The following is a 56,076-nucleotide window of genomic DNA, read 5'->3' on the forward strand; positions in this document are numbered from 1 at the left end:
ATCGCCGACACGCAGACGCCCGCTTCCCGCAGCGACTGGCTCAAGACGCTGGGCCGCATCGAAGCGCTGCACCCCAAGACCGTGGTGCCCGGCCACTACCTGCCGAACGCCGATGGCAGCGCGCCCTACACCGTCGCCTCGGTGAAATTCACCCGCGGCTACCTGCAGGCCTTCGAGACCGAAGCGAAGAAGGCCAAGGACTCCGCCGCGCTCATCGCCGCGATGAAGAAGCGCTACCCGAAGCTGGAAGACACCTCCTCGCTCGAGCTGAGCGCCAAGGTCATCAAGGGAGAAATGAAATGGCCGCAGTGAACGACACGCCCAACGCGATAGCCACGCTGCACTACATCTTCGATCCGATGTGCGGCTGGTGCTACGCAGTCGCGCCGCTGGTCGAAGCGGCGCGCGCTTTGCCGGGCCTCCAAGTCGAAATCCACGGCGGCGGCATGATGACCGGCGCCAACCGGCGCCCGATCACCGCGCAATGGCGGGAGTACGTCAAGCCGCACGACCTGCGCATTGCCGAACTCACCGGCCAGCCTTTTGGCGAGCGCTACCTCGAAGGACTGCTGCGCGACACCGGCGCGGTGATGGACTCCGAGCCGCCGACCACGGCGATCCTCGCGGCCGAAGCGTTGCGTGCGGGCGGCGGGCTGGACATGGTCCATCGCCTGCAACGCGCGCATTACGTCGAAGGCCGGCGCATTGCCGATGTAGCCGTGCTCACGGCTGTAGCCGCCGAGCTCGGCTTCGACGCCGAAGCTTTCGCATCGGCCTTCGCGCGCTTGTCCGGCGAGTCGACTTCTCAGCACATCGCCGCGAGCCGCCAGCTGCTGCAACGCGCAGGCGGCCAGGGGTTTCCGACTTTCGTTATGACGCAGCCCGACGGGCGCGCGAGCCGCATCGACATCGGCCCGTGGCTGGGCCGTGCGGACGCGTGGAAGGCGCAACTCGCCACCTTCGTCGCGCCGCCGCTGCCGGCAACGGCACAGCAGGCTGCGTGCGGCCCCGACAGCTGCGCGATCTAGGCGATTTTTTCCAGGAAGACCAGCCGGATCGGCGCGTCCAGCAGTTCGTCGAACCGCTTCTCGAAGGCCTGGAAATACGGCGTGGCGAAGTGCGCGTCCAGCGCGGCCTGGTCCTTGAACGACTCGCGCATGTAGAAGCTGCCGGGCTCGTCGCGCAGTTCGAACAGGGTGTAGTCCAGGCAACCGGGCTCCTGCCGCGTGGGTGCGACCAGGGCGGTGAGCGCGTCGCGAAGCGCCTCGCGCTGGCCGGCCTTGGCCTTCAGGACGGCGATGCTGATGAGGGGCGTGGTGCTCATGGGAATGTTCTCTGCGGCAGGTGGTGGGTAGACCTGCAGTTTGCGAGAACGCTGGCGCTTGAAAAAGCCTCCTTGTCCGGAAACTCTTTCAACCGCCCCTTGAAGATCGCCCCCTCAGGAGAGTGCCCGCGGGGTCACGGGCGCTACCTGCTGCACTGAAAGCTCGCCGCCTGCGAAGCATCGCCGCTCACGTAGCGCGGCCACAGCGGCCACTCGCACAGTGGGCGGGCGCGGATGGTCTTGAACGGCGGCTGCACTTCCTGCTCGAGCAGTTGCAGACCGGCCGGCGCACGGCCGCGCTCGACCCAGTCGGCCAGCGCGCCGAGCATGTCGACATTGGCCGGCGCACCGCTGCCCACGTGGTCCACACCCGGCGCGGTGTACAGGCGCATGAAGCGGTCCACGTTGTGGCGCCCCATGCGCGCCACCACCGACTCGTAATAGCGGATGCCGGCGAACGGGCTCTGCGCGTAGTCGGCCATGTGCTCCAGCATCAGCAGCTTGCCGCCGCGTGCGTTGAAGGCGCTGAGATCGGGGTTGGTCGAATCCATCAGTTGCGACACGGTGGCGATGCGGGCGGCGAAGTCTTCGGCGCGGTAGTTGCGCACGTCGAGCGAGGGATTGCGCGCGTAGAAGTACTGCAGCGCGCCGCTGCCGTAGAACCACGCGATGCCGTTGCTCGGCTGCGGCGGCACGGTCGGCGCGGCAGTGCCCGTCCACCAGGCGTTCCAGCCGCCCATCGACGCGAAAGCCGGCGTGCCTTCACCCCCGATGCCCCAGCCCGGATATTCGGTGACACCGTGGGCCAGCGGCACGGGCGCGCGCCACGGCGAGCGCAGCGTGCGCACCGCTTGCACCTGTGCATCGTTGAGGCAGTTGTCGCCGCTCGTGCCCGCCGCGCAGCGCAGGCTGGCTGCGTCGAAGCGCTGCAGGCACGCCACCGGGTTCGACACGATGCGGTCCGCCACGCCATCCGCCGCATCGCACGCCGCAAGCACTGCGTTGTGCACCAGTTGCACCTGCGCGGGCCGCAACCACCCTTCGCCGAAGGTGGCGATGCCGTTGCGCGTGCCCGCGTGCTGCAGCCCCGTCCAGTTGATCACCGGCACGCGGCTGAAGATGCCGTCGAAGTCCTGCGGATAACGCTGCGCCATCGTGAGCGCCTCGCGCCCGCCTTCGGAACTGCCCATGAAATAGAGCTTCTGCGGCGCCTGCCCGTAGGCGCGCTGCATCAGCGCCACCGCCACGTCGCGCACCTTCTTGTACGAGGCGTGCGCGAAGTTCACGAGCGCCTCGTCGTTGAGCGCAAAGGCCTGCGGCGGCTGGCCCTGCACGTTCTGGTGGCCGGAGTCGGTGCCGTAAGTCACATAGCCCTGCGCGAGCGGTGTCGGCTGGTCGAAGCGGCCGGCCGGCACCAGCGAGAGGCCGGTGATCAGCACGCCGTTGAAGCCACCGCCACCGTACTGCACGCTGCGCCCGTTCCAAGCGAGCGGCAGGTTGACCTGGAACAGGATGGGCGGCGCGCTCGCATCGAGCGGCGCGATGCGGCCGAGCACCTTGCAGTGCGCGGGCGTCACCGGCGTGATGCGCGCCGCAGGGCTGGGCCCGCGCTCGGCAACCGCCAGCGGTGAGGCCGCAACGAGGGTCGCCGAGTCGATGGTTGCGGCGCCGCTCGGCAGGCCGATTGCCGCGGGTGCGATAGGCGCAACGAGCGCTGCGCACGATGTCGCCGGGTCTCCGCCGAGCGTGAGCGCCCTCGGCCCGCTGGGGGTGCCGCACGCGGCGAGCAACGCGGCGGCCGCCAGCATGGCGCCCCCGCAAAACACTGTCTTCGGGATCGCCATCTGTCTGTCTCCTTCGTTGTTCGTTAGAAGCCGCTACCGCGCCACGCCCAGCAACCGTTCGAGCACCTGCGGCTGGCTGCGCAGTGCCGCCGCGCTGTCGGTGTGAACGATGGTGCCGTGGTCGAGCACCACCGCGTGGTCGGAAATCGCGAGGATCGCCTGCGGGTGCTGCTCCACGATGATCGCGGCCAGCCCTTCGTCCTGCGTGATGCGGCGGATGGCGCGCAGCAGCTCTTCCACGATGATCGGCGCGAGGCCTTCGAGCGGCTCGTCCAGCAGCAGCAGCCTGGGGTTCAGCACCAGCGCGCGGCCCACGGCCAGCATCTGCTGCTCGCCGCCCGACAACTGCGTGCCTAGATTCGTCTTGCGTTCCGCAAGGCGCGGGAACATCTCGTAGACGCGCTGCGGATTCCACTTTCCAGGCCGCTCCACCGCAGTGAGGTTCTCGTGCACCGTGAGCGACTTGAAGATGTTGCGCTCCTGCGGCACCCAGCCGATGCCTGCCGCCGCCCGCTGGTGCGGCGCGAGCTTGTGCAGCGCCTGACCGCCGAGCGCGATGGTGCCGCCGTGCTGCCGCGTGGCGCCGGCCAGCGTGTTGATCAGCGTGGTCTTGCCAGTGCCGTTGCGGCCGAGCAGCGCGAGCGTCTGCCCTTCGCCGAGCGCGAACGCCACGTCGTGCAGCACCACGGCCTCGCCGTAGCCCGCGCTCAGGTTCTCGATGCGCAACAACTCAGACATGGGCGTTCTCCGTGCCATGGCCCAGATAGACCTCTTTCACCTTCGGATCGTTGGCGATGGTCTCGGGGTCGCCTTCGGTCAGCAGCGTGCCGTTGACCAGCACGGTCATCCGCGTGGCAAAGCTGAACACCAGGTCCATGTCGTGCTCGATGAGCAGCACCGACACATCGGCCGGCAGCGCGGCCACGGTCTGCAGCAGCTCTTCGCGCTCGCCGGCGGGCACGCCCGCCACGGGCTCGTCGAGCAGCAGCACGCGCGGCTCGCAGGCGAGCGCGATGGCGATCTCCAGCAGGCGGCGCTTGCCGTAGGCCATGAATTTGGTCTGCTGATTGGCGACGTCCGCCAGATGGAACTGCTCCAGCAGTTGCCCTGCGCGCTCGGCGATGCCCTTGGTGCCGCCCAGCGGCCGCCACCACTGCGCCGCGATGCCCTGGTGCTGCGACACCACGAGCGCCAGCGTCTCCAGCGGCGTCATCGAATCGAACAACTGATTGATCTGGAAAGTGCGCACCAGCCCGCGCGCCACCCGCTTGTGCGGCGCGAGCGTGGTGATGTCTTCGCCCAGCAGCGTGATGCGGCCTTCGGTGGGCGTAAGCACGCCGGTCAGCAGGTTGATCAGCGTGGTCTTGCCGGCGCCGTTCGGGCCGATGAGCGCATGGCGCGCGCCGCGCTTGAGTTCCATCGTGACGTTGTTGGTGGCCGTGATGCCGCCGAAGCGCATCACCAGGCCTTGCGTCGAAAGCACAGTGTCGGTGGTGGTCATGCCGCACCGCCCTTCTTCTTGCCCATGCCGAACCAGGTCCACGGCTTGAACAGCCGCTCGCGCCCCACGAGCACCAGCAGCACAAGGATCAAGCCGATCCAGAACATCCAGTACTGGGGCGTCACGGCCGAGAGCCAGGTCTGCAGCAGCTTGAAGACGATGGCGCCCGCCACGCCGCCATAGAGCCAGCCCACGCCGCCGATCACCAGCATCAGCAGCACGTCGGCCGAGCGGTCGAAGGCCAGCACGTCGAGCGAGGCAAAACCGGTGGTCTGCGCGAGCAGCGCGCCTGCGGCGCCGGCAATGCCGGCCGCCACGGTGTAGATGACCGCGAGCCGCGACACCACCGGGATGCCGATGGCCATCGCGCGCAGCCGGTTGTCGCGGATCGCCTTGAGCGTCGCGCCGAACGGCGAATGCACCAGCCGGCGCATCACCAGGAACAGCACCAGCATCACCGCCAGCGAATACCAGGCGGCGGTGCGGCCGTACAGGTCGAACTCGAAGAGGCCGAGCACCGGCCCCATCACCACGCCCTGCAGGCCGTCGGCACCGCCGGTGAGCCAGTCGAGCTTGTTGGCCAGCTCCAGCAGCAGCAGCGCGGTGCCGAGCGTGACCATCAGCCGTGTGAGGTCGCTGCCGCGCAGGATCGTCACGCTGGCCACGAGGCCGAGCAACGCCGAGAGCACGGTCGCGACCACCAGCCCCACGGTCGGGTCCGGCATCACCAGCTTGGCGAACAGCGCCGCCGCATACGCGCCGAAACCGAAGAAGGCCGCATGGCCGAGCGACACGATGCCGGTGTAGCCCAGGATCAGGTCGAGCGACATCGCGAACAGCGCGACGATGGCGATCTCGTTGACCAGCAGCGAGTGCGAGGGCACCACCAGCGGCAGCGCGAAGGCCACCGCCCAGACCGCGAACTCCCAGGGCCGCCAGCGCGCGGTGCGCAGCAGGGCCGATTCATAAGTCATTGGAGAAGAGGAAGAAGGCGCGCTCATTCAACGGCCCCCCTTGCGCGTGAACAGGCCCTGGGGCCGCCACATGAGGATCAGGATCATCAGCAGGTAGACGGTGAACGCACCCATCTTCGGAATGAAGTACTTGCCCGCCACGTCGGCAATGCCCAGCAGCAGCGCCGCCGCGAGCGGCCCGGTGATCGACGAGGTACCGCCGACCGACACCACGATCAGGAAATAGATCATGTACTTGAGCGGAAAGGTCGGATCGAGCCCGAGGATCTCCGCGCCCAGCGCACCGCCCAGCCCCGCGAGCCCCGAGCCCACGGCAAAGGTCATCAGGAACACGATGTTGACGTTGATGCCCAGGCCCGCAGCCACGCGCGGGTCGTCGACCGCGGCGCGCAGCCGGCTGCCGAAGCGGGTCTTCGAGAGGATCAGCTGCAGCACCACGGTGAGTACCGCGCACACGGCAATGATGAAGATGCGGTAGTGGCCCATGCCCAGCAGGAACGCGCCGTCGCCGAACTCGCTGCGGCCGCGCAGCCACTCGGGCAGTTGCAGGTTCTGCTGCGACGAGCCGACGAAGTAGTCGACCGCTGCCACCGCCATGAAGGCAAGGCCGATGGAAAAGAGCACCTGGTCCAGGTGCGGCTTGCCGTACATCGGCCGGTAGAGCGTGCGCTCGAGCAAGGCTCCGGCGAGCGCAACGACGATGAACGCAAGCGGCAGGCAGGCCAGGAACGGCAGGCCCAGCTTCTGCATCGCGAACACGGTGAGATAGCCGCCCGCCATGGCGAAGGCGCCGTGCGCGAGGTTGATGAAGTTCATCAGCCCGAGCGTCACGGCCAGGCCGACCGCGAGAACGAAGAGCAGCATGCCGTAGGCGATGCCGTCGAAAAGAATGGTGAGCATGAGATTTCTGACAGCCGTTCGGATGGGCCTGATGCCGTTCGGATTCGCTGACTAGCGTTCGGATTCGCTGACTACCGTTCGAGTTTGGCCGCCGCCGTCGGGATTCGCCAACCACCGTTCGGGCTGAGCCTGTCGAAGCCGGGGCGCAATGCGCGCAAGCCTTCGACAAGCTCAGGCCGAACGGACGGGGTTGTCCAAGCGGCCGGGGCCTTACTTCGCCTTGCCCGGATCCTTCACGCCCTTGATCACATCGAACTCGACGTTGTAGAGCTGCCCGTCCTTCTTCTCGACCTTGCGCAGGTACACGTCCTGCACGATGTCGCGCGTCTGCGCATCGATCAGCACCTGGCCGCGCGGGCTCTCGAAGACCTGGCCCTTCATGGCTGCCAGCAGCGCTTCGCCGCCGCCCTGGCCCTTGGTGGACTTGAGCGCTTCGTAGATCACGCGCATCCCGTCATAGCCGCCCACGGCCATGAAGTTGGGGCGCATCTTGGGGTTGGCCTTCTGGAAAGCCTCGACAAACTTCTTGTTCAGCGCCGAGGGGTGTGCCGCCGAATAGTGGTGCGAGGTGACCACGCCCAGGGCGCCGTCGCCCATGTCGTTGAGTTGATCGTCGTCGGTCACGTCGCCGGTGGCGATCAGCTTGATGCCGGCCTTGTCCATGCCGCGTTCCAGAAACTGCTTCATCACCGCCGCGCCCGCGCCCGAGGGCACGAAGACGAACAGACCATCGGGCTTGGCATCGCGCACCTTCTGCAGGAACGGCGCGAAGTCGGGGTTGCGCAAAGGCACGCGCAGCTTTTCGATTACCTTGCCGCCGTTGAGCTGGAAGCGCTCGCTGAAGAACTTCTCGGCGTCGTTGCCGGGGCCGTAGTCGGCCACCAGCGTCACCACCGTCTTCACGCCGTTCTTGGGCGCCCAGTCGCCCATGACCACCGACACCTGCGGCAACGTGAAGCTGGTGCGCACGATGTAGGGCGAAGCCTCGGTAATGCTGGAGGTGGCCGCGGCCATCACGACCTGTGGCGTCTTCGATTGCGTGGCCAGCGGCGCGGCGGCCAGGGCGGCCGGCGTGACGCCGAAGCCCGCGATCACGTTCACCTTGTCGTTGACGATGAGCTCTTGCGCGAGGCGCTTGGTGACGTCGGGCGTGGCCACGTCGTCCTTGACGATCAGCTCGATCTTCTTGCCGGCCACGGTGTCGCCGTTCTGGGCCATGTAGAGGCGTGCGGCGGCCTCGATCTGCCGGCCGGTGGAGGCCTGCTGACCCGTCATCGGCAGGATCAGGCCGATCTTGAAGGTGTTGCTGTTCTGGGCGCTGGCCAGCGGCAGTGCGAGCGCGGTGGAGAGCGCAATCGCCGAGAGGCCTGCGGTCTGGATGAGATGGCGTCTTTGCATGAGGTTTTCCTTGAGGGACGGAATGCGAAACCGGGGCCAATTGTGAACACTTTGCAACATTCGGCGGAGCAGGCAATCACCTAGCGGCCTCCCCTGCAGGCCTTTGTTGCGCGATCAATAAATGAACTGCGCGATCATCGCGCAGCACTCTTCGCCGCCACCGTTCGGGCTGAGCTTGTCGAAGCCTTGCGCGAGGCTTCGACAGGCTCAGCCCGAACGGCCAGGGGCATCAACTGTCGGCGCGGTAGGCGGAGTCCAGCGTGAGCGTACCCACGGCGCGTGACACGCAGGCGCAGATGCGGGTGGTGGCGGCTTTCTCGTCGGCGCTGAGAAACACGTCGCGATGATCGATCTCGCCATCGACCGCGAGCACATCCATCGCGCAGAGGCCGCATTCGCCGCGCTTGCAGTCCCAGAGCGTTTGCACGCCGGCGGCATCGAGGGCTTCGAGCAGCGTGCAATCGGCCGGCACGGTGATCGCCAGGTCGTGCCGGGGGATGCGCACCGTGAAGGCCTGCGTGGCGAGGCGGCCGCTGCTGCCGAAGGTCTCGAAGCGCAGGTCGGCCGGGGCACGGCCGGCCGCTTCCCAGGCACGCTTGACGGCTTCGAGCATCGGCACCGGGCCGCAGGTGTAGAGCTGGCCGCCCGGCGGCAGCTCGGCGATGGCGGCGGCGAAGTCGATGGGGGCCGAGCCCTCGTGCGCGACAAGGCCCTCGCCCAGCGCTTGCTGCAGGTGCGGGAGGTAGCCGAACTCGCCGGCATGGCGCGCGCCGTAGAGCATCTTCACGGGCACGCCGCTTCGCTTGGCATGCGCACCGAGGCGTTGAGCCATCAGCACCAATGGCGTGATGCCGATGCCGCCCGCCACCAGCAGGTAGCCGGGCGCGGAGAGGTCGAGCGCAAAGTGATTCTGCGGCGCGCTCACCTGCAGCCTGTCGCCGGGCGCCAGTTGCCACATCGCGAGCGAGCCGCCGCGGCCGTCGTCCAGCCGCTTGACCGCGATGCGCCAGCACTGGCCGTCGCCCTCGCCGACCAGCGAATAGGAGCGCGTCTGCAGCCTGCCCTGCGCCGTCATCACCTGCACCTGCAGGTGGGCGCCGGGTTCATACGATGCGGCAAAGCCCGACTCGGGCCGGAGTTCGAATTCGCGCACCGTGGGGGTGACGTCGCGCAGCGCAGCGACCTGCGCCTGCATCCATTGAAGATCGCTTTTCATCGGGAAGCACCAACTGGAAATGGGGATGGCCGCTCAGCCGCGGCGGCGGATCAATTGCACGCCGGGCAGCGGGCGCTGCTCGGCGGTGGGCGTGCCATGCAGCGCCTCGCGCAGGTTGCGGCGCGCGATGCGGCTGTGCTCGCGCATCAGCGCCTCGGCGCGCGAGCCCTCGCCGGACTCGATGGCGTCGAGCACCTGCAGGTGCTGGTCCTGCGCAATCACGAGCATGTCGCGCGCGGCCGGCGAATTGGCCTGCACGATGACGAAGCCCGAGGGCGAGGCGAACGGCAGGTTGACCACGCGTTCCAGCTGCTGCGCGATGACCGGGCTGCCGGCCATCTCGCACAGCAGCGCATGGAATTTCTCGTTGTGGGTGACGTAGCGGGAGAACGCCGCGTCGTCGAGCGCGGGTTCGCGCAGCAGTTCGTCGATGCGCTGCAGGCAGGCGCGTGCCTCGCGCAGCACCACGGGCGCAGCGCCGCGCTCGGCCGCGAGACGTGCGACCAGGCCTTCGAGCGTGCCGCGCAATTCGATGGCATCGGCCACGTCGCGTTCGGAAAAGGTGCGCACCGCGTAGCCGCCGTTGGGCAGCGCTTCGAGCAGGCCTTCCTGCTCCAGCCGCATCAGCGCGCTGCGCACTGGCGTGCGCGAGACGCCGAGTTGCTCGGAGATGGCGACCTCGGCAATGCGAGCGCCGCCTGGCAACTCGCCCGCGAGGATCATTTCGCGCAGCCGCAGTTGCGCCTTCACGGCTTGCGAGCTGCCCGTGTCGCCGGGCTCGGCGGGCGTGACGGCAGCGACCTTCATGCAGCCTGCTCCTGGGCCGGGCGGATCGGAATCGCTGCACGCGCGGGCTTTTCCTTCTCGACCATGCGATCGATCAGCCGGCGCGCCCACATCGAGCCGGCATCGATGTTGAGGTTGTAGAACTGGTGGTCGGGGTGGTCGTCCATCGCCTTCTGCTGGGCTTCGAGCACCAGTTCGTCCTCGCGGAAGATGCCGGCCACGCCCTCGCGCAGCTCGTGCGTGAGGCGCTGCTCGCCGATGCAGTAGTTGCGCGCAAAGGCCCAGAAGTAGAGGCAGGTCTTGTCGGTCTCGGGCGTGATGGTGTTGAGCACATAGCCGTTGACGCCCTTGCTGCGATCGCCGGGGTTGTCGCCCTTCGGCACCGCGCCGCTGCCCGCTTCGGCCACACCAACGTCGATGTTCACCGTGCACGGCCCTTCAAAACGAATGATCTGCCAGCGATCGACCTTGCCCGTGTAGCCGCGTGCATGGCGGATCTGGCCGCCCCAGAACGGCGGCGGGTCGATGTTCTCCATCCAGCGCGTGACGGTGGCCGAGCGGTCGCCGTGCGTGGCGACAAAAGGCGCTTCGGCCACCTCGCGGTTGCCGATGGAGGAGCCGTGCACGAAGGTCTCGTGCGTGAGGTCCATGAGGTTGTCGACCACGAGGCGGTAGTCGCAGTGGACGCGGATCATCTTGCCGTCGCCGGCCCAGGCGGGGTCGTCGTTCCAGTGCATGTCGGGCACGAGCGCGGGGTCGGCCTTGGCCGGGTCGCCGGGCCAGATCCAGATGAAGCGGTGCTTCTCGACCACCGGAAAGTTGCGCACGCACGCGGAGGGGTTGAGCGTTTCCTGGCTCGGCATGTGAGTGCAGCGGCCCTGGCTGTTGTAGACCAGGCCGTGGTAGCCGCAGACCAGCTCGTCGCCTTCGAGGCGGCCCAGCGACAGCGGCATCAGCCGGTGCCAGCAGGCGTCTTCGAGTGCGGCGACCTGCCCGTCGGTGCGGCGGAACATCACCAGCTTCTGGTTGCAGATGGTGCGCGGCAGCAGCGCGTGACGCACTTCGACGTCATAGGCGGCGGCATACCAGGCGTTCAGTGGAAAGGCGGTCGTGGGCGTTTTCATGAATACCCAATGTATACATGAATCTAGAAATATCCAGCCTATACCGCCTCATTTGAGGGTAAACACTGAGCCACTCGTATACATCCAAGCAAATATCGAAGGCGCTAGGATGCTCCGTTCGTTATCAGCCACGATGGAGTTCATCCCATGTCCCAGCACGCCGCCCTGCCCGCCCGCTACGACCACGTGGGCAGTTTCCTGCGCCCCAAGTACCTGCTCGAAGCGCGAGAGCAGAAGGCCAAGGGCGAGATCACGCCCGAGCAATTGCGCACGGTCGAAGACAAGGCCATCACCGAGATCGTCCGCTTCCAGGAAGACATCGGCCTGAAAAGCATCACCGACGGCGAATTCCGCCGCACGTACTTCCACATCGACTTTCTGGACCAGCTCGGCGGCGTGAAGACCGACATTCCGGTCACCATCCGCAAGCCCGATGGCACCGAAGAACTGGCACCGCCCGCGATGCGCGTGATCGACAAGGTGCGCCACATCAAGGACATCCAGCTTGCCGACTTCCAGTACCTGAAGAGCCAGGTTTCCGCGGGCCGCACGCCCAAGGTGACGATCCCTTCGCCCACGATGCTGCACTTTCGCGGCGGCCGCGCCGGCATCAGCAAGGACGCGTATCCCGAGCTCGACCCGGTGTTCTACGACGACGTGGCCAAGGCCTACGGCGACGAGCTGCGCTCATTGGCTGCCGCCGGCTGCACCTACGTGCAGATGGACGACACCAACCTGGCCTACCTCTGCGACGAGCACATGCGCGAAGCCGCCCGCAAGCGCGGCGACGACCCGAACGAGCTGCCCCACCGCTATGCGGCCTTCATCAACAAGGTGGTCGCGCAGAAGCCGCCGGGCATGCTGCTGGCCATGCACCTGTGCCGCGGCAATTTCAAGAGCACGCACGCGGCGGCCGGCAACTACGAGCCGGTGGCCGAAGCGCTCCTGAAGGAGATGGACCTGGACGCCTACTTCATGGAATACGACGACGCCCGCTCGGGCGACTTCAAGCCGCTGCGCTACCTGCCCAAGGGCAAGACGGTGGTCCTGGGCCTGGTGACCACCAAGTTCGGCGAGATGGAAGACAAGGACGAGCTCAAGCGCCGCATCGAGGACGCCGCCAAGTACGCGCCGCTCGAGCAGCTCGCGCTCTCGCCGCAGTGCGGCTTCTCCAGCACGGTGCACGGCAACAACATCGCGGTGGAAGCGCAGCGCAACAAGCTGCGCCTGGTGGTCGAGACGGCGCAGGAGGTGTGGGGCTCGACCTGAGGCGACGTTTCTGGTGAAGTCGGGGGCATGACGACGACAAAAATCCTCTCAGGCCCCCTCAGCATGTTCGGCGCGAAGGTGCAGATCGCCGCGCTCGAAAAAGGCATCGACTTCGAGCTCACGATGGTGCCGTTCACCAAGGACGACGCCTACGAGCCCAGGCACCCGGACGTGCTGCGCATCAACCCGGTCAAGCAGCAGGTGCCGGTGCTGATGGACGGCGATGTCGAACTCTTCGACTCGACGCAGATCTTCGAGTACCTCGAAGACCGCCATCCCACCCCGCCCCTGTGGCCCGAGGGCATTGCCGACCGGGCACGGGCGCGGCAGCTGGAGCAGAAAGCCGACGAGATCTTCTTTCCGAACGTCGTCAAGCTCTTCGGCCTGCAGCACGACATGCAGAGCGCCCCGGCGGTTGCGGCCTGTGCCGCCTGCGCGCGCTTCTACTACGAGATGGAAGGCCTGCTGGCCACGCGCGACTACCTCGCCGGCCCCTACTCCTTTGCGGACATCGCCTTCTACATGGCCCACGTCTTCGCCGATCGCAAGGGCGCCGGCATGACCGATGCCACGCCGCGCCTGGTGGCCTGGCGCGGCCGTGTCGGCGAGCGGCCCGCGGTGCGCGCGGTGGTCGCTCCGATGATGGATTTCCTGGCCTCGCAAGGGCGCGGCGTGCCGGCTTTCCTGCAGCGCTGAGGGCGCAGCGGGCGCGCTGATGCATCATGGCGCCCATGCCGAATACCGCGTTCGACTGGCTGCCTTCTTTCTCGCAGCATTTTCTCGTCGTCACTTTTGCGCTGCTTGTCTACGTACTGACCACGCGCGCGCGCCGCGAGCAGCGCGCCCCCACCACCGCCATCGCCTGGGTGATGGGACTGGTGCTCCTGCCCTACCTGATCCTGCCGATGTACCTGGTGTTCGGCCAGCGCAAGCTGCGCCCGGCCGGCTCGCCCCGGCCGCCGCGCTCGGTGCCGCCGGGGCACTGGGCCGCCGACCTGATCGAGAGCTTCGGCCTCGCGGCGCCGGGGCGCTGCGCGATCCGCCTGCATGCCGACGGCGAGGCCGCGCGCGAGGCGCTGTGGGAGGTGATCGACGGCGCGCGCGAACGCATCGACGTGTGCACTTTCATCATCGGCGACGACGCGCTCGGCCATTCGGTGCTCGCGCGGCTGGCGCAACGCGCGCGCGAAGGCATCAAGGTGCGCGTGCTGCTCGACGGCTTCGGTGCGCTGTCGCTGCCGCGCCATCACTTCGACCTGCTGCGCGCGGCGGGCGGCGAGGTCGCGGTGTTTCGCCCGTTCTTCAGCCTGCGCCGCATCGGGCCGCGCAACCTGCGCAACCACCGCAAGTTCACCATTGCCGACGACGGCTGGCTCTGGTCGGGCGGGCGCAACCTGGCGGGCGAATACTTCACCGGCAACCAGGCGCATCCCGAAGCGTGGCGCGATCTTTCGTTCGACCTGCGCGGCAGCGTGGCCGCAGCGGCCGCACGGCAGTTCGACCACGACTGGAGTTCGGTGCGCTCGCGCAAGGCGCGCGCCATCACTTGTGACGACGTTCCGCAAGGCCCCGGCACCGCAATGGCGCAGTTTCTGCCGAGCGGCCCCGACCAGACCGAGGACACCGCGCACGCCCTCCTTATCGACGCCTGCTTTCGCGCCGAGCACCGCGTGCTCGCAATCACGCCCTACTTCGTGCCCGGCGACGGCCTGCGGGATGCGCTGCGGCTCGCGGCGCGGCGCGGTGTGCAGGTGACCATCGCGATGCCCGCGCAGTCGAACCACCGCCTGGCCGACTTCGTGCGCGCCCGCGCCATGCGCGACCTGGCGCGCGCGGGCGTGAGCTTTCGCATGCTGCCCTTCATGGCGCACGCCAAGGCGGTGGTGGTCGACCACGAACTGGCGATGTGCGGCTCGATCAACCTTGACCTGCGCAGCCTGCTGCTGAACCACGAGGCGGCCGTGGTGTTCTACGGCGCGGAAGAAATCGACTGGCTGGCCGAATGGATAGACACCACGGCTTCCGCCGGCGAGCCGTATCGCGCGCGGCGGCCAGGACTCATGCGCGACGTGGCGGAGGGATTGCTGCTCACCGTCGCCTTCCAGCTTTAGGGCCTGTTCACACCTAACGCCGGTTCGTGAAGCTCGCGTTGCCCAGCCCCGTGCCGATGGTGAGCACGCCCCAGTGGTTCACATCGCGCATGAACGGCAGCTCGCTCAAGCCTTGCACCACCGCATCGTTGTGCATCAGCACCATGGTCGGGCCCGAGCCGATCATCGGCATGCGGCGCCACACCTCGCTGGGCAGATGGAAGGCGTGGCCTTCCCAGTCGCCCGGCAGGTTCTGCGCGCCGCGCGCGATGGAGCCGTCCTTGCGGATCAGCCCCGGGCAGCCGATGCCGATGAAGGGCGCGAGCCGGATCTTCTTGCGCTCGCAGCAAACCACCATGTCCTGCAGCATGAGCACGATGTGCTCCACGATGCTGCCGCGGTTGGGGCCGTCGTCCGCATGGCGCCACTTCAGCCGGCGCACCACCTTCGCTTGCGAGAAGTCGGGCGCCTTGCGATGGCGGGTCTTGACGATGCCGCAGCGGATGTTGGTGCCGCCTATGTCCACCGCAAGGATGGCGTCGTGCCCCTTGAGCATGGCCGGAGGCGTGAGGTGTACCCAGCCGATCAAGCCGCCGTCGTCCACGTTGTGCGAGAGCCTGGCCAGCTGCACCTTCTCGCCCATCTCCTGAAGGATGGCGGATGCCTGCAGCACGGCACGCTCGCCGACGTCGCTCTCGGGAAAGCCGCCGCCGATCACGATGCGCTGCACCTGTTGCCATGAAGGCTGGCGCGTGAAGCGCTGGATGACGTAGGCCAACTCTTCCGCAAACTCTTCGATGGCGCCGTGCATCAGGTCGGCCGCCTCCGATGCCTTGCTGGCCTGCAGCGCCTTGTCGAGGTCCTTCTTGCTGAGGTTGCGCGAATGCGCCAGGCCCAAGGGGTCGCGGCCGGTCTTGCGGCGGCGCTTGCGCCAGCGCTCCAGCAACTCCCTGAAGGCGGTCTGGCTGGCCTGGTCGCCGACGAAGCCGTCCTTGTCGCGCAGCTGCAGGCTGTAGCCGTCGACCTGCAGGCCGGGCAGTTCGCGCAGGCCGTGGACCTCGGCGGCGGACCGGTCTTCCTTGGCATCCTTGTTGGCCTCAACGGACTTGGGGGCAACGGACTTGGGCTTTGGGCTCTTGGACTTCATGGCTTCGAACTATGAGCCCCGCGCCGCCTGCGCTGCATCGGCTCCGCGCACCACGGCGTGTAGGAGACGGACGGGTACGCGGCGCGGGGCGATGTCTATAAACTGCCCCGGATGCATCTGCTCGGAAGCCTCTGGCGCGCCGCCTTGTTGTTGTCGATGGCCTGGCTGGCCGCCGCGCCCGCGCAGGCCGCGGACGAGACATTGCGCGTGGGCTCCAAGCGCTTCACCGAGTCGTACATCCTTGCCGAGTTGCTCGCGCAGACCGCCGCGCCGCACACCGCATCGCCGCCCGTCGTGCGGCAGGGCCTGGGCAACACGGCCATCGTCTACGAAGCGCTGCGCTCGGGCGCCATCGATCTCTATGCCGAGTACACCGGCACCATCGCGCTCGAAATCCTCAAGGGCTCGCCGGCGGAAACGCGTGAGCAAATGAATGCGGCACTCGCGCCGCTGGGGCTGGGCGTGGCCATACCGCTGGGCTTCAACGACGGCTATGCGCTCGCGGTGCGCGCGGCCGATGCCGACCGCCTCGGCCTTCGCACACTGAGCGACCTGGCCAGGCATCCCGAATTGAAGCTGGGCCTGTCGAACGAATTCCTCGGCCGCGCCGACGGCTGGAAGGGCCTGGCCGCCCGCTACGGCTTCACGCAGACGCCGACCGGCCTGGACCACGGCCTGGCCTACGACGCGCTGGGCGCCAGGCAGATCGATGCGATCGACATCTACACCACCGACGCGAAGATCGATCACCTCGGCCTGCGCGTGCTCGAAGACGACAAGAAGTACTTTCCGCGCTACGACGCCGTGGTGCTCTACAAGCTCGACCTGCCCACGCGCCTGCCCAAGGCCTGGGCCGCGCTGCAAACCCTGGAAGGCCGGATCGACGAGCACGCCATGATCGCGATGAACGCGCGCGCCGAGTTGCAGAGCGTGCCCTTCGATGCGATCGCGCGGGACTTTCTCGCCGGCGCCGGCAATGCCAAGGACGGCAAGGCGCAGCCGAACGAACCCCGGCGCGGCTTCATCGCCAAGCTCTTCGGCCCCGATTTGTGGCAGCTCGCGCGCCAGCATTTCCTGCTGGTGGCGCTCTCGGTGGGCATCGCCATCCTCATCGGCGTGCCCATTGCCATCGGGGTGTTCGCGCATGTGCGGCTGCGCGCCGTGGTGCTCGGCATTGCGAGCCTGATGCAGACCGTGCCATCGCTGGCGCTGCTGGCAGTGCTCATCTCCGCGCTCGGCGCCATCGGCGCGCTGCCCGCGCTGATCGCGCTCACGCTCTACTCGTTGCTGCCGATCATGCGCAACACGGTGACGGGCCTGGCCGAAGTGCCGCAAGGCCTGCGCATGGCCGGCACCGCGCTGGGCATGACGCCGCCGCAGAGCCTTCGGCTCGTGTTGCTGCCGCTGGCGCTGCCCACGCTGCTGGCGGGCGTGCGCACGGCCACTGCCATCGCCATCGGTACCGCGACCATCGCCGCCTTCATCGGCGCCGGCGGATTCGGCGAGCGCATCGTGACGGGGCTGGCACTGAACGACCGCGAGCTGCTTTTGGCCGGTGCGCTGCCGGCCGCGGCAATGGCGCTGATCAGCGAGGGGATCTTCGAGCTGATCGAGTGGGCGTTGCGCCGCCGCCGTCGTGCGCCGCCGTCTTCGCGTGCGCCATGAGGCAGTCGCGCAGCAGCGTGGCGCCCGCGCCCAGCGGCCTGTCGGCGCTGTGGCAGAAATAGGCTTCGTGCGCCGTCTCTCCGCCGGGGCCGATGCGGCCCACCGGCAAACGCACCAGCGTGCCGGCCGCGAGGTCGTCGGCGACCAGCCATGAAGGCATCTTTCCCCACCCGAGGCCGGCACGCAGCAGCGCGAGCTTGATGTGCATGTCGTTGACCCGCCAGGTGGTGAGCGAGAGCACGTCGAAATCCAGCCCTTCGCTGAGCGCGCTCGGGTCTTGCACAACGATCTGCACATGCTCGGCGGCGGCCGCATCGAGCGCCTTGGCAGCGCTGCGCCGGCGCGCAAGGGCTGCCAGCGCATGCGAAGGCGCGGCCACGGTCACCATGCGCAGCGACACCAGGTGCTCGCGGCTGATCTTTTCGTCGGCATAGCCGAAGGAGGCCACGGCCACGTCGCAGCGGCCGGCATACAGCGCGTCGATGGTGCCGCCCATCGAGCTGTATTCGACGCGGATCGCGATGCTCGGATACACCGCGTTCAGGCCGCGCACCGCCTCGGCCACCCAGGCAGGCGGCACGAGCGTGTCGACGGCGATCGACAGCTCCAGCTCGATGCCCTGCTCCAGCCCGTGCGCGCGCGTGCGCAATGCCTGAACCTTCGCCAGGATCACCCGCACGTCGCCCAGCAGCGTCTGGCCCGCGGGCGTGAGCACCGGCTTGTGGCCGGAACGGTCGAAAAGGCGCACCTGCAGTTGCGCCTCCAGGTTGGCGATGGCGTGGCTCACGGCCGACTGCACGCGGTGCAACCGGGCCGCGCCCGCGCGAAAGCTGCGCGCCTCGGCCACCACCGCGAACATCTGCATCTGGCTCAGGGTGAGAAGGTCGATCATGATCTGCTCCATCGATTGAGTTGGACGATATTATTTGCTTTCATCGATATGCGTATCGCTGCACAGTCAGCGCATGCAGCAGCCACTCCCCACGACCGGCGTTCCGCCAACACCCGCCCTTCCCCTGCCCTCCGCAACGCCCTGGTTCGGCGTCGGCATGGTGGTGCTGGCCGGCGTGGTCGCATCGCTTCAGGTGGGCAAGGTCGCGATCGCGGTGCCCCAACTGCGAGAGGAGTTCGGCCTCGGCCTGTCGATGGTCGGCTGGCTGATGGCGATGTTCTCGCTGCTCGGCGTGATGGGCGCCATTCCGGTGGGCGCATGGGTCGCCCGTGCCGGCGACAGGCGCCTGGTGCTTGTCGGCCTCGCGGCCATTGCCGCCGGCAGCAGCGTCGGCGCGCTGGCGCAAGGCATCGCGGTGCTGCTGCTCGGCCGCGCGATCGAGGGCCTGGGCTTCGTGCTGATCACCATCGCCGGCCCGGCCGTGCTGCAGCGCATTGCCGCGCCCGCCGGCAAGGACCTTGCTTTCGCGCTCTGGAGCTGCTTCATGCCGGCCGGCATGGCGATTGCGCTCTTCATCGGCGCAATGCTCGACGGCTGGCGCGGCTTCTGGTTCGGCAATGCGGCCCTGGCGGTGGTCGTGCTGGCGCTGGTGCTGCTGGCGGTCGCTCGCGAAGACCGGTCGGGCAGCGCATTGCCGGCACCCTCGCTGCGCGACATCGGCCGCGATGCCGCGGCCACCGCCAGGGCGGGCGCACCGTCGCTGATCGCTGTGTCCTTCGTGGTCTACAGCCTGCAGTTCTTTGCGCTTTTCAGCTTTTTGCCCGTGCTGTTGATCGAGCGCATGGGCGTGAGCGTGGGCACGGCGGGCATGCTCAGCGCCTTGGCTTGCGCCGCGAACATCGTGGGCAATCTCGCGGCCGGCATGCTGCTCACGCGCGGCGTTTCGCGCTGGTTGCTGGTGGCCGTGGCCAGCGCGGCAATGGGCCTCGCGGCGCCCGGCATCTTCCTGCACGTTTTGGGAGGCACCTCGACCTTTGTGCTGTGCCTGGTGTTCTCGGCCGTGGGCGGCCTGCTGCCCGCGACGCTGATCGGCACCTCCGCGGTGGTAGCGCCCGCGCCGCGCCTGGTTCCGATTGCGGTGGGCCTGTTGATGTTGGGCAGCAACTTCGGCCAGATGATCGGCCCGGTGACGGTGGGCGCCGCCGTCGATGCGCTGGGCTGGAACGCCGCCGCGGCCATCGTCGCGGGGGCGGGCGGCGTCGGCGTGCTGATCGCGCTCGGCCTGCGGCGCGCGATGCGGCGCAACGAAGCGGCGCGCGCGGTGCGCGCCGGGCACTGACGGGCGATCAGGCCAGCGTGTAGGCCGTCTTCACCGTCGTGAAGAACTCCTGCGCGTACTTGCCCTGCTCGCGCGGGCCGTAGCTCGAACCCTTGCGGCCGCCGAACGGCACGTGATAGTCGACACCCGCCGTCGGCAGGTTGACCATCACCATGCCGGCCTGGCTGTGGCGCTTGAAGTGCGTGGCGTACTTGAGCGACGTGGTGGCAATGCCGGCCGACAGGCCGAACTCGGTGTCGTTGGCCGTGGCCAGCGCTTCTTCGTAGTTCTTCACGCGGATCACGCTCGCCACCGGCCCGAAGATTTCTTCCTTGTTGATGCGCATCGTCGCGGCCGACTCGCTGAAGAGCGCGGGCGACATGTAGTAGCCGTCGGTCTCCAGCTTCAGCAGCTCGCCGCCGGCCGCCAGCGTGGCGCCTTCGCCCTTGCCGATGGCGATGTATTCCATGTCCTGGTTGAGCTGCGACTTGGACGAGACGGGGCCCACGTCAGTGCCCTGCGCGAGCGCATCGCCGACCTTGATCTTGGCCATGCGCGCCTTCATCGCCTCGATGAACTTCGGATAGATGCCTTCGGTCACGATGAGCCGGCTCGACGCGGTGCAGCGCTGGCCGGTCGAGTAGAACGCGCTCTGCACGCTGAGCTCCACGGCCTGCGCGAGGTCGGCGTCGTCCAGGATCACCTGCGGGTTCTTGCCGCCCATCTCCAGCTGCACCTTCTTGTGGTTGGTGACGCACTGGATCGCGATGTTGCGGCCCACGCCCACCGAGCCGGTGAAGCTGATCGCATGGATGCCGGGGTGGTTGACCAGCGCTTCGCCGATCACGCTGCCGCGGCCCATCACCAGGTTGAACACGCCGGCCGGAATGCCCGAGCGGCTGATGATCTCGCTCAGCGCCCAGGCGCTGCCCGGCACGAGGTCGGCGGGCTTCAGGACCACGCAGTTGCCGAAGGCGAGTGCCGGCGCGATCTTCCATGCGGGAATGGCGATGGGAAAGTTCCACGGCGTGATGAGGCCGACGACGCCGACCGGCTCGCGCGTGATCTCCACGCCGATGTTGGGCCGCACCGAAGGCAGCACCTCGCCCGACAGGCGCAGGCATTCACCCGCGAAGAACTTGAAGATCTGGCCCGCGCGCGCGGCCTCGCCCATGCCTTCGGCCTTGGTCTTGCCTTCTTCGCGCGCGAGCAACGTGCCCAGCTCTTCCTTGCGCGCGAGGATCTCGGTGCCGATCTTGTCGAGTGCATCGGAGCGCGCCTGGATGCTGCCGGTGGCCCATGCGGGGAAGGCGGCGGTGGCGGCGGCCACGGCGGCATCGACATGCGTCGCGTCGCCCTGGGTGTACTGGCCCAGCACGTCGGCCAGGTTGCTGGGGTTGACGTTGGGGCTGTAGCTTGCGCCGGCACGCCATTCGCCTGCGATCAGGTTGTCGAAATTTTGCATGTTGTGTTCCTATGTGCTGATGAATTGGGAGAAAGAGCCGAATCACTCCAGCTGCCGTTCGGGCCGAGCTTGTCGAAGCCTCGCTGCGTTGCGAGCACCCCTTCGACAAGCTCAGGGCGAACGGCCGGGACGGGCACCTGAATTACCTCACATCCGTTCGGGCTGAGCTTGTCGAAGCCTTGCGCGATTCGAACGGCGTGAAGGTGCTCAACGGACCATACACGGCCGCTTGTTGTCGAAAGTCCATCCCGGGATCAGGTATTGCATCGCCTGCGCATCGTTGCGAGCGCCCAGACCGTGCTTCAGGTACAGCTGGTGTGCCTTCTCGACCTCGTCCATGTCGAGCTCCACGCCCAGGCCGCCGCGCGTTGGCACCTTCACGAAACCGCCTTCGATCTGCAGCGGCGCCTTCGTGAGGCGCTGGCCGTCCTGCCAGATCCAGTGCGTGTCGATGGCCGTGACCTTGCCGGGTGCGGCAGCCGCCACGTGCGTGAACATCGCGAGCGACACGTCGAAGTGGTTGTTCGAATGCGAGCCCCAGGTGAGGCCCCAGGCCTGGCACAGCTGCGCCACGCGCACCGAGCCTTGCATCGTCCAGAAGTGCGGGTCGGCCAGCGGAATGTCGACCGACTGCAGCGAGAGGCTGTGCACCATCTCGCGCCAGTCGGTGGCGACCATGTTGGTGGCGGTGGGCAGGCCGGTGGCGCGGCGGAACTCGGCCATCACCTCGCGGCCCGAGAACACGCCTTCGGCGCCGCACGGGTCTTCGGCATAGGCCATCACACCGTGCAGGTCACGGCACAGGCGGATCGCGTCCTGCAGCAGCCAGCCGCCGTTGGGGTCGAGCGTGACGCGCGCCTTCGGAAAGCGCTCGTGCAGCGCGCGAATGGCTTCGACTTCTTCCTCGCCGCGCAGCACGCCGCCCTTGAGCTTGAAGTCGGTGAAGCCGTAGCGTGCATGCGTGGCTTCGGCCAGGCGCACGATGGATTCGGGCGTCATCGCTTCTTCGTGGCGCAGGCGAAACCAGTCGTTGTCGGCGCCAGGGTCGGTCTCGTAGGCCAGGTCTGTCTTCTTGCGGTCGCCCACGTAGAAGAGGTAGCCGAGCATCTGCACCGCATCGCGCTGCTGGCCTTCGCCGAGCAATGCGGCCACGGGCACTTCGAGGAACTGGCCCAGCAGGTCGAGCAGCGCGGCTTCGACGGCGGTGACCGCATGGATGGTCACGCGCAGGTCGAAGGTCTGCTGGCCGCGGCCGCCGCTGTCGCGCCCGGCGAAGGCAGTGCGCAGGCTGTTGAGCACGGCGTTGTGGTTGCCGATGGGCTGGCCCACGATGAGGCCGCGCGCATCTTCGAGCGTCTGGCGGATCTTCTCGCCGCCGGGCACTTCGCCCACGCCGGTGTGGCCGGCACTGTCGGTCAGGATCAGCAGGTTGCGCGTGAAGAACGGGCCATGCGCGCCGCTCAGGTTCATCAGCATGCTGTCGTGGCCCGCCACGGGAACCACGCGCATGCCGGTGACGACGGGCGCGCCCGACACGGCCTTGGGCGCGGCGCTGGAAATGGATTCAGGACTTGTCATCTTCGGGCTCGGTGCCTCAGTCTGCAGTGATATGACGGGTTTCGATCAATGTCTTCCAGCGCGTCCACTCGCGCAACTGGAAGGCGGTGAAATCTTCAGGGGTGCTGGCGACGATCTCCAGGCCCTGGTCGAGCATGCGCTTCTTCGTCTCGGGGTCCTGCATCGCAGCGATCACCGCGTCGCTCAGCTTCTTCTTCAAGGCAGGCGGCAAGCCCTTCGGTGCGGCCATGCCCTGCCACGAATAGACCTCCGCACCCTTCACACCGGCTTCGGCCAGCGTGGGCACGTCGGGCAGCACGGGCGAGCGCTTGTCGCCGGTCACGGCGATCGCGCGCAGCTTGCCCGCGCGGATGTGCGGCAGCACGGCGTTCACGTTCTGGAACGAGAAGTCGACCTGGTTGCCCAGCAGATCGTTCACCGCCGGCGCGCCGCCCTTGTAGGGCACGTGCACGCCTTCGGTCTTGCTCTGCTGCCAGAAGAGTTCGGCCGAGAGGTGATCGGACGAGCCGTTGCCCGAACTCGCGAACGAGACCTTGCCCGGCGTCTTGCGCAACAGCGCGAGCACGTCGGCCACCGTCTGCTCGGGCCGCGCGACATTGGCGACCAGCACGTTGGGCGCCTGCACCGGCACGCTGATGTAGTCGAAGTCCTTGGTGGCGTCGTAGGGCACGCTTTTCTGCAGGTGCGGCGTGACGACGAAGGCGCCCAGCGAAGACACCAGCAGCGTGTAGCCGTCGGGCGCCGCGCGCTTGACGAAGCCGGTGCCGATGGTGCCGGTGGCACCGGGGCGGTTGTCGACGACGAAGCTGCCGCCGAGCTTGGTCTGCAACTGCAGCGCCAGCGCACGCGCCACCATGTCGGTGGAGCCACCGGCGGGGAACGGCACGATGATGGTCACCGGCTTCTGCTGCGGCCATGCATCGGCTTGCGCCCAGGCATGCAAAGGCAGCGTGGAAGCGGCGGCGAGCGCGAGGCTCGTCGCGAGAAGCGCTCGCCTGGACTTCGTCCGCGGTTTTTGATCGGGCATGACTCTGTCTCCTTCTGTTCTCTTTCGGCGCTTGCCGGCCGCAAGGCCGGGCTTCGCGCGGAGCTTCCTGCTTACTGCGGGCCGAGCGTGGCGATCAGCGCCTTCAGCTCTTCCATCTCCGAGGGCTTCAGGTCGGTCAGCGGTGCGCGCACCGGGCCGGCGTCGTGGCCGACGATCTTGGCGCCGGCCTTCACGATGCTCACGGCATAGCCCGGCGTGCGGTTGCGCAGGTCCAGGTAGGGCATGAAGAAGTTCTTCAGAAGGCGGTGCTGCGTGGCGAAGTCGTCGTTGGCGACTGCGTGATAGAAATCCATCGCCGTCTTCGGGATGAAGTTGAAGACAGCCGACGAATACACCGGCGTGCCCATGGCCTTGTAGGCCGCGGCATAGACCTCGGCGGTCGGCAGGCCGCCCAGGTAGGCGAAGCGGTCGCCCATCTTCTGGTAGATCGCGACCATCGCCTCGATGTCGCCCACGCCGTCCTTGAAGCCGACGAGGTTCGGATTGCGGTCGGCCAGGCCAGCGAGCGTGTCGGGCTTCAGGCGGCTGGAGGCGCGGTTGTAGACGATCACGCCGAACTTCACGCTCTTGCACACGGCTTCGACGTGCGCGGCCAGGCCTTCCTGGCCGGCTTCGGTGAGGTAGTGCGGCAGCAGCAGGATGCCGTGGGCACCGGCCTTTTCCGCGGCTTGCGCGCACTGGATGGCAAAGCGCGTCGGGCCGCCGGCGCCGGCAATGATCGGCACCACGCCGCGGCAGGTGTCCACTGCCGTCTGGATGATGCCGGGGTACTCGTCGCCGGTCAGCGAGAAAAATTCGCCCGTGCCGCCCGCGGCGAACAGCGCGCTCGCGCCGTACGGAGCCAGCCATTCGAGCCGCTCGACGTAGCCCTTCTTGTTGAAGTCGCCGTTGCTGTCGAAGTCGGTCAACGGGAACGAGAGCAGGCCGGAGCCCATGATGGTCTTGAGTTCTTGCGGGTTCATGGGAAAAAGTCCAGTGAAGATGGGGATGAGGAAAAAGAGAAAGAGTTGGTGGCCGGTCAGTCGAGCTTGAGATTGGCTTGCTGGATCACCTGGGCCCAGCGCGCACGCTCCTTGGCGAAGAACTGGTCTTGCTCGGGCGAAGTCATGGTCACGACCTCGGCGCCCTGACCTGCGAGGCGAGCGCGGATGTCGGGCGTGCGGATGATGCGCACCAGTTCCCTGTTGAGCCGCGCGACCACTGCGTCGGGCGTGCCGCGCGCAGTGACCACGCCTTGCCACGTGCCCGACTCGTACCCGGGAACGCCCTGCTCCGAGATGGTCGGCACGTTGCCGATCAGAGGCATGCGCGTGGGCTTGGACACCGCGATCAGTTTGAGCTTGCCGCTCTGCACATGCGGGTAGGTGGCGAGCATGCCGTTCATCAGCACCTGCGTCTGGCCGGCGACGGTGTCGAGCACGGCCTGCACGCCGCCCTTGTAGGGCACGTATTCCCACTTGGCGCCGCTCTTGCGCTGAAGCTCCACGCCCGCCAGATGCGCGGTGCTGCCGCTGGCCGTCACAGCAAAGTTGAAGTCGCTCTTCTTCGACAGCTCGACCAGTTCCTTCAGCGTATTGGCCTGCACCGACGGGTGCACCACCAGCAAGTGCGGCGAATAGGCCAGCATGGCCACGCTGCGCAGGTCCTTGGTGGGATCGAACGGGAGCTTGGGATACAGCGACGGGCTGATGGCCAACGCGCCCAGGTCGCACAGCATGAGGGTGTGGCCGTCGGCCGGGGCCTTGGCCAGCATGTCGGCGCCCAGGTTGCCGTTGGCGCCCGCGCGGTTCTCGATGACCACGGGCTGGCCCAGTGCGTCGGACAGCGGCTGGCTGATGGAGCGCGCAATGATGTCCGACGAGCCGCCCGGCGGGTACGGCACGATGAGCCGGATCGGCCTGGACGGCCAGTTACCACCGCCGCTCTGCGCAAAAGCGCTGGCCGGCAGGCTGGCGGCGAGTGTGGTGGCGAGGGCGGCGCCCAGTGCGCCGCGTCGGTTGATGGTCATGCTGATGTCTCCGTGGATTGGACTTGTCCGAAGCTTCGCCCGGATGCCCAAGCGAGAGATCAGTCATCGTACAACTACAAAAACAACTTGTCCAGATTGAGATCTGAAAAATTCAGCGCGAAGGAAGGCTCAGGACGAAGCGGCGCCGTCGGCACCGCCGACACCCGCACTGCCCGCCGCCGCCTCGGCCTTCGCCTTTTGCTGCTGCGCAGCCTCCTGCGCCATTCGCAGGCGCTCGCGGCTGTTGGTCAGGTGAATGCGCATGGCGGCACGCGCCGATTCGGGATCGCGCCGCGCGATGGCCGCGTAGATCTCTTCATGCTCGCGGTTGACGCGGCTGAGGTACGCGCCGCCGTCCTGGATGCGGATCGCGCTGATGCGCGTGCGCGGAATGATCGTGGTGCCCAGGTGCCGCATGATGTCGGCGAAATACGGGTTGCCGGTCGACTGCGCGATCTGCAGATGAAAGCGGAAATCGTGCGCCACGGTGTCGCCCGCGACCGCCACGTTGTGCTCGAAATCGTCGAGCGCCTGGCGCATGGCCATCAGTTGCTCGTCGGTGCGCCGGCTCGCGGCCAGTCCGGCGGATTCGGTCTCCAGGCTGATGCGCAGCTCCAGCACCGCCAGCACATCGACCGAGGCGGCGATCTCGCCCGGATCGAGGCGAAACACCCCGCCCGGTCGCGGCTGCAGCACGAAGGTGCCGACGCCGTGCAGCGTTTCGACCAGTCCGCCGGCCTGCAGCTTGGACAGCGCCTCGCGCACCACCGTGCGGCTCACGCCGTAGGCCTGCATGATGGCCGACTCGGTGGGCAGCTTGTCCCCCGGGCGCAGCGACTGGCTGCGGATCTTCTCGCCCAGGTCTTCCACCAGCCCGTGCGCCAGGCCGCGGGAACGCGGGCGCGGGCGTCCCACGAAGGCCGCATGGCCATCCGCCGGACCGGCTTGCGTCGCCGCATCTGAAATCAAGGGATTACCCGCAGTCGTCTGAACCATGCCCAAGATAATAATCTCCATCTAGTTGTACGACAACAGATAACCTATCACCAAGACCGCTTCGATGGCCGTTTCGTGAAGCATTCGACGATCTGCCTGCCCGGCATCGTACCGGCGGCTTTCGGCGGCGGCGCTTCGTTCAAAGACCCCTTCATCTCAGCCTGGACCCCATGTCGACGCCCCAACCTGCCTCCCACAACAAGCTCGAACGCCTCCTGCTGACCGGCGCGGCCGGCGGCCTGGGCAAGGTGCTGCGCGAAAGCCTCAAGCCTTATGCCCGGGTGCTGCGACTGTCCGACATCGCCTCGCTCGCCCCCGCCGCCGATGCGAGCGAGGAAGTCGTGCCCTGCGACCTGTCGGACAAGGCGGCGGTGCATGCACTGCTGGAAGGCTGCGACGCCATCGTGCACCTCGGGGGCGTGTCGGTCGAGCGGCCGTTCGAGGAAATCCTCGAAGCCAACATCAAGGGCATCTTCAATGTGTATGAAGCCGCGCGCCGCCACGGCGTCAAGCGCGTGGTGTTCGCAAGCTCCAACCACGTCATCGGCTTCTACAAGCAGACCGAACATATCGACGCCCACGCCGCGCGCCGGCCCGACGGCTACTACGGCCTGTCGAAGTCCTTCGGCGAAGACATGGCGCAGTTCTACTTCGACCGCTGGGGCATCGAGACGGTGAGCATCCGCATCGGCTCCTCGTTTCCCGAGCCGCTCAACCGCCGGATGATGAGCACATGGCTCAGCTACCGCGACCTGACGACGTTGATCGAGAAGTCGCTCTTCACGCCCGACGTGAAGCACACGATCGTCTACGGCATGTCGAACAACCGCGACGTGTGGTGGGACAACAGCGCCGCGGCGCATCTGGGCTTCGTGCCGCAGGACGGCTCGGAGGTTTTCCGCGACAAGGTCGAGGCGCAGCCGCCGGTCGCGCCCACCGACCCCAACGCCATCTACCAGGGCGGCGCCTTCACCGCGCAAGGACCGTTCGGCGATGCAAGCTGAACTGGTGCTCGATGCGCGCAACGGCACCGGCGAAAGCCCGGTGTGGCACGCCGCGGAGCAGGCGCTCTACTGGGTCGACATTCCCGCGCGCACGCTGAACAGCTGGCATGCGAGCGAAGGCACTGCCCATTGGCAGGCCGATGAAATGATCGCCTGCATCGCACCGCGTGCGGACCTTGCCGGCGCGTGGATCGCCGGCATGGAAAGCGGCATCTTCTCGCTGCAGCCGCGGGCCGACGGGACGCTGGTTGCGACATCGCTGGCACCCGTGGCGCACGCCGCACCCACCATGCGCTTCAACGACGGCCGCTGCGACCGCCAGGGCCGCTTCTGGGCCGGCACGATGCTGCTCGACATGGCCGCGGCCGCCCCGGTGGGCCGCCTCTACAGCTACACCAACGGCAGCAACAGCGCGAGCCTGCAGCTCGAAGACCTCATCGTGCCCAACGGCCTGGCCTTCAGCCCCGACGGCCGCACGATGTACCTCTCGGATTCGCATCCGAGCGTGCAGGCCATCTGGGCCTTCGACTACGACACCGACTCCGGCACGCCCAGCAATCGCCGTCTCTTCGTCGACATGAAGCCCTTGCCCGGCCGCCCCGACGGCGCGGCCATGGACGTGGACGGCTGCTACTGGATCTGCGGCAACGACGCGGGCCTGGTGCACCGCTTCACACCCGACGGCCGGCTGGACCGCTCGCTCGAAGTGCCGGTGAAAAAGCCCGCGATGTGCGCCTTCGGCGGCCCGTCGCTGGACACGCTCTTCGTCACCTCCATCCGCCCCGGCGGCATCGACCTGTCCGACCAGCCGCTGGCCGGCGGCGTGTTCGCGCTGCGTCCCGGCGTGGCGGGCGTGCCCGAAACAGCCTTCGGCAGCTGAAACCCTTCTTTTTTCCCGTTTTCAACAACCACCCCCCAGAGGAAGAGACAAATGAAATTGCACAAGACCCTGATCGCACTTGCCGTGGGCGCCGCAGCCGCGCTGTCCACCATGGCTGCAAGCGCCACCGAGTTCCGCTCGGCCGACATCCACCCCGACGACTACCCGACCGTGACCGCGGTCAAGTTCATGAGCGAACGGCTCAAGGCGCTGTCGGGCGGCAAGCACACCATCCGTGTGTTCAACAACAGTTCGCTGGGCAGCGAAAAGGACACCATCGAGCAGACCAAGATCGGCGCGCTGCAGATGGTGCGCGTGAACATCGCCCCCATGAACAACATCTGCGCCGAGACGCAGGTGCCGACCATGCCCTTCCTGTTCCGTTCGGTGGACCATCTGCACAAGGTGCTGGACGGCCCGATCGGAGAGGAAATCCTCAAGTCGTGCGAGAAGCAGGGCTTTGTCGGACTGGCGTACTACGACAGCGGCGCGCGCTCGATGTTCACCGCCAAGAAGCCGGTGCGCAGCTTCGCCGACATGAAGGGCCTGAAGGTCCGCGTGCAGCAGTCCGACCTGTGGGTGTCGATGCTCGAAGCCATGGGCGCCAACGCCACGCCCATGCCCATGGGCGAGGTCTACACGGGCCTGAAGACCGGCCTGATCGACGCCGCCGAAAACAACTACCCCACCTATGAAAGCGCACGCGCCTTCGAAGTGGCCAAGTACTACAGCAAGACCGAGCACTCGATGGCCCCCGAGATGTTGCTGTTCTCCAAGCGCGTGTGGGACAAGCTCTCCGCCGAAGAGCAAGGCTGGATCCGCCAGGCCGCCAAGGAGTCGGTGCCCTACATGCGCAAGCAATGGCAAGAGCGCGAGATCAAGTCGCTGGCCACGGTGAAGGCCGGCGGCGCCGAGATCATCGACGTCGACAAGGCCCCGTTCCAGGCCGCGATGAAGCCGGTGTACGACAAGTTCATCACCGACGCGAAGCTCAAGGACTTGGTCAAGCGCGTGCAGGACACGAAGTAACAAGCAAGCCGGATTGTTGAATTGGCTCCTTCCCCTTCCGGGGGAAGGTTGGGATGGGGGCAAGCGGCGCTTGTTCGGCGCAATGCTTCATCGAATGCCGCTTGCCCCCACCCCTGCCCTCCCCCGGAAGGGGAGGGAGAAAGACAAAGAAGAACTCTCATGTACACCAAACTTTGCCGCACCCTCGCCCGTGCCTGCATGTGGTTGGGCATCCTCGGTCTCGTCGCGGTGATCTGCGCGGTGAGCTGGCAGGTGTTCGGCCGCTACGTGCTCAACAACACCCCCACCTGGGCTGAAAGCCTCGCGCTGCTGCTGGTGATCTACGTCACCATGTTCGGCGTGGCCGTCGGCGTGCGGGATGCAGGCCACATCGGCCTCGAATCGTTCCTGGTGCTGGCGCCCGACTGGCTGCGCCTGAAGATGGAATACCTGATCCACGCGCTGATCCTGATCTTCGGCCTCACCATGGCCTGGAACTGCGCCTCGCTCGCCGAATCGGTGTGGGACTACCGCCTGCCCACGCTCTGGATCTCCGAAGGCTGGAAATACGTGCCCGCCTCCGTGGCCGGCGTGCTCATCGTGATGTTCTCCATCGAACACATCATCGCGCTCGCTCAGGGCCGCGAAGTCGAACCTGCCTGGGCTTGAGCCAACATGACCATTCCTCTCCTCATTCTGAGCCTCTCGTTCATCGTCTTCCTGCTGCTGGGTGTGCCGGTCGCGTTCTCGATCGGGCTCTCGGCCCTGGCCACGCTGCTGTATGAAGGCCTGCCGCTCGCGGTGGGCTTCCAGCAGATGACCTCGGGCATGGGCATCTTCTCGTTCCTTGCGATTCCGTTCTTCATCTTCGCCGGCGAGCTGATGCTCTACGGCGGCATCGCGGACCGCATCGTCAACTTCGCGCGCAACCTGGTGGGCCATGTGCGCGGCGGCCTGGGCATGTCGAACGTGGTGGCCTGCACGCTGTTCGGCGGCGTCTCGGGCTCGCCCGTGGCGGACGTCTCGGCCATGGGCGCCGTGATGATCCCGATGATGAAGAAAGAGGGCTATCACGCCGACTACGCAGTCAACGTGACCACCCACGCGGCACTGGTGGGCGCGCTGATGCCGACCAGCCACAACCTGATCATCTATTCGCTCGCGGCGGGCGGCAAGGTGTCCATCGCGGCGCTGATCCTGGCGGCGCTGCTGCCGGCGGCGGTGCTCACCATCAGCAACCTCGCGGCCGCCTACCTGGTGGCGGTCAAGCGCGGCTACCCGGCCGGCAGCTTCCCGGGCTGGGCCATCGTGGCGCGTTCGTTCGCGGCGGCCCTGCCGGGCCTGTTCATCGTGGTGCTGATCCTCGGCGGCATCCTGTCGGGCATCTTCACGGCGACCGAATCGGCCGCGGTGGCGGTGCTCTATGCACTGGGCCTCACGATCTTCGTGTACCGCACGCTGAAGTGGGAACACTTCATCAAGGCAGCCTCGAAAGCCGTGCGCACCACGGGCGTCATCCTGCTGCTGATCGGCATCTCCAGCACCTTCGGCTACCTCATCAGCCTCTACGGCGTGGCCGAGCTCACGGGCCAGATGCTGTCGCAGATCACCACCACGCCGTGGATGATCTTCCTGCTCATCAACATCATCCTGTTCGTGCTGGGCACCTTCCTGGACATGGCCGCGACCATCCTGCTGTGCACGCCGATCTTTTTGCCGATCGCACAGCACTACGGCATGACCTCGGTGCAGTTCGGCGTGGTGATGTTGATCAACTGCGCGCTGGGCCTGAACACGCCGCCGGTGGGCACCACGCAATTCGTGGGCTGCGCGATCGGAGGCGTCTCGGTGGGCACGGTGATGAGGACGATCTGGCCGTTCTACGGTGCGTTGATCTTCGCGCTCGGCGTGGTCACATTCGTCCCTGCTTTCTCCACCTGGCTCCCAGGCCTGTTCATGGTGGTGAAGTAAGCCAAGAAAGAGCTCCACGATGGCCGACACAACCACCCGCCCCCCGCTCTACATCCGCATCCACGCGGCAGACAACGTCGCCATCGTCGCGAACGACGGCGGCCTGAAAACGGGCGCGACGTTCGCCGACGGCCTCGTGCTGGTGGACAACGTGCCGCAAGGCCACAAGGTCGCGCTGACTGAACTGGCCGAGGGCGATGCCATCGTCCGCTACAACGTGGTGATCGGCTACGCGCAGAAGGCGCTGCCGCGCGGCAGCTGGGTGCACGAGCGCGTGATGCGCATGCCCACGGCGCCCGAGCTCGAAGGCCTGCCCATCGCGACGGTCAGGCCGCCGGCCATGCCGCCGCTGGAGGGCTACACCTTCGAGGGCTACCGCAATGCCGATGGCTCGGTGGGCTCGCGCAACATCCTGGCCATCACGCAGACCGTGCAGTGCGTGGCCGGCGTGACCGAATTCGCGGTGCAGCGCATCAAGGCCGAGCTGCTGCCCAAATACCCCAAGGTCGACGACGTGGTGGCGCTGGAGCACAGCTACGGCTGCGGCGTGGCCATCGACGCGCCCGACGCGATCATCCCGATCCGCACGCTGCGCAACATCAGCCTCAACCCCAACTTCGGCGGCGAGGTGATGGTGGTGAGCCTGGGCTGCGAGAAGCTGCAGCCCGAGCGCCTGCTGCCGCCGGGCACCATTCCCATTGCCGACCAGCGCGGCGGTGGCGTTGCCGGCGAAGCGCTGGACGTGGTGTTCCTGCAGGACGACGCGCACGTCGGCTTCATGTCGATGATCGATTCGGTCATGCGCCAGGCCGAAGTGCATCTCGCACGCCTGAACGCGCGCCGGCGCGAGACCGTGCCCGCGAGCGAACTCGTGGTCGGCGTGCAGTGCGGCGGCAGCGATGCCTTCTCGGGCGTGACCGCGAACCCGGCCGTGGGCTTTGCCACCGACCTCCTGGTGCGCGCGGGCGCCACCGTGATGTTCTCGGAAACCACCGAGGTGCGCGACGGCATCGACCAGCTCACCTCGCGCGCCTCGTCGCCCGAAGTGGCCGAGGCCATGATCCGCGAGATGGCCTGGTACGACGCCTACCTGCAGAAGGGCCGCGTCGACCGCAGCGCCAACACCACGCCCGGCAACAAGAAGGGCGGGCTCTCCAACATCGTCGAGAAGGCGATGGGCTCCATCGTGAAGTCGGGCTCGGGGCCGATCTCGGGCGTGCTCTCGCCCGGCGAGAAGGTCAGTCAGAAGGGCCTGATCTACGCGGCAACGCCCGCCAGCGATTTCATCTGCGGCACGCTGCAGCTGGCCGCGGGCATCAACCTGCACATCTTCACGACCGGCCGCGGCACGCCCTACGGGCTGGCCGAAGTGCCGGTCATCAAGGTCGCCACGCGCAGCGATCTTGCGCGCCGCTGGCACGACCTGATGGACGTGAACGCGGGCCGCATCGCCGACGGCGACGCCACCATCGAGGACGTGGGCTGGGAGCTGTTCCGGCTGATGCTCGATGTGGCCAGCGGCAAGAAGAAGACCTGGGCGGAGCACTGGAAGCTGCACAACGCGCTGGTGCTGTTCAACCCCGCGCCCGTGACCTGACCGAACAACCTCGCTACAGACCACAAGGAACACCGACATGGAAGACCTCAAGGACAAGACCGCCCTCGTCACCGGCGCCAGCACCGGCATCGGCGCCGCCGTGGCCATCGCCTTCGCTGCGCGCGGGATGCGCGTGGCGGTGCACTACAACAGCTCGGCCGATGCGGCCGCCCAGGTCGTCGAGACGATCCGCGCCGCCGGGGGCACCGCCTTCGCGGTGAAGGCCGACGTGCGCGACACCGCCGCGATCCGCGACTGCGTCAAGCAGACCCAGGCGGAGTTCAGCCGCATCGACGTGCTGGTGAACAACGCCGGCAGCCTGGTCAAGCGCGTGCCCATCGCCGAGTTCGACGATGCGCTCTTCGACGAGGTGATGCACATCAACGCGCGCTCGGTGCTCGCGTTCTGCCGCGAGGTGGTTCCGCTGATGCGCACGCAGGGCGGCGGCAACATCATCAACGTGACCTCGGTCGCGGCACGCACCGGCGGCGGACCGGCAGCCTACCTGTACGCGGGCTCCAAGGGTTTCGTGAGCACCGCGACGCATGGTCTGGCCAAGGAACTGGTGGGCGACAAGATCCGCGTGAACGCGGTCGCGCCGGGCGTGATCCAGACGCCTTTTCAGGACCGCTTCTCCACGCCAGCGATGCTGGAGAACTTCCGCGCGAGCATTCCGATGGGGCGCATCGGCGAGCCGGAGGAGTGCGTCGGCGCATTCCTGTACCTGGCTTCGGAGCAGCTCTCGGGCTACGTCACCGGACAGGTCATCGAGGTGAATGGCGGGCAGTACATGCCCTGAAGTTCTGGAGGAAACGCCCTCGCGGGCGTTCGTGGATCAGATCAACAACGGAGACAAGAAACATCATGAGAAGAAGCAACTTCCTGCGCGCCCTGGCGGCGCTCTCGGCCACGGCCACCCTCTCGCTCGGGCTGGCCCCGGCGGCGTCTGCGCAGGCGGCCAACGACTTTCCGAACCGCCCCATCGAACTGCTGGTGCCCTACCAGCCGGGCGGCGGCACCGACGGCCTGGCGCGCGCGTTCTCCGAAGCGAGCCGCAAGCACATCTCGCAGAGCATCGTGATCGTCAACCGCCCTGGCGCGGGCGGCGCCATCGGCTGGACCGAGGTGATCAACGCCAAGCCCGACGGCTACAAGCTCGCGGTGCTCACGGTCGAGTTGCTGACACTGCCGCACCTGGGCCTGGCCAAGTTCAACTACGACGACTTCCAGCCGATTGCGCAGCTCAACGCCGACCCGGCCGCGATCACCGTGAAGGCCGATGCGCCGTGGAACACGATCGAAGAATTCCTTGCCGCCGCCAAGAAGTCGCCCGAAAGCATCCGCGTGGGCAATTCGGGCAACGGCTCCATCTGGCACCTGGCCGCGGCCGCGCTGGAAGACAAGACCGGCACCAAGTTCGGTCACATCCCCTTCCAGGGCGCGGCACCCGCGGTGCTCGCGCTGCTGGGCGGCCACATCGAAGCGGTGGCGGTGAGCCCCGCTGAAGTGACCACGCATGTGCAGGGCGGCAAGCTCAAGGTGCTGATGGTGATGGCCGACAAGCGCGTCAAGGGCTTTGAAAAAATCCCGACCGCCAAGGAGCGCGGCATCGACCTGTCGATCGGCACCTGGCGCGGCATCGGCGCGCCGAAGAACACGCCGCCCGAGGTGATGGCCAAGCTGCGCGAGATGACCGCCAAGACGGCCGCCGAACCGCTGATGCACGAAGTGATGGACAAGCAGAACCTGGGCTACGTCTACACCGACGGCGCCGTATTCAAGGAGACGCTGGCCAAGGACAACGTGTACTTCAAGCAGCTGATCACCAAGCTCAACATCAAGCCCTGAACACGGCGATGGACACGGCCATGAACGCGGTCACCAAGAAAACCATCGCATCGCTGCTGTGGCTGGCCGCCGCCGGCCACGCATCCGCCGCCACCTGGGTCTATGTGTCGAACGCCGACAGCCAGGAGATCTCGGTGCTCGCGCTGGACCGCGACAAGGGCACGCTTGCGCCGGTGCAAACGCTCAACGTCGGCGGCACGGTGATGCCGATGGTGGTGAGCCGGGACAAGCGCGTGCTGTACGCCGCGCTGCGCTCACAGCCTTTTCGCGTGACCGCGCTGTCCATCGATGCGGCCACCGGCAAGCTGCAGAAACTGGGTGAGGCGCCGCTGGCCGACAGCATGGCCAACATCGACCTGGATGCGAGCGGCAAGTGGCTTTTTGCGGCGTCCTACCAGGGCGGCAAGATCTCGGTGAATGCCATCGGCAAGGACGGCACGGTGGGCGCCATCCAGCAACTGGTGCAGACCGGCCCCAACGCGCATGCGATCCATGCGGATGCGAGCAATCGCCATGTGCTCGCCACCAGCCTGGGCGGCGACAACATCTCCAGCTGGCGCTTCGATGCCGAGAAGGGTTTGCTGTCGCCCAACGACCCGGCGCTGACCGCCACCGCAGCCAAAGCCGGGCCGCGCCACTTCGTCTGGGACAAGGCGCAGCGCCACGTCTACCTGCTGGACGAACTCGACGCGGCCCTGCATGTGTTCGCATGGGATGCCGCGCGCGGCACGCTGAAGCTCCAACAGAGCACCACCACGCTGCCCCCAGGCTTCAACGGCAAGCCCTGGGCCGCCGACCTGCACCTGACGCCGGACGGGCGCTACCTGTATGCGTCGGAGCGCACCTCGAGCACGCTGTCGGCGTTCAGGGTCGATGCAGCCACGGGCCAGTTGCAGCCGCTCGGCCAGACGCCGACCGAGAAAACGCCGCGCGGTTTCGCGATCGATCCGAGCGGCCGCTACCTGATTGCCGCGGGGCAGGAGTCGCACAGCGTTTCGCTCTACGCGATCGACGCCGCAACGGGCGCCCTGGGCAAGCCCGAGCGCCTGGGCGTGGGCAAGAACCCGAACTGGGTCGAGATCGTGGACCTGCCCTGAGGCCGAGGTCCGCCGCACCTGCCGATCACCTCGTCGCTCATTCACTCACTGATTCATTCCATCGCCACACAAACCACCGGAGACAAAGACATGCAACGCCGTACATTGATTCGAACCGCCCTCGCCTCTTCCATCGCCTCGTCGTTCGCGGCAGCAGGCCTGCCTGCGTTCGCGCAGAGCAGCAACAACTGGCCGACGGGCAAGGCCATCACCTACCTGGTGCCCTTCCCCGCGGGCGGCACCACCGACGTGCTGGGCCGGCTCATCGGCCAGAAGCTGGGCACCGCGCTGGGCACCAGCGTGATCATCGACAACAAGGGCGGCGCCGGCGGCAGCGTGGGCTCGGAGATCGGCGCCCGCGCGGCACCGGACGGCTTCACGCTGGTGGGCGGCACGATCAGCTCGCATGCGATCAACGTGAGCCTGTATCCCAAGCTCGGCTACGACCCGCAGAAGTCCTTTGCTCCGGTGACGCTCATCGGCACCAACCCGGTGGTGCTGGTGGTGAACCAGGCGAGCCCCTACAAGACGCTGAAGGACGTGCTCGAAGCCAGCAAGGCCAAGGCGGGCGGGCTCTCGTCGGCATCGGCCGGCACGGGCACTTCGCAGCACCTGGCGCTGGAACTTCTGGCCTTCAAGTCGGGCGTGAAGTTCACGCACATTCCGTACAAGGGCAGCGGCCCGGCGATCCAGGACGTGATCGGCGGCCAGGTCGACATGATGTTCGACACCACGGTGGTGGCGGGTCCTCACATCCAGAGCGGCAAGCTGCGTGCCATCGCCGTGACCTCGGCCAAGCGCCTGGCCTCGATGCCCGACGTGCCGACGGTGGCCGAGTCGGGCGTGCAGGGGCTGAGCGACTTCGAGGTGGTGTCCTGGCAGGCGCTGTTCGTGCCCGCGGGCACGCCGTCGCCTGTCGTGGAAAGGCTGCACACCGAGATCCGCAAGATCCTTGCGACGCCGGAGATGCAGGACAAGCTGAAGGGCTTCGGCATGGAGCCGGCCGACCTGACGACCGCGCAGATCGCGGCGTTCCAGAAGGCTGAAGTGGAGAAGTGGGCGGGGGTGATCAAGGCTGCGGGGATCAAGGCGGAGTAGTTTTTTATCGGGGTGAATGCGATCGGGGCAGGCGATGGGGGTTGAGCCCTGGGGCGGCCGACGTCACCGGCCCTTCGGGCTGCCCTGCGCTGCTCGCGACGGGCGGGGTCTCGCCGAACTCGCTCCGCTGCGTTCCACTCAAACAGCGGCGAGCCCTGATCCGCCCGTCGCTGTGCTGCTCGGCGGTGCCTCAACGGCCGCCCCAGGGCTCAACCCCCATCGCCTTGGTCATAGCGGTCGTGTGTTTGGACCTCCTCCCTTTCCCTCTGGGAGAGGGCTGGGGTGAGGGCGGCGGCATCAAAGCCACGACAGCGCCCGGCCTGCGGTGCGGCTCGGACGGCCCCTCTGTGCCGCCGAGGAGCGCAGCGTTTCGCGGATCAGGGCTTGCAGCTGTTTGAGCCGAAGGCGAGTTCTGCAAGACCCCGCGAGACGCGAGCACCGCAGGGAAGCCCGAAGGGCCGGCACAGTGGGGCCGTCCGAGCCGCACCGCAGGCCGGGCGCTCCCCAACAAAGCCACGGACAAACAACCAAGGGAAGCCTCCTACGCCCCCCACAGGAGGCGCTTTATAGAATGCCCCTCCGATCCGCATTCAAAGCCCCCACACGTGTCCGACCGCTCAGCAGTTCTGCCTCAATACCTGTTCCCCAAGCAGGCCCTGACCAACTTCGCCGGCTGGGTTGCTGGAAAGGAACGCGGTGCCGTCACGACGTGGATCATTCGCCGCTTCGTCGCCAAGTACGGTGTGGACATGGGCGAAGCGCTCGAGTCCGACATCGCGCACTACAAGAGCTTCAACCAGTTTTTCACGCGCGCCCTCAAGCCCGGCATGCGCCCGCTCGCACAGGCCGATCTGGTGTGTCCCGTGGACGGCGCGATCAGCCAGTTCGGCGCCATCGAAGGCGACCAGATTTTCCAGGCCAAGGGCCACGCCTACACGACGACCGCGCTGGTCGGCGGCGACGCCGCGCTCGCCGCCCAGTTCGCGCACGGCAGCTTCGCCACGCTGTACCTGAGCCCCAAGGATTACCACCGCATCCACATGCCCTGCGACGGCCGACTGGTGCGCATGATCCATGTGCCCGGCGACCTGTTCTCGGTCAACCCGACCACCGCGCGCGGCGTGCCCGGCCTCTTTGCCCGCAACGAGCGCGTGGTGTGTGTCTTCGAATCGGCGCGCGGGCCCTTCGTGCTGGTGCTCGTGGGCGCCACCATCGTCGGCAGCATGGCCACTGTGTGGCACGGCGTGGTCAATCCGCCGCGCGTCGGCGAACTGCGCGAGTGGAGCTACAGCGACCAGCAGATCGACATCAGGAAGGGCGACGAGATGGGCCGTTTCTTGCTCGGCTCCACCGTCGTCATGCTGTTCCCGGCGCCCGCGCTGGCGTTCAACCCCGATTGGTCGCCCACCCGCGCGATCCGTCTGGGCGAAGCCATGGCCGACTACACGAATTTGTGAGGCTTTGTCTCACAACCCGCATGCAGCATACCCTCACAGCTATAAAACTAGTAGCATTCTGATCGCTTGAGCTATAGTCGTCCGCCAGCCAGGCCGGCGGTACCAGACGGTCGGTAACCAGTCACAAACAAGAATGCGCGCATCGGCCTCGTCCAGGTCCACGGCCCGCCCAGCTTCGAGGAGATGATGTCGATGAGCACCAAGGAAAACGCAGCCGTCAACCAGTTGCTCGCACTGCTGGAGGCCCGCTATGCGTTGCGTGTGCTCTGGGCCCTGCGCGACGGCCATGCCCAGACCTTCCGGCTGCTGCAGGACAGCGTCGGCGGCATCACTCCCAACACACTGAACACCCGCATCAAGGAACTGCGCGAGGCCGGCGTCGTAAGCCACGGCAGCGACGGCTATTGCCTCACCTTGAGCGGGCAGGACCTGCTCAAGCGCCTGTCCGACCTGCAGGCCTTTGCCAGCAAGTGGCAACTGGGCCAGCTCAAGAAGGTGGCGGCGCCGGCGGCCACATCCGCGGCAGCACTGGCCGCTGCGCCTGTAGCGCCGCAGCCGGCGCCCTCTTCTTCTCCCTCTTCCTCTGCGCCTCCGCCCCCCGCTCCTCCAGCCGACACGACGGACTGAGCGGGCAGCCCCCGGGCCGCCCGCCCGGGCTCGGTAAACTCCCCGCCTTCGATTCCATTCACCCCTCTCATCGACGCAAGGAGCGTTTCCCATGCCCACCACCCCCTCCGGCCTGCAATACGAAGACACCGAAGTCGGCACCGGCGCCGAAGCCAAGGCCGGCCAGCACGTGCATGTGCACTACACCGGCTGGCTCTACAACGACGGCGTCCAAGGCGCCAAGTTCGATTCGAGCCGCGATCGCAACGACCCGTTCGCGTTCTCGCTGGGCGCCGGCCAGGTCATCAAGGGCTGGGACGAAGGCGTGGCCGGCATGAAGATCGGCGGCAAGCGCACGCTGATCATTCCCGCATCGCTGGGCTATGGCGCCCGCGGCGCCGGTGGCGTGATTCCCCCGAACGCCACGCTCAAGTTCGACGTCGAACTGCTCGACGCGCACTGAACGCTCGCCAGCCAAGCCTCGGCACACAGGCCCGGTTTCGGGCCTTTTTCATGCCTCGGCGGCCCCTTTTTCCGCATTTTTTCGCTTGAAATGCCTCGGGCCAGCCCCAAGTGGCTGGCTACCGTTTGTTTTCCGGCGCATGCCGTTCTTTGAAAAATGTCTGACCCGCAACAATCCGCACAGAATTCGCAAATGCTGCAAGGCGAGCCAAGTCCCGAAGAACTGGAGGCCGCGCAGGCCGCCAACGAAGCCGATGCGCTGGTGGCCGCCCAAGGCGAGCTTGCCGCTCTGCAGGCCAAGAACGCCGAACTGGCCGACCAGTACCTGCGCGCCCAGGCCGACGTTCAAAACGCCCGCCGCCGTGCCGACGACGAAATCACCAAGGCCCGCAAGTTCGCGGTCGAGGCCTTCGCCGAGAGCCTGCTGCCCGTGACCGACAGCCTGGAAGCCGGACTCGCCATCAAGGACGCCACCCCCGAGCAGATCCGCGAAGGCGCCGAAGCCACGCTGCGCCAGCTCAAGAGCGCGCTCGAACGCAACAAGGTGATCGAAGTGGCCCCGGCCGCCGGCACCAAGTTCGATCCGCACCAGCACCAGGCCATCTCGGTGGTGCCCGCGCCCGAGCAGGAACCCAACACCGTGGTGAGCGTGCTGCAGAAGGGCTACACCATCAACGAGCGCGTGCTGCGCCCGGCGCTGGTCACTGTCAGCGCACCTAAGTAATCCATCGGCACACAAGATTCCCACAGGAAATCCCCGCGTCTTCCCTTGAATCGCGCCGGGTTATCCACAAGTTCATAACAACATTTTTTTCAGTCTTCAGGAGTAAAGAACATGGCAAAGATCATCGGCATCGACCTCGGCACCACCAACTCGTGCGTCTCGATCATGGAAGGCAACACCACGCGTGTGATCGAGAACTCCGAAGGCGCGCGCACCACGCCGTCGATCGTCGCGTACCAGGAAGACGGTGAAGTGCTGGTCGGCGCCTCGGCCAAGCGCCAGGCCGTGACCAACCCCAAGAACACGCTGTACGCGATCAAGCGTTTGATCGGCCGCAAGTTCGAGGAAAAGGAAGTGCAGAAGGACATCGACCTGATGCCCTACACCATCGCCAAGGCCGACAACGGCGACGCATGGGTCGAAGTGCGCGGCAAGAAGATGGCGCCCCAGCAGGTCAGCGCCGACATCCTGCGCAAGATGAAGAAGACCGCCGAAGACTATCTCGGCGAAACCATCACCGAAGCCGTGATCACGGTGCCGGCCTACTTCAACGACGCCCAGCGCCAAGCCACCAAGGATGCCGGCCGCATCGCGGGCCTGGACGTCAAGCGCATCATCAACGAGCCCACCGCCGCGGCCCTGGCCTTCGGCCTGGACAAGCAGGACAAGGCCGACCGCAAGATCGCCGTGTATGACCTGGGCGGCGGCACCTTCGACGTGTCGATCATCGAAATCGCGGACGTCGACGGCGAGAAGCAGTTCGAAGTGCTGTCGACCAACGGCGACACCTTCCTCGGCGGCGAAGACTTCGACCAGCGCATCATCGACTACATCATTGCCGAGTTCAAAAAGGAACAGGGCGTCGACCTGAGCAAGGACGTGCTGGCGCTCCAACGCCTGAAGGAAGCCGCTGAAAAGGCCAAGATCGAACTGTCGAACAGCGCGCAGACCGACATCAACCTGCCCTACATCACGGCCGACGCCTCGGGTCCGAAGCACCTGAACATCAAGCTGACCCGCGCCAAGCTGGAGAGCCTGGTGGACGAGCTGGTCGAGCGCACCATCGCGCCCTGCCGCCTGGCCATCAAGGACGCCGGCATCAGCGTGAGCGACATCAACGACGTGATCCTGGTCGGCGGCATGACCCGCATGCCCAAGGTGCAGGAAAAGGTGAAGGCCTTCTTCGGCAAGGAACCGCGCAAGGACGTGAACCCCGACGAAGCCGTGGCTGTCGGCGCCGCCATCCAGGGCCAGGTGCTGTCCGGCGACCGCAAGGACGTGCTGCTGCTCGACGTGACCCCGCTGTCGCTGGGCATCGAGACCATGGGCGGCGTGATGACCAAGATGATCACCAAGAACACCACGATCCCGACGAAGTTCGCGCAGACCTTCTCGACGGCCGAGGACAACCAGCCGGCCGTGACCATCAAGGTGTTCCAGGGCGAGCGCGAGATCGCCTCGGGCAACAAGGCGCTGGGCGAATTCAACCTCGAAGGCATTCCGCCGGCATCGCGCGGCACGCCGCAGATCGAGGTGAGCTTCGACATCGACGCCAACGGCATCCTGCATGTGGGCGCCAAGGACAAGGGCACGGGCAAGGAAAACAAGATCACCATCAAGGCGAACTCGGGCTTGAGCGAAGACGAGATCCAGAAGATGGTGAAGGACGCCGAGCTCAATGCCGAAGACGACAAGAAGAAGCTCGAAATCGTGCAGGCCCGCAACCAGGGCGAGGCCATGGTGCACAGCGTGAAGAAGTCGCTGGGCGAACATGGTGCAAGCCTCGAGGCTTCCGAGAAGGAAGCGATCGAAGCCGCGATCAAGGACGTGGAAGAAGCCCTCAAGGGTGAAGACAAGGCCGTGATCGAGGAAAAGACCAACACGCTGATGACCGCCAGCCAGAAGCTCGGCGAGAAGATGTACGCCGAGTCGCAAGCAGCCGCGGCCAGCGCCTCGGCCGCCAGCGGTCCGGCTGGCGCGGAAGCTGCTGCAAGTGCGCAGGCCGACGACAACGTGGTCGACGCCGAAGTCAAGGAAGTCAAGAAGGGCTGATCCACAGCCCCTTGACCAAGGCTGGATCGCCCCACGGGGTGCTCCAGCCTTTCTCGCTTCAAGTCACCCGAGTTACCGCCGTCTCCCGAGCCCCCTGATCGACGACCTGCCATGGCCACCAAACGCGACTATTACGAAACCCTCGGCGTTCCCAAGAACGCGAACGAGGACGAAATCAAGAAGGCTTATCGCAAGCTTGCGATGAAGCACCACCCCGACCGCAACCACGGCGACACCAGCAAGGACGCCGAGGCCAAGTTCAAGGAGGTGAAGGAAGCCTACGAAATGCTGTCCGACGGCCAGAAGCGCGCAGCCTACGACCAGTACGGCCACGCCGGCGTCGACCCCAACATGCGCGGCGGCCCCGGCGCGGAAGGCTTCGGCGGCTTCGCTGAAGCCTTCGGCGACATCTTCGGCGACGTGTTCGGCGGTGCGCGCGGCGGCCGCCAGAGCGGCGGGCGCCAGGTGTTCCGCGGCAGCGACCTGAGCTACGCGATGGAAGTCACGCTGGAAGAAGCGGCCGAGGGCAAGGACGCCCAGATCCGCATCCCCAGCTGGGACAACTGCGATACCTGCAAAGGCTCGGGCGCCAAGCCCGGCACCAAGCCCATCACCTGCACCACCTGCCATGGCGCGGGCGCGGTACAGATGCGCCAGGGCTTCTTCAGCGTGCAGCAGACCTGCCCCACCTGCCACGGCAGCGGCAAGATCATTCCCGAGCCCTGCACCGTGTGCCACGGCCAGGGCAAGATCAAGAACAACAAGACGCTGGAAGTGAAGATCCCGGCCGGCATCGACGACGGCATGCGCATCCGCAGCACCGGCAACGGCGAGCCGGGCACCAACGGCGGGCCTCCGGGCGACCTGTACATCGAGATCCGCCTCAAGAAGCACGAGCTCTTCGAGCGCGACGGCGACGACCTGCACTGCGTGGTGCCGGTCAGCGTGACCACGGCGGCGCTCGGCGGCGAAATCAACGTGCCCACGCTCAAGGGCGCGGCGGCCATCGACATTCCCGACGGCACGCAAAGCGGCAAGCAGTTCCGCCTGCGCGGCAAAGGCATCAAGGGCGTGCGTTCGAGCTACCCGGGCGACCTGTACTGCCACGTGCGCGTCGAGACGCCGGTCAAGCTCACCGAGCACCAGCGCAAGCTGCTCAAGGAGCTCGACGAGTCGCTCAAGAAGGGTGGCGACAAGCACAGCCCCACCGACAAGGGCTGGCTCGACAAGGCCAAGGAATTTTTCAGCTGATCTGAAAAGCGCAGCTTCCGCCGGGCACCAAAGCCGTGCGGAAAAACTCGAGGCCCTGAGCCTCTGCGTGCACCGCTTGCACCAGGGCCTCAGGGCTTTTCTTCGCCTGTCACAAGCGCGCTCAACCGGTATGCCGCAGGAGGACAGGCGCTGCGCCAGAGCACCTCGCCTCTTCCGACTGGTGCGTTCGCAGCCGCAAAACCACCCGTGGGCACAGGCCCAGTGCCCGCTGCACCACACGCGCCCATGACGCACGGCATCCACGCTGCTTTCCCACGCGTACATGCGACAGCTGCCTATCCCAACGTGGCGTGATGATTGCTTTTAGATATTTTCTGAATGTGCAATAAACCAAACGACAGATCGCGCGTTATTGCGGGAGAGACAGGGTTTTTATTGAGCTGCAGCGCTCAATAGGAGATGCGTTTCCGGGAAAACACCAATGAAAGGATCAGTGAAAGATTGGCCATTCGATATAGCCATTTCACCCGGGGAGAATTACGCGCAGCGAGCCTATTAATTTAGCTGAATTTCGAATACTAGTTCCTGTTTTTTCAGGAACTTTACTCACGAGTAAGGTTCCCAATCAATTAAATATTTGCCGGGTTCGATCTTTGCTTTATCCTGATTGTTAGCAGAATGTTGTAGGGAGTTTTCCACCGCGTGCAGCGGGGGCGGCACACCTTTTAAACGGCGCGCATTGCCTTTGCTGCAGGCTCCGGGGCCAAAAGCCCCACTGACCTGATGGAGGCGTGACCATGGATGTGATCAGCAACTTTGCCGCCCGCTACGAGCGCACCCGCGAGGAGGTGATCTCCCTGCAGGAATATCTCGATATCTGCAAACGCGACCCAACCGCCTACGCCATGGCCTCCGAGCGAATGCTCAAGGCCATTGGCGAACCCCAACTGGTCGATACGCGCAACGACCCCCGGCTGTCGCGCATCTTCGCCAACAAGGTCATCAAAATCTATCCGGCGTTCAAGGAGTTCTATGGCATGGAAGATGCCATCGAACAGGTCGTGTCTTATTTCCGACATGCCGCGCAGGGATTGGAAGAAAAGAAGCAAATCCTTTACCTGCTGGGTCCGGTCGGCGGCGGCAAGAGCTCGATCGCGGAGCGCCTGAAGCAGCTCATGGAGCATGTGCCCTTCTATGCGATCCACGGTTCGCCGGTGAACGAATCGCCCCTGGGCCTCTTCGACAGCCTCGAAGACGGCGAAATACTTGAAAAAGAGTACGGCATCCCGCGCCGCTACCTGAACCGGATTCTTTCTCCCTGGGCCGTCAAGCGCCTGGAGGAGTACGGCGGCGACATCCGCCAGTTCAAGGTGGTCAAGCGCTACCCGTCGGTGCTGCGGCAGATCGCCGTCGCCAAGACCGAGCCGGGCGACGAGAACAACCAGGACATCTCCTCGCTGGTCGGCAAGGTCGACATCCGCAAGCTGGAGACCTACGCCCAGGACGATCCGGACGCCTACGCCTACTCCGGGGGCCTCTGCCTGGCCAACCAGGGGTTGCTGGAGTTCGTGGAAATGTTCAAGGCGCCCATCAAGGTGCTGCACCCGCTGCTCACGGCCACGCAGGAGAGCAACTTCAAGGGCACCGAAGGCTTCGGCGCCATTCCGTTCGACGGCATCGTGCTCGCGCACAGCAACGAGAGCGAGTGGAAGGCTTTCCGCAACAACAAGAACAACGAGGCTTTCCTCGACCGGATCTACATCGTCAAGGTGCCGTACTGCCTGCGCGCCTCGGAAGAAATCAAGATCTACGAGAAGCTGGTGCGCAACTCTTCGCTGGCCCAGGCGCCCTGCGCCCCCGGCACGCTGCGCATGATGGCGCAGCTGTCGGTGCTCACGCGGCTGAAGGAGCCCGAAAACTCCAGCACCTTCAGCAAGATGCAGGTCTACGACGGCGAGAGCCTGAAGGACACCGACCCCAAGGCCAAGTCGATCCAGGAGTACCGAGACTACGCGGGTGTGGACGAAGGCATGAGCGGCGTTTCCACCCGCTTCGCCTTCAAGATCATCTCCAAGGTCTTCAACTTCGACAGCTCCGAGGTCGCCGCCAATCCGGTGCACCTGATGTATGTGCTGGAGCAGCAGATCGAGCGCGAGCAGTTCGCGCCCGAGGTCGAGCAGAAGTACATCAGCTACATCAAGGAGCTGCTGGCCCCGCGCTATGCCGAGTTCATCGGCAAGGAAATCCAGACCGCGTACCTGGAGAGCTACAGCGAGTACGGCCAGAACATCTTCGACCGCTACGTCACCTACGCCGACTACTGGATCCAGGACCAGGAGTTCCGCGACGTGGACACCGGCGAAGTGTTCGACCGCGCCTCGCTCAACGCCGAACTCGAGAAGATCGAGCGGCCCGCGGGCATCGGCAACCCCAAGGACTTCCGCAACGAGATCGTCAACTTCGTGCTGCGCGCACGGGCGGGCAACGCGGGACGCAACCCGGCGTGGACCAGCTACGAAAAGCTGCGCGCGGTGATCGAGAAGAAGATGTTCTCCAACACCGAAGAGCTGCTGCCGGTGATCAGCTTCAACACCAAGAGCAGCGCCGACGAGCAGAAGAAGCACGAGGACTTCGTCACGCGCATGGTCGAGAAGGGCTACACGGCCAAGCAGGTCCGCCTGCTCTGCGAGTGGTACCTGCGCGTGCGCAAGAGTTCATAACGACGACGCCTGAATCGTCCTCTTCTTTGCAAGGAGCTTTGACACCATCGTGGCCATCCTGCAGCAGATCATCGACCGCCGGCTATCGGGCAAGAACAAGTCCATTGGCAACCGCGAGCGCTTTCTCCGGCGCTACAAGGGGCAGATCCAGGAGGCGGTGCGGCGCGCAGTGAGCGGCCGCAACATCCGCGAACTGGAGCATGGCGAAGACGTGACCCTGCCGCGCCACGATGTGTCCGAACCGGTGTTCGGCCACGCGCGTGGCGGCGACCGCGAGTACGTGCATCCGGGCAACCAGGAATACCTCAAGGGCGACCGCATCGCGCGGCCCGAAGGCCAGGCCGGCGGCGGTTCGGGCAGCGGTGAAGCGGGCGACGGCGGCGAGGGTGAGGACGACTTCGTCTTCCGCCTCACGCGCGAAGAATTCATGCGCGTCTTCTTCGACGACCTCGCGCTACCGCACCTCATTCGCACCCAGATCGCCGACGTGCCCGAGTGGAAGAGCCACCGCGCCGGCTTTACCAGCGACGGCTCGCCCAACAACCTGCATGTGGTGCGCTCGATGCGCGGAGCGCTGGCGCGGCGCATCGCGTTGGGCGGCGAACCACGCAAGGAACTCAAGCGCCTGGAAGCCCACCTGCTTCACCTGCAGCAACATCCGCAGGCCGCAACGGCGCTGATCGAAAAGGAAATCCGCGACACCGAAGCGCTCATTGCCGAGCTGCGCCGCACCATGCGGCACGTGCCCTACATCGACCCCATCGACCTGCGCTACCGCAACCGCGTGAAGACGCCCGTGCCCAGCGCCAAGTGCGTGATGTTCTGCCTCATGGACGTGTCGGGCTCGATGGACGAGGCGCGCAAGGACATGGCCAAGCGCTTCTTCATGCTGCTCTACATGTTCCTGACGCGCCACTACGAAACCATCGACCTGGTGTTCCTGCGCCATCACACGCAGGCACAGGAAGTGAGCGAGGAAGAGTTCTTTCACGCCACCGAAACCGGCGGCACCGTGGTGTCCAGCGCGCTGGTGCTGATGGACGAGATCATCAAGGCGCGCTACCCCAGCGGCGAATGGAACGTGTACGGCGCGCAGGCCAGCGACGGCGACAACTGGCACCAGGACAGCGGCCGCTGCCGCGAACTGCTGGTCGACAACATCCTGCCGGTGGTGCGCTACTACGCCTATGTGCAGGTGGCCGAGACCGAGCAGAACCTTTGGCAGGAATACGCGCAGCTCGAAGGCATACAGCCCAACTTCGCGATGCGCAAGGTCGCGGACGCCCAGGACATCTACCCGGTGTTCCGCGACCTGTTCAAGAAGGAAGGGGTCACCTCATGAGCACCATCATCGCCACCGAGCGTCCGCTGGAGCGCCTGCCCAGCCCGTCGGACTGGACCTTCGATCTCATCGAGACCTACCACACCGAAATCGCCAAGACGGCCAAGGGCTTCGGCCTGGACGTGTACCCCAACCAGCTGGAGGTGATCACCGCCGAACAGATGATGGACGCCTACGCCAGCGTGGGCATGCCCATGATCTACCGCCACTGGTCGTACGGCAAACAGTTCATCTCGACCGAGAAGAACTACAAGCGTGGCCACATGGGGCTGGCGTATGAGATCGTCATCAACTCCGACCCCTGCATCGCCTACCTGATGGAAGAAAACACCATGGCCATGCAGGCCCTGGTGATCGCCCATGCGGCCTACGGCCACAACAGCTTCTTCAAGGGCAACTACCTGTTCCGGATGTGGACCGATGCGTCGTCGATCATCGATTACCTGGTCTACGCGCGCCACTACATCGCCGAGTGCGAGGAGCGGCACGGCCTGGATGCTGTGGAGGAACTGCTCGACTCCTGCCATGCGCTGATGAACTACGGCGTCGACCGCTATCGCCGCCCGCAGAAGCGCTCGCTGGCGCAAGAAAGCATTCAGCGCGCGGACCGCGAGCGGCACATGCAGCAACAGGTCAACGACCTCTGGCGCACGCTGCCCAAGCGCGCGGAACAGGCGGCCGAGCACGACGCCGCGCGCCGCTTTCCTTCGGAGCCGCAGGAGAACCTGCTCTATTTCATCGAGAAGAACGCCGCGCTGCTCGAACCCTGGCAGCGCGAGGTGGTGCGCATCGTGCGCAAGATCGCCCAGTACTTCTATCCGCAGCGCCAGACGCAGGTGATGAACGAAGGTTGGGCCACCTTCTGGCACTACACGCTGCTCAACACCATGTACGAGCGCGGCCAGCTGGCCGACGGCTTCATGATGGAATGGCTCAGCTCGCACACGGGCGTGATCTTCCAGCCGCCGGTGGGCCACCGCGCCTACAGCGGCATCAACCCCTATGCGCTGGGCTTTGCGATGTTCACCGAGCTGCGCCGCATCTGCGAGAAGCCCAATGCGGAAGACCGCCGCTGGTTCCCCGACTACGCGGGCACCGACTGGGTCAAGACGCTCGACTACGCGATGCGCAACTTCAAGGACGAGAGCTTCATCGGCCAGTTCCTGAGCCCCAAGACGATGCGCGATTTCCGCCTGTTCTCGATCCGCGATTTCCAGAGCGAATCGGAGCTCGAGGTGTCCGCCATTCACGACGACAGCGGCTACCAGGCGCTGCGCGAATCGCTGTCACGCCAGTACGACATCGGCAGCCGCGAGCCCGACATCCAGGTGTGGAACGTCGCCACGCGCGGCGACCGCTCGCTCACGCTGCGCCACACGCAGCGCAACAACCTGCCGCTTCACGATGGCGCGGAAGAGGTGCTCAAGCACGTCGCCAGGCTCTGGGGCTTCGACGTGCACCTGGAGAGCATCGACAGCGTCGGGCGCATCAGCCGCAGCTGGAAGGCCGCGGCGCCCAAGCAGATGTACTAGCGGGTCAGGGCACCAGTGCGGCAATCGCCAGCGTGTAGCCTTTGACTCCCAGCCCCACGATGATCCCGCGCGCCGCGGGCGAAATGAACGAGTGGTGGCGAAACTCTTCGCGCGCATGGACGTTCGAGATGTGCAGCTCGATCACCGGCACGCTCGCGCCCTTGATCGCATCGTGCAGCGCAATCGAGGTGTGCGTGTAGGCGCCGGGGTTCATCACCACGCCCAGCATGTGGCCGGCGGCCACTTCGCGGCCTGCTTCCTGGATCCAGTCGATCAGCACGCCTTCGTGGTTCGACTGGCGGCATTCGATGTCCACACCGTGCTTGGCACCCGTTTCCTTGCACAGGCGCTCCACATCGGCCAGCGTGTCGCGGCCGTATTGCTCGGGCTCGCGGGTGCCGAGCAGGTTGAGGTTGGGGCCGTTGAGGACGAGGATTTTCTTCATGATGAATGAGGGTCGAAGCGGAGGCCGCCAATTATGGTCTTGCGGCCCGCCGCCGGCCTGCCGAACATGCGAAGCTCCTGCCCCATGAACACAGACACCATGGCCTTCTGGCACCCCGTGGCCCGCTCGGCCGAGCTGCGCCCCGGCGCCAACATCGTCGCCGGCTTCGCAGAAGGCCGGGAGCTCGCGCTCTGGCGCTCGACCGACGGCACGCCCCAGGCCTGGGACAACCGCTGCCCGCACCGCAGCGTGCGCTTCACGCTGGGCCGCGTGGTGCAGGACCGCCTCGCTTGCGCTTACCACGGCTGGGAGTACGCCGCGGGCGACGGGCAGTGCGTCCGCATTCCTGCGCACCCGGCGATGCCGGCGCCGCGCAACGTCTGCGCCGAGGTGTTCGGCGCGGTCGATGCGGCGGGCATGCTGTGGGTCAACCTTGCTTCGGAGACGCCGCCCACCTCGCCGGCGCTGGCCGATGCCGTGCCGGCCGGCTGGCACTTCTGCCGCACGTTGACGCTGCGCGCCGGCGCGCAGGACGTGCACGATGCACTCGCACGGCGCGGCTTCGCGATCGACGCAGCATCGGGCGCATGGCAGGGCGCGCTCGGCGAAGTGAACACCGCCGCACTGCTGCTCGACGCACAAACCCACCTCGCCTTCATCCACCTGTGGACCGAAGCACCGCCAGGCTCCGACGCAATGAAGGCCCTGCACGCCGCCGCGCGCGGCCTGCGCGCCACCATCGAAACGCCACCGCAAGGCTGAGAGATCACGATGCCCTTCATCACCGACGACCCCAACATGCGCCGCGACTGGCTGGTTGCCGGCCCCGCCACCGCCGAGCCGCGCACCACGCGCCTGCTGGGCGAAACCATCCGGCTCTGGACCGACGCAAGCGGCACGCCCCACTGCCGCCTGGGCGACGAACCGCTGGCGGTGCAATCGCGCTACGGCTACTTCTGGGTCTGCCCCGACGGCCGACCGGTGCGCGCGCTGTTCGACTTTCCCGAGTACGCCGAGCCCGGCCGCCGCACCATCGACTGCGGCGGCATCGGCGTGGCAGTGTCGGGATTGCGCGTGGTCGAGAACTTCCTGGACATGGCGCACTTTCCGTTCGTGCATGCGGACTATCTGGGCAAGGTGCCGCACACCGAGGTGGCGAAGTACAAGGTCGACGTGGATCCCGCCACCGGCGAAATCTGGGCGACCGACTGCCGCTTCTGGCAGCCGCGCGCCTCGGCCGCGCACGACAGCGGCAGCGAGGTGCGCTACAGGTACCGCGTGATGCAGCCCTTCTCGGCCATGCTCTACAAGTCGAGCTTTCGCGCGGGAGCGCTCGACGCCATCGGTCTCTTCCTGCAGCCGATCGATGAAGAGCATGTGATCGCGCACACGCTGCTGGCCTGCTACGACGACAACTCCACCGACGCCGAGCTCATTGCGTTCCAGCACACCATCTTCGGACAGGACAAGCCGATCCTGGAGAACCACGCCTTCAAGCGCATGCCGCTCGAAGGCCGCGCCGAGACGCCGACACGCGGCGACACCGCCTCGGTCAGCTACCGCCGCTGGCTGCGCGAGCGCGGCATGCGCTTCGGCGTGCTGCAACCCGCGGGGGCCGCCGCATGATCAAGCTCCACGACTATCCGCTGTCGGGCAACTGCTTCAAGGTGCGGCAGATGCTGGCGTGGCTGGGCATTGCATACCAGACCGTGCCGGTCGATTTCTACCCGGGCCGCGCGCACAGGTCGGCCGCGTTCCTGAACGAGGTCAACCCGCTCGGCCAGCTCCCGGTGATCGACGACGACGGCTTTGTGCTGCGCGATGCGCAGGCCATCCTGGTCTACCTCGCGAGCCGCTACGACAGCTCGCGCCGCTGGTACCCCGACGACCCGAAGCTGCGCGGCCAGGTCGCGATGTGGCTCGCCACCGCCGACGAGATCACGCGCACCGCGTCGGCCGCCCGCCTGCATGATGCGTTCGGCTACCACCATCTGGACATCGCCGCCTGCCGCAGTGGCGCGCTCGCCGTGTTCCGCGTGCTCGACGACCACCTCGCCGAACAGGCCAGCGCGGGCCTGCGCTGGCTGGCTTCGGCGCCCGAGGCGACGATTGCCGACCTCGCCTGCTTCCCTTATGTGGCGCTGGCCGGCGAAGGCGGCATCTCGCTCGACGAGTTTCCGGCCCTCCGGAACTGGGTGTGGGATTTCCGACACCTGCCCGGGTTCATCGGGATGTCGGGTATCTTCCCTGCTGGCCCTGCCTGAGTATTCTTGGGGTCCGCCCCTCCCTCCTCCTCTTTCCCCCGAACCCGCCATGAAAACCAAAGCCGCCGTCGCCTGGAAATCCGGAGCCCCCCTCACCATCGAAACCGTGGACCTCGAAGGCCCGAAGTTCGGCGAAGTGCTGGTGGAGATCAAGGCCACCGGCATCTGCCACACCGACTACTACACGCTCTCGGGCGCCGACCCCGAAGGCATCTTCCCCGCCATCCTGGGCCATGAAGGCGCGGGCATCGTGGTCGATGTGGGCCCCGGCGTCACGACGCTCAAGAAGGGCGACCACGTCATTCCGCTCTACACGCCCGAGTGCCGCCAGTGCAAGTTCTGCCTCTCGCGCAAGACCAACCTCTGCCAGCAGATCCGCGGCACGCAGGGCAAGGGCCTGATGCCCGACGCCACCTCGCGCTTCAGCCTCGACGGCAAGCCCATCTTTCACTACATGGGCACTTCCACCTTCAGCAACTACACGGTCGCCCCTGAAATTTCGCTCGCCAAGATCCGCGAGGACGCGCCCTTCGACAAGGTCTGCTACATCGGCTGCGGCGTCACCACCGGCATCGGCGCGGTGATCTTCACGGCCAAGGTGGAAGCCGGCGCCAACGTGGTGGTGTTCGGCCTGGGCGGCATCGGCCTCAACGTGATCCAGGGCGCGAAGATGGTCGGCGCCGACAAGATCATCGGTGTGGACCTGAACCCCGAGCGCGAAGCCATGGCCCGCAAGTTCGGCATGACGCACTTCATCAACCCCAAGGACACCGAGAACGTGGTCGATGCCATCGTTCAGCTGACCGACGGCGGCGCGGACTACAGCTTCGAGTGCATCGGCAACACCAAGGTGATGCGCCAGGCGCTCGAATGCACGCACAAGGGCTGGGGCCGCAGCATCATCATCGGCGTGGCCGAAGCGGGTGCCGAGATCAGCACGCGGCCGTTCCAGCTGGTCACCGGCCGCAAGTGGGAAGGCTCGGCCTTCGGCGGCGCGCGCGGCCGCACCGACGTGCCGAAGATCGTGGACTGGTACATGGAAGGCAAGATCAACATCGACGACCTGATCACGCACACCATGCCGCTGGAGGACATCAACAAGGGCTTCGACCTGATGAAGCGCGGCGAGTCGATTCGCGGCGTGGTGCTTTACTGACCCCCAGTCTTCGCGCACTTCGTGTCGCTTCGCCAACCCCCTTTCAGGGGGCAACACCAGCGGCCCGGCAAAGCCGGTTCCGCGGTGTTCCCGGACTAACTGCCGCGTGCTCTATGGAGGTGAGTCGGTGATTGAAAAAATGGAGCCCCTGCACAAGATCAAGGCAGGCGTCCTCGATGTTGCATATCACGAAGCCGGCCCGGCAAGCGGCCCGCCCGTGCTGCTGATGCACGGCTTTCCGTACGACATCCACACGTATGCCGAAGTCGCGCCGATGCTCGCGGAGCAGGGCTGCCGCGTGATCGTGCCGTACATGCGCGGCTACGGCGCAACCCGTTTCCTCAGCAACGCCACCCCGCGCTCGGGCGAACAGGCGGCCTTCGGCGCCGACCTGCTCGCGCTGCTCGACGTGCTCAAGATCGAGCGTGCGGTGCTCGCCGGCTATGACTGGGGCGGCCGCGCCGCCTGCGTGGTCGCGGCGCTGTGGCCCGGACGCTGCGCGGGGCTGGTCTCGCTCAACAGCTACAACATCCAGAACATCGCGAAGGCCATGGAGCCGGACACGGCCGAGAACGAGCACAGCCTCTGGTACCAGTACTACTTTCACAGCGAACGCGGCCGAGCCGGCCTCCAGAAAGACCGCAACGCGGTCGCGAAGCTGCTGTGGAAGCTGTGGTCGCCGACCTGGCGCTTCGACGACGCCACCTTCGCGCGCAGCGCCGCCGCCTTCGAGCACCCTGACTTCGTCGACGTGGTCATCCACTCGTACCGCCACCGCTTCGGCCTCGTGCCCGGCGACCCGGCGTATGCCGAGATCGAACGCCGCCTCGCCGCGCAACCCACGATCGCCGTGCCGGCCATCACCTTCGACGGCATCGACGACGGCGTGCGTCCGCCTGCCGATGCCTCGGCCCATGCGCACCGCTTCAGCGGACCGCGCTCGCACCGCCTCGTGCCCGGCGCGGGCCACAACCTGCCGCAGGAAGCGCCGCGCGTCTTCGCCGATGCGGTTCTGGAACTGGTGCTTCCATTGAGGACCCTCACCCCATGACCGACAACACCCCCCAGACCCTTTCCACGCACCATGCGTTCGGCGGCGTGCAGAGCTTTCACGAGCACGCCTCGCAAGAAATCGGGTTGCCGATGCGCTTCTCGGTCTACCTGCCGCCGCAGGCCGCGAAGGAGCCCGTGCCGGCCTTGCTCTACCTTGCGGGCCTCACCTGCAATGAGGAAACCTTCGCGGTGAAGGCCGGCGCGCAGCGCATGGCCGCGGGCCTGGGCCTGGCGCTGATTGCGCCCGACACCAGCCCGCGCGGCCCGGCCGCCGAATGCGTGCCCGGCGCCAGGGACGACTGGGACTTCGGCATCGGCGCCGGCTTTTATCTCGACGCCACGCGCGAGCCCTGGTCCACGCACTGGCGCATGGAAAGCTGGATCGTCCACGAGCTGCTGCCGCTGGTGGCGCAGCACTTTGCCATCGACGGTCAGCGCATCGGCATCTTCGGCCACTCGATGGGCGGGCACGGCGCGCTCACGCTGGCGCTGCGGCATCCGGGGCGGTTCAGGTCGCTCTCGGCCTTTGCGCCGATCTGCGCACCCACCGAGTGCCCGTGGGGCGAGAAGGCCTTCGGCGGCTACCTCGGCGCATCCGGCGTGGACCGCGCGCAGTGGCTCGCGCACGATGCGAGCGCGCTGATGCGCTCGCAGACGGTCGCGCCGTATCCGCAAGGCATCCTCATCGACCAGGGGCTGGCCGACAAATTCCTGGCCGAGCAATTGCACCCCGAAGCCTTCGAAGCCGCCTGCTCCGTCGCGGGCCAGCCGCTCACGCTGCGCCGCCACGCGGGCTACGACCACGGCTACTACTTCATCCAGAGCTTCATGGCCGACCACATCGCGCACCACGCGCAGACGCTGCACGCCTGAACGGAATCCGCATGTCCGCCGCTCAAATTCCTGCCTTCCATCTGCGGTCGCGCGACGGCGGTGCCGAAGAAAGCATGGTGCTGGCCGGCATCTGGCGCCGCGCCTGGACCGCGGCCAACCGCGGCGCCGCCGGCATCGAGCCCATCGCCCACTGGCTGGGCCGCGTGCAGGCCGAATTCGTGGCGCCCGCCGACACGGTGCTGGCCGAGCGCGACGGCCAGGTGCTCGCATTCATGGTGCTGCTGGAGCGGCGCGAGTACGTGGCCCAGCTGTTCGTGGAGCCGCACCTGCGCAACCAGGGCCTCGGGCAGGCCCTGCTCGACGAAGCCTGCGTGCGCATCCCCACCGGCTGGCGGCTGCACGTGGCCACCACCAACACCGCCGCGCAGCGCTTCTACGAACGCTACGGCCTCGTGCGCGGCACGGTCGATCACCACCCGACCAGCGGCCGCGAACGCATTGCCTACCATTGGTCGCCCACGCGCCCGCCGTGGCGGATGGGCTGAGCGGCATGAGCGAATTCGTTCAAAGCCTGCACGAGGTCTTCGAGCGCCTGGGCCGCATCCAGACGCGCCGCATGTTCGGGGGCCACGGCGTGTGGCACGAGGGCCGCATGATCGCGCTCGTGTTCAAGGACACGCTGTACCTGAAGTCCGATGCCACCAGCGCCGCGCATTTCGACACGCTGAACCTGCCGCCCTTTACCTACGAACGCCAGGGCAAGGCGATGCCGATGTCCTACCGGCTGGCGCCCGCCGATCTCTTCGAGGACCGCGAAGAGGCCGCGCTCTGGGGCCGCCGCGCCTATGAGGCCGCATTGCGCTCGGGCCAGCCGCCCAGGCCAAAGAAAACGGCGGCCGCCAAGACGCCCGCGAAAAAGACATCCACCCATAAAGCACCTGCGAAGAAAGCCCTCGTGAAGACAAAGAAAGTTCCTCGGTGATCGACGACGCCTCCGCCTTGCAGCCCCTGCCCGAACGCGAGCAGATCGCCCTGCTCGAGCCCTTCGAGGGCCTGGGCCTGAGAGACATCGTGGTCGTCACCACGCTGCGCGAAGCCGAGGATGCGGCCGCAGCCTTGCTGGCTGCGGGCGTGGCCGGCTTCGACACCGAATCCAAGCCGACCTTCGCGA

General features: G+C 66.6%; 53 protein-coding genes and 1 pseudogene (2 of these 54 only partly in view). 35 read left to right on the plus strand and 19 right to left on the minus strand.

From position 1 onward, the window contains the following. Together ABIC90_RS15055 and ABIC90_RS15060 are read left to right on the plus strand one after the other, a co-directional pair. Positions 1 to 306: pseudogene (locus ABIC90_RS15055) on the plus strand (MBL fold metallo-hydrolase); its annotated part reaches 588 nt to the left of the window's first position; the annotation flags it as partial. Continuing rightward, positions 300 to 1,028, plus strand: a complete 729-nt coding sequence (locus ABIC90_RS15060) for a DsbA family protein (protein WP_354355182.1) — start codon at positions 300 to 302, stop codon at positions 1,026 to 1,028. The pseudogene ABIC90_RS15055 and the gene ABIC90_RS15060, both read left to right, overlap by 7 nt. Here ABIC90_RS15060 and ABIC90_RS15065 read toward each other — a convergent pair. The 10 genes from ABIC90_RS15065 to ABIC90_RS15110 all read right to left on the minus strand — a co-directional run bounded on the left by ABIC90_RS15065 (position 1,025) and on the right by ABIC90_RS15110 (position 11,067). After that, positions 1,025 to 1,324 (minus strand): putative quinol monooxygenase, encoded by a 300-nt coding sequence (locus ABIC90_RS15065; RefSeq protein WP_354355184.1) that lies wholly within the window; start codon positions 1,322 to 1,324, stop codon positions 1,025 to 1,027. The two genes, ABIC90_RS15060 and ABIC90_RS15065, sit on opposite strands and share 4 nt — an antisense overlap. Positions 1,325 to 1,467: 143 nt before the next feature. Continuing rightward, on the minus strand, positions 1,468 to 3,168 hold the full coding sequence (locus ABIC90_RS15070) for a tannase/feruloyl esterase family alpha/beta hydrolase (RefSeq protein ID WP_354355186.1): 1,701 nt from the start codon (positions 3,166 to 3,168) through the stop codon (positions 1,468 to 1,470). Positions 3,169 to 3,201: 33 nt separating this feature from the next. Next, on the minus strand, positions 3,202 to 3,906 hold the full coding sequence (locus tag ABIC90_RS15075) for an ABC transporter ATP-binding protein (protein ID WP_354355188.1): 705 nt from the start codon (positions 3,904 to 3,906) through the stop codon (positions 3,202 to 3,204). Then, complete coding sequence (locus ABIC90_RS15080) at positions 3,899 to 4,669, minus strand: ABC transporter ATP-binding protein (protein ID WP_354355190.1); 771 nt, start codon at positions 4,667 to 4,669, stop codon at positions 3,899 to 3,901. The genes ABIC90_RS15075 and ABIC90_RS15080 overlap by 8 nt, the downstream gene beginning before the upstream one ends. Next, positions 4,666 to 5,670: a branched-chain amino acid ABC transporter permease gene (locus ABIC90_RS15085; RefSeq protein WP_354355192.1), complete on the minus strand. Its 1,005-nt coding sequence runs from the start codon at positions 5,668 to 5,670 to the stop codon at positions 4,666 to 4,668. The genes ABIC90_RS15080 and ABIC90_RS15085 overlap by 4 nt, the downstream gene beginning before the upstream one ends. Further along, the gene (locus ABIC90_RS15090; RefSeq protein WP_280809763.1) at positions 5,671 to 6,543 is read right to left on the minus strand and encodes a branched-chain amino acid ABC transporter permease; all 873 of its coding nucleotides are present in this window, start codon (positions 6,541 to 6,543) and stop codon (positions 5,671 to 5,673) included. A gap of 210 nt (positions 6,544 to 6,753) precedes the next feature. After that, positions 6,754 to 7,941 (minus strand): ABC transporter substrate-binding protein, encoded by a 1,188-nt coding sequence (locus ABIC90_RS15095; RefSeq protein WP_354355195.1) that lies wholly within the window; start codon positions 7,939 to 7,941, stop codon positions 6,754 to 6,756. A 229-nt stretch (positions 7,942 to 8,170) separates the two neighbouring features. Then, complete coding sequence (locus tag ABIC90_RS15100; protein WP_354355197.1) at positions 8,171 to 9,157, minus strand: PDR/VanB family oxidoreductase; 987 nt, start codon at positions 9,155 to 9,157, stop codon at positions 8,171 to 8,173. Between the two features lie 33 nt (positions 9,158 to 9,190). Next, positions 9,191 to 9,964: a GntR family transcriptional regulator gene (locus tag ABIC90_RS15105; protein ID WP_354355199.1), complete on the minus strand. Its 774-nt coding sequence runs from the start codon at positions 9,962 to 9,964 to the stop codon at positions 9,191 to 9,193. After that, positions 9,961 to 11,067, minus strand: a complete 1,107-nt coding sequence (locus tag ABIC90_RS15110; RefSeq protein WP_354355201.1) for an aromatic ring-hydroxylating dioxygenase subunit alpha — start codon at positions 11,065 to 11,067, stop codon at positions 9,961 to 9,963. Before ABIC90_RS15110 ends, ABIC90_RS15105 begins: the two co-directional genes overlap by 4 nt. A 147-nt stretch (positions 11,068 to 11,214) precedes the next feature. Here ABIC90_RS15110 and ABIC90_RS15115 point away from each other — a divergent pair, with 147 nt between their 5' ends. Genes ABIC90_RS15115 through ABIC90_RS15125 form a run of 3 tightly spaced genes read left to right on the plus strand, consistent with a single transcriptional unit; the run spans position 11,215 to position 14,447 of the window. Further along, the gene (locus ABIC90_RS15115; protein WP_354355203.1) at positions 11,215 to 12,336 is read left to right on the plus strand and encodes a 5-methyltetrahydropteroyltriglutamate--homocysteine S-methyltransferase; all 1,122 of its coding nucleotides are present in this window, start codon (positions 11,215 to 11,217) and stop codon (positions 12,334 to 12,336) included. A 27-nt stretch (positions 12,337 to 12,363) separates the two neighbouring features. Next, complete coding sequence (locus ABIC90_RS15120) at positions 12,364 to 13,032, plus strand: glutathione S-transferase family protein (protein WP_354355205.1); 669 nt, start codon at positions 12,364 to 12,366, stop codon at positions 13,030 to 13,032. Between the two features lie 35 nt (positions 13,033 to 13,067). Continuing rightward, a complete protein-coding gene (locus ABIC90_RS15125) occupies positions 13,068 to 14,447 on the plus strand; it encodes a phospholipase D-like domain-containing protein (protein ID WP_354355207.1) in 1,380 nt (459 codons plus the stop codon). A gap of 13 nt (positions 14,448 to 14,460) precedes the next feature. Here ABIC90_RS15125 and ABIC90_RS15130 read toward each other — a convergent pair whose 3' ends face one another. Further along, positions 14,461 to 15,573, minus strand: coding sequence for an ROK family protein (locus ABIC90_RS15130; protein ID WP_354355209.1), 1,113 nt, complete (start codon positions 15,571 to 15,573; stop codon positions 14,461 to 14,463). Between the two features lie 111 nt (positions 15,574 to 15,684). On the opposite strand from ABIC90_RS15130, the gene ABIC90_RS15135 reads away from it, so the two are divergent. Further along, the gene (locus tag ABIC90_RS15135; RefSeq protein WP_354355211.1) at positions 15,685 to 17,238 is read left to right on the plus strand and encodes an ABC transporter permease/substrate-binding protein; all 1,554 of its coding nucleotides are present in this window, start codon (positions 15,685 to 15,687) and stop codon (positions 17,236 to 17,238) included. Here ABIC90_RS15135 and ABIC90_RS15140 read toward each other — a convergent pair. Next, a complete protein-coding gene (locus ABIC90_RS15140; RefSeq protein WP_354355213.1) occupies positions 17,159 to 18,130 on the minus strand; it encodes a LysR family transcriptional regulator in 972 nt (323 codons plus the stop codon). The two genes, ABIC90_RS15135 and ABIC90_RS15140, sit on opposite strands and share 80 nt — an antisense overlap. Positions 18,131 to 18,203: 73 nt before the next feature. On the opposite strand from ABIC90_RS15140, the gene ABIC90_RS15145 reads away from it, so the two are divergent. Continuing rightward, a complete protein-coding gene (locus ABIC90_RS15145) occupies positions 18,204 to 19,469 on the plus strand; it encodes an MFS transporter (RefSeq protein ID WP_354355215.1) in 1,266 nt (421 codons plus the stop codon). 7 nt (positions 19,470 to 19,476) lie between these two features. Here ABIC90_RS15145 and ABIC90_RS15150 read toward each other — a convergent pair whose 3' ends face one another. The 6 genes from ABIC90_RS15150 to ABIC90_RS15175 form a co-directional block, all read right to left on the minus strand. After that, positions 19,477 to 20,913, minus strand: coding sequence for an aldehyde dehydrogenase family protein (locus ABIC90_RS15150; RefSeq protein WP_354355217.1), 1,437 nt, complete (start codon positions 20,911 to 20,913; stop codon positions 19,477 to 19,479). A gap of 207 nt (positions 20,914 to 21,120) precedes the next feature. Next, complete coding sequence (gene gudD, locus ABIC90_RS15155) at positions 21,121 to 22,491, minus strand: glucarate dehydratase (RefSeq protein ID WP_354355219.1); 1,371 nt, start codon at positions 22,489 to 22,491, stop codon at positions 21,121 to 21,123. Between the two features lie 16 nt (positions 22,492 to 22,507). Beyond that, positions 22,508 to 23,518 carry a Bug family tripartite tricarboxylate transporter substrate binding protein gene (locus tag ABIC90_RS15160; RefSeq protein ID WP_354355221.1) on the minus strand — a complete coding sequence of 337 codons (1,011 nt, stop codon included), beginning with the start codon at positions 23,516 to 23,518 and terminating at the stop codon, positions 22,508 to 22,510. 71 nt (positions 23,519 to 23,589) lie between these two features. Then, positions 23,590 to 24,501 (minus strand): 5-dehydro-4-deoxyglucarate dehydratase, encoded by a 912-nt coding sequence (gene kdgD / locus ABIC90_RS15165; RefSeq protein ID WP_354355223.1) that lies wholly within the window; start codon positions 24,499 to 24,501, stop codon positions 23,590 to 23,592. Positions 24,502 to 24,557: 56 nt separating this feature from the next. Beyond that, positions 24,558 to 25,547 (minus strand): Bug family tripartite tricarboxylate transporter substrate binding protein, encoded by a 990-nt coding sequence (locus ABIC90_RS15170; RefSeq protein ID WP_354355225.1) that lies wholly within the window; start codon positions 25,545 to 25,547, stop codon positions 24,558 to 24,560. 129 nt (positions 25,548 to 25,676) lie between these two features. Further along, a complete protein-coding gene (locus tag ABIC90_RS15175) occupies positions 25,677 to 26,543 on the minus strand; it encodes a FadR/GntR family transcriptional regulator (RefSeq protein ID WP_354355311.1) in 867 nt (288 codons plus the stop codon). A 170-nt stretch (positions 26,544 to 26,713) separates the two neighbouring features. Between ABIC90_RS15175 and ABIC90_RS15180 the strand changes: the two genes are divergently transcribed. The 19 genes from ABIC90_RS15180 (at position 26,714) to ABIC90_RS15270 (ending at position 49,153) form a co-directional block, all read left to right on the plus strand. Then, complete coding sequence (locus tag ABIC90_RS15180) at positions 26,714 to 27,547, plus strand: NAD-dependent epimerase/dehydratase family protein (protein WP_354355227.1); 834 nt, start codon at positions 26,714 to 26,716, stop codon at positions 27,545 to 27,547. After that, positions 27,537 to 28,427 carry an SMP-30/gluconolactonase/LRE family protein gene (locus ABIC90_RS15185; RefSeq protein WP_354355229.1) on the plus strand — a complete coding sequence of 297 codons (891 nt, stop codon included), beginning with the start codon at positions 27,537 to 27,539 and terminating at the stop codon, positions 28,425 to 28,427. The genes ABIC90_RS15180 and ABIC90_RS15185 overlap by 11 nt, the downstream gene beginning before the upstream one ends. Before the next feature lie 51 nt (positions 28,428 to 28,478). Further along, on the plus strand, positions 28,479 to 29,456 hold the full coding sequence (locus ABIC90_RS15190; protein ID WP_354355231.1) for a TRAP transporter substrate-binding protein: 978 nt from the start codon (positions 28,479 to 28,481) through the stop codon (positions 29,454 to 29,456). 159 nt (positions 29,457 to 29,615) lie between these two features. Further along, entirely contained in the window at positions 29,616 to 30,104 is a 489-nt protein-coding gene (locus ABIC90_RS15195) for a TRAP transporter small permease (protein ID WP_354355233.1), read from the plus strand. A 6-nt stretch (positions 30,105 to 30,110) separates the two neighbouring features. Beyond that, on the plus strand, positions 30,111 to 31,406 hold the full coding sequence (locus tag ABIC90_RS15200) for a TRAP transporter large permease (protein WP_354355235.1): 1,296 nt from the start codon (positions 30,111 to 30,113) through the stop codon (positions 31,404 to 31,406). A 19-nt stretch (positions 31,407 to 31,425) separates the two neighbouring features. After that, on the plus strand, positions 31,426 to 33,003 hold the full coding sequence (gene garD, locus ABIC90_RS15205; RefSeq protein ID WP_354355237.1) for a galactarate dehydratase: 1,578 nt from the start codon (positions 31,426 to 31,428) through the stop codon (positions 33,001 to 33,003). A gap of 37 nt (positions 33,004 to 33,040) precedes the next feature. Then, positions 33,041 to 33,802, plus strand: a complete 762-nt coding sequence (locus ABIC90_RS15210; protein ID WP_354355239.1) for an SDR family NAD(P)-dependent oxidoreductase — start codon at positions 33,041 to 33,043, stop codon at positions 33,800 to 33,802. A gap of 65 nt (positions 33,803 to 33,867) precedes the next feature. Further along, entirely contained in the window at positions 33,868 to 34,851 is a 984-nt protein-coding gene (locus tag ABIC90_RS15215; protein ID WP_354355241.1) for a tripartite tricarboxylate transporter substrate binding protein, read from the plus strand. 20 nt (positions 34,852 to 34,871) lie between these two features. After that, complete coding sequence (locus ABIC90_RS15220) at positions 34,872 to 35,948, plus strand: lactonase family protein (RefSeq protein ID WP_354355243.1); 1,077 nt, start codon at positions 34,872 to 34,874, stop codon at positions 35,946 to 35,948. A 90-nt stretch (positions 35,949 to 36,038) separates the two neighbouring features. Then, on the plus strand, positions 36,039 to 37,046 hold the full coding sequence (locus tag ABIC90_RS15225) for a Bug family tripartite tricarboxylate transporter substrate binding protein (RefSeq protein ID WP_354355245.1): 1,008 nt from the start codon (positions 36,039 to 36,041) through the stop codon (positions 37,044 to 37,046). Between the two features lie 605 nt (positions 37,047 to 37,651). After that, a complete protein-coding gene (asd, locus tag ABIC90_RS15230; protein WP_354355247.1) occupies positions 37,652 to 38,503 on the plus strand; it encodes an archaetidylserine decarboxylase in 852 nt (283 codons plus the stop codon). 192 nt (positions 38,504 to 38,695) lie between these two features. Next, complete coding sequence (locus ABIC90_RS15235) at positions 38,696 to 39,130, plus strand: winged helix-turn-helix transcriptional regulator (RefSeq protein WP_354355249.1); 435 nt, start codon at positions 38,696 to 38,698, stop codon at positions 39,128 to 39,130. Positions 39,131 to 39,221: 91 nt separating this feature from the next. Beyond that, positions 39,222 to 39,572 carry an FKBP-type peptidyl-prolyl cis-trans isomerase gene (locus ABIC90_RS15240; RefSeq protein WP_013540334.1) on the plus strand — a complete coding sequence of 117 codons (351 nt, stop codon included), beginning with the start codon at positions 39,222 to 39,224 and terminating at the stop codon, positions 39,570 to 39,572. 156 nt (positions 39,573 to 39,728) lie between these two features. After that, the gene (gene grpE, locus ABIC90_RS15245) at positions 39,729 to 40,295 is read left to right on the plus strand and encodes a nucleotide exchange factor GrpE (protein WP_354355251.1); all 567 of its coding nucleotides are present in this window, start codon (positions 39,729 to 39,731) and stop codon (positions 40,293 to 40,295) included. Between the two features lie 111 nt (positions 40,296 to 40,406). Next, entirely contained in the window at positions 40,407 to 42,347 is a 1,941-nt protein-coding gene (dnaK, locus tag ABIC90_RS15250; protein WP_354355253.1) for a molecular chaperone DnaK, read from the plus strand. Positions 42,348 to 42,458: 111 nt separating this feature from the next. Then, positions 42,459 to 43,598: a molecular chaperone DnaJ gene (dnaJ, locus tag ABIC90_RS15255; RefSeq protein ID WP_354355255.1), complete on the plus strand. Its 1,140-nt coding sequence runs from the start codon at positions 42,459 to 42,461 to the stop codon at positions 43,596 to 43,598. Between the two features lie 758 nt (positions 43,599 to 44,356). Next, on the plus strand, positions 44,357 to 46,279 hold the full coding sequence (locus ABIC90_RS15260; protein ID WP_354355257.1) for a PrkA family serine protein kinase: 1,923 nt from the start codon (positions 44,357 to 44,359) through the stop codon (positions 46,277 to 46,279). Positions 46,280 to 46,328: 49 nt separating this feature from the next. Further along, positions 46,329 to 47,621 (plus strand): YeaH/YhbH family protein, encoded by a 1,293-nt coding sequence (locus tag ABIC90_RS15265; protein ID WP_354355259.1) that lies wholly within the window; start codon positions 46,329 to 46,331, stop codon positions 47,619 to 47,621. Further along, a complete protein-coding gene (locus tag ABIC90_RS15270) occupies positions 47,618 to 49,153 on the plus strand; it encodes a SpoVR family protein (protein ID WP_354355261.1) in 1,536 nt (511 codons plus the stop codon). Before ABIC90_RS15265 ends, ABIC90_RS15270 begins: the two co-directional genes overlap by 4 nt. A 4-nt stretch (positions 49,154 to 49,157) precedes the next feature. Here the strand turns inward: ABIC90_RS15270 and aroQ are convergent, their stop codons facing one another. Further along, complete coding sequence (aroQ, locus tag ABIC90_RS15275; protein ID WP_354355263.1) at positions 49,158 to 49,598, minus strand: type II 3-dehydroquinate dehydratase; 441 nt, start codon at positions 49,596 to 49,598, stop codon at positions 49,158 to 49,160. A gap of 84 nt (positions 49,599 to 49,682) precedes the next feature. On the opposite strand from aroQ, the gene ABIC90_RS15280 reads away from it, so the two are divergent. The 9 genes from ABIC90_RS15280 to ABIC90_RS15320 form a co-directional block, all read left to right on the plus strand. Beyond that, on the plus strand, positions 49,683 to 50,360 hold the full coding sequence (locus ABIC90_RS15280) for a Rieske 2Fe-2S domain-containing protein (RefSeq protein ID WP_354355265.1): 678 nt from the start codon (positions 49,683 to 49,685) through the stop codon (positions 50,358 to 50,360). A gap of 9 nt (positions 50,361 to 50,369) precedes the next feature. Then, entirely contained in the window at positions 50,370 to 51,224 is an 855-nt protein-coding gene (locus ABIC90_RS15285) for an aromatic ring-hydroxylating dioxygenase subunit alpha (protein WP_354355267.1), read from the plus strand. Next, positions 51,221 to 51,862 (plus strand): glutathione S-transferase family protein, encoded by a 642-nt coding sequence (locus tag ABIC90_RS15290; protein ID WP_354355269.1) that lies wholly within the window; start codon positions 51,221 to 51,223, stop codon positions 51,860 to 51,862. The genes ABIC90_RS15285 and ABIC90_RS15290 overlap by 4 nt, the downstream gene beginning before the upstream one ends. A 49-nt stretch (positions 51,863 to 51,911) precedes the next feature. Next, on the plus strand, positions 51,912 to 53,018 hold the full coding sequence (locus tag ABIC90_RS15295; protein ID WP_354355271.1) for an S-(hydroxymethyl)glutathione dehydrogenase/class III alcohol dehydrogenase: 1,107 nt from the start codon (positions 51,912 to 51,914) through the stop codon (positions 53,016 to 53,018). Between the two features lie 130 nt (positions 53,019 to 53,148). Beyond that, a complete protein-coding gene (locus tag ABIC90_RS15300; RefSeq protein WP_354355313.1) occupies positions 53,149 to 54,069 on the plus strand; it encodes an alpha/beta fold hydrolase in 921 nt (306 codons plus the stop codon). Then, positions 54,066 to 54,944 (plus strand): S-formylglutathione hydrolase, encoded by an 879-nt coding sequence (gene fghA / locus ABIC90_RS15305; RefSeq protein ID WP_354355273.1) that lies wholly within the window; start codon positions 54,066 to 54,068, stop codon positions 54,942 to 54,944. Before ABIC90_RS15300 ends, fghA begins: the two co-directional genes overlap by 4 nt. An 11-nt stretch (positions 54,945 to 54,955) precedes the next feature. After that, positions 54,956 to 55,450: a GNAT family N-acetyltransferase gene (locus ABIC90_RS15310; RefSeq protein WP_354355275.1), complete on the plus strand. Its 495-nt coding sequence runs from the start codon at positions 54,956 to 54,958 to the stop codon at positions 55,448 to 55,450. Between the two features lie 5 nt (positions 55,451 to 55,455). Then, entirely contained in the window at positions 55,456 to 55,887 is a 432-nt protein-coding gene (locus tag ABIC90_RS15315; RefSeq protein WP_354355277.1) for a TfoX/Sxy family protein, read from the plus strand. Beyond that, a protein-coding gene (locus ABIC90_RS15320; protein WP_354355279.1) for a 3'-5' exonuclease crosses the window boundary here: on the plus strand, positions 55,884 to 56,076 show its beginning. 419 nt of this gene lie beyond the right edge of the window; the window shows 193 of its 612 coding nt (coding positions 1–193); the start codon lies at positions 55,884 to 55,886; its stop codon lies beyond the right edge, outside the window. The genes ABIC90_RS15315 and ABIC90_RS15320 overlap by 4 nt, the downstream gene beginning before the upstream one ends.

This window comes from Variovorax boronicumulans, from assembly GCF_040544675.1.
In the GTDB taxonomy this organism is placed as follows: Bacteria; Pseudomonadota; Gammaproteobacteria; order Burkholderiales; family Burkholderiaceae_C; genus Variovorax; species Variovorax boronicumulans_D.

Coding starts and splice junctions, on each gene's coding strand:
- ABIC90_RS15060 (WP_354355182.1), top strand. CDS start 300: ATGGCCGCAGTGAACGACACGCCCAACGCGATAGCCACGCTGCACTAC.
- ABIC90_RS15065 (WP_354355184.1), bottom strand. CDS start 1,324: ATGAGCACCACGCCCCTCATCAGCATCGCCGTCCTGAAGGCCAAGGCC.
- ABIC90_RS15070 (WP_354355186.1), bottom strand. CDS start 3,168: ATGGCGATCCCGAAGACAGTGTTTTGCGGGGGCGCCATGCTGGCGGCC.
- ABIC90_RS15075 (WP_354355188.1), bottom strand. CDS start 3,906: ATGTCTGAGTTGTTGCGCATCGAGAACCTGAGCGCGGGCTACGGCGAG.
- ABIC90_RS15080 (WP_354355190.1), bottom strand. CDS start 4,669: ATGACCACCACCGACACTGTGCTTTCGACGCAAGGCCTGGTGATGCGC.
- ABIC90_RS15085 (WP_354355192.1), bottom strand. CDS start 5,670: ATGAGCGCGCCTTCTTCCTCTTCTCCAATGACTTATGAATCGGCCCTG.
- ABIC90_RS15090 (WP_280809763.1), bottom strand. CDS start 6,543: ATGCTCACCATTCTTTTCGACGGCATCGCCTACGGCATGCTGCTCTTC.
- ABIC90_RS15095 (WP_354355195.1), bottom strand. CDS start 7,941: ATGCAAAGACGCCATCTCATCCAGACCGCAGGCCTCTCGGCGATTGCG.
- ABIC90_RS15100 (WP_354355197.1), bottom strand. CDS start 9,157: ATGAAAAGCGATCTTCAATGGATGCAGGCGCAGGTCGCTGCGCTGCGC.
- ABIC90_RS15105 (WP_354355199.1), bottom strand. CDS start 9,964: ATGAAGGTCGCTGCCGTCACGCCCGCCGAGCCCGGCGACACGGGCAGC.
- ABIC90_RS15110 (WP_354355201.1), bottom strand. CDS start 11,067: ATGAAAACGCCCACGACCGCCTTTCCACTGAACGCCTGGTATGCCGCC.
- ABIC90_RS15115 (WP_354355203.1), top strand. CDS start 11,215: ATGTCCCAGCACGCCGCCCTGCCCGCCCGCTACGACCACGTGGGCAGT.
- ABIC90_RS15120 (WP_354355205.1), top strand. CDS start 12,364: ATGACGACGACAAAAATCCTCTCAGGCCCCCTCAGCATGTTCGGCGCG.
- ABIC90_RS15125 (WP_354355207.1), top strand. CDS start 13,068: ATGCCGAATACCGCGTTCGACTGGCTGCCTTCTTTCTCGCAGCATTTT.
- ABIC90_RS15130 (WP_354355209.1), bottom strand. CDS start 15,573: ATGAAGTCCAAGAGCCCAAAGCCCAAGTCCGTTGCCCCCAAGTCCGTT.
- ABIC90_RS15135 (WP_354355211.1), top strand. CDS start 15,685: ATGCATCTGCTCGGAAGCCTCTGGCGCGCCGCCTTGTTGTTGTCGATG.
- ABIC90_RS15140 (WP_354355213.1), bottom strand. CDS start 18,130: ATGATCGACCTTCTCACCCTGAGCCAGATGCAGATGTTCGCGGTGGTG.
- ABIC90_RS15145 (WP_354355215.1), top strand. CDS start 18,204: ATGCAGCAGCCACTCCCCACGACCGGCGTTCCGCCAACACCCGCCCTT.
- ABIC90_RS15150 (WP_354355217.1), bottom strand. CDS start 20,913: ATGCAAAATTTCGACAACCTGATCGCAGGCGAATGGCGTGCCGGCGCA.
- gudD (WP_354355219.1), bottom strand. CDS start 22,491: ATGACAAGTCCTGAATCCATTTCCAGCGCCGCGCCCAAGGCCGTGTCG.
- ABIC90_RS15160 (WP_354355221.1), bottom strand. CDS start 23,518: ATGCCCGATCAAAAACCGCGGACGAAGTCCAGGCGAGCGCTTCTCGCG.
- kdgD (WP_354355223.1), bottom strand. CDS start 24,501: ATGAACCCGCAAGAACTCAAGACCATCATGGGCTCCGGCCTGCTCTCG.
- ABIC90_RS15170 (WP_354355225.1), bottom strand. CDS start 25,547: ATGACCATCAACCGACGCGGCGCACTGGGCGCCGCCCTCGCCACCACA.
- ABIC90_RS15175 (WP_354355311.1), bottom strand. CDS start 26,543: ATGGTTCAGACGACTGCGGGTAATCCCTTGATTTCAGATGCGGCGACG.
- ABIC90_RS15180 (WP_354355227.1), top strand. CDS start 26,714: ATGTCGACGCCCCAACCTGCCTCCCACAACAAGCTCGAACGCCTCCTG.
- ABIC90_RS15185 (WP_354355229.1), top strand. CDS start 27,537: ATGCAAGCTGAACTGGTGCTCGATGCGCGCAACGGCACCGGCGAAAGC.
- ABIC90_RS15190 (WP_354355231.1), top strand. CDS start 28,479: ATGAAATTGCACAAGACCCTGATCGCACTTGCCGTGGGCGCCGCAGCC.
- ABIC90_RS15195 (WP_354355233.1), top strand. CDS start 29,616: ATGTACACCAAACTTTGCCGCACCCTCGCCCGTGCCTGCATGTGGTTG.
- ABIC90_RS15200 (WP_354355235.1), top strand. CDS start 30,111: ATGACCATTCCTCTCCTCATTCTGAGCCTCTCGTTCATCGTCTTCCTG.
- garD (WP_354355237.1), top strand. CDS start 31,426: ATGGCCGACACAACCACCCGCCCCCCGCTCTACATCCGCATCCACGCG.
- ABIC90_RS15210 (WP_354355239.1), top strand. CDS start 33,041: ATGGAAGACCTCAAGGACAAGACCGCCCTCGTCACCGGCGCCAGCACC.
- ABIC90_RS15215 (WP_354355241.1), top strand. CDS start 33,868: ATGAGAAGAAGCAACTTCCTGCGCGCCCTGGCGGCGCTCTCGGCCACG.
- ABIC90_RS15220 (WP_354355243.1), top strand. CDS start 34,872: ATGAACGCGGTCACCAAGAAAACCATCGCATCGCTGCTGTGGCTGGCC.
- ABIC90_RS15225 (WP_354355245.1), top strand. CDS start 36,039: ATGCAACGCCGTACATTGATTCGAACCGCCCTCGCCTCTTCCATCGCC.
- ABIC90_RS15235 (WP_354355249.1), top strand. CDS start 38,696: ATGAGCACCAAGGAAAACGCAGCCGTCAACCAGTTGCTCGCACTGCTG.
- ABIC90_RS15240 (WP_013540334.1), top strand. CDS start 39,222: ATGCCCACCACCCCCTCCGGCCTGCAATACGAAGACACCGAAGTCGGC.
- grpE (WP_354355251.1), top strand. CDS start 39,729: ATGTCTGACCCGCAACAATCCGCACAGAATTCGCAAATGCTGCAAGGC.
- dnaK (WP_354355253.1), top strand. CDS start 40,407: ATGGCAAAGATCATCGGCATCGACCTCGGCACCACCAACTCGTGCGTC.
- dnaJ (WP_354355255.1), top strand. CDS start 42,459: ATGGCCACCAAACGCGACTATTACGAAACCCTCGGCGTTCCCAAGAAC.
- ABIC90_RS15260 (WP_354355257.1), top strand. CDS start 44,357: ATGGATGTGATCAGCAACTTTGCCGCCCGCTACGAGCGCACCCGCGAG.
- ABIC90_RS15270 (WP_354355261.1), top strand. CDS start 47,618: ATGAGCACCATCATCGCCACCGAGCGTCCGCTGGAGCGCCTGCCCAGC.
- aroQ (WP_354355263.1), bottom strand. CDS start 49,598: ATGAAGAAAATCCTCGTCCTCAACGGCCCCAACCTCAACCTGCTCGGC.
- ABIC90_RS15280 (WP_354355265.1), top strand. CDS start 49,683: ATGAACACAGACACCATGGCCTTCTGGCACCCCGTGGCCCGCTCGGCC.
- ABIC90_RS15285 (WP_354355267.1), top strand. CDS start 50,370: ATGCCCTTCATCACCGACGACCCCAACATGCGCCGCGACTGGCTGGTT.
- ABIC90_RS15290 (WP_354355269.1), top strand. CDS start 51,221: ATGATCAAGCTCCACGACTATCCGCTGTCGGGCAACTGCTTCAAGGTG.
- ABIC90_RS15295 (WP_354355271.1), top strand. CDS start 51,912: ATGAAAACCAAAGCCGCCGTCGCCTGGAAATCCGGAGCCCCCCTCACC.
- fghA (WP_354355273.1), top strand. CDS start 54,066: ATGACCGACAACACCCCCCAGACCCTTTCCACGCACCATGCGTTCGGC.
- ABIC90_RS15310 (WP_354355275.1), top strand. CDS start 54,956: ATGTCCGCCGCTCAAATTCCTGCCTTCCATCTGCGGTCGCGCGACGGC.
- ABIC90_RS15315 (WP_354355277.1), top strand. CDS start 55,456: ATGAGCGAATTCGTTCAAAGCCTGCACGAGGTCTTCGAGCGCCTGGGC.